Origin of the sequence: Ochrobactrum sp. XJ1 (assembly GCF_024701725.1) — a bacterium.
Classification (GTDB): domain Bacteria; phylum Pseudomonadota; class Alphaproteobacteria; order Rhizobiales; family Rhizobiaceae; genus Brucella; species Brucella anthropi.
Window position 1 is genome coordinate 57672 of sequence record NZ_VDGD01000007.1, and the last position, 57671, is coordinate 115342.

A 57671-nucleotide genomic window follows, 5' to 3' on the forward strand; every position below is an offset into this window, starting at 1 on the left:
TCCGGGCTCGTCGGCCATGGAGAGGTCCGTATCCGGTTTCAGGAACTTTCCATCTGCTCCGCGCTCGGCGCGGTGAACACGGATGGTCGAGGTCTTGGTATGGGCGTCCACATCATCGGATTTGGTCACGGCCTCGTTCATGACGATCGAGACGCAGCCGTTCGGCGAGATGACGTCCTTCACGAAGAAGGCCGTTTCCGACATCATCGGTCCCCAGCCCGCTTCATACCAGCCGACCGTGCCGTCATCGAACAACACTTGAAGATGGCCGTAATTATACATGTCCGGCTTGATCTCGTCGGAGAGGCGCAATCCCATGCCGCGCACTTCCACCGGCTTGGCGTCAGTGATCTGGCACATGACGTCCACATAATGCACCCCACAATCGACAATGGGCGACGTGGTGTTCATCAGGTTCTTGTGCGTCTCCCAGGTTGCGCCACTGGATTGCTGGTTGAGATTCATGCGGAAGACGTAAGGTCCACCGAGCTGGCGTGCCTCGGAAATAAGCCGCATCCACGACGGATGATGGCGCAGAATATAGCCGATGACGAGCTTGCGCCCGTTGGCGCGTGCGCAGTCGATTACCCGACGCGCATCCTCAACCGTCGTTGCCAGCGGCTTTTCCACGAACACATGCGCGCCCTGCTCCAGCGCCGCGACGGCATAATCCGCATGGCTTTCCGAATAAGTAGCGACGCAGGCGAGATCGGGCTTCAGTTCCTTCAGTGCTTCATGGAAGGAAGGATGAATTTCATAGCCTGCCAGTTCATCCGGAACGGCAACCTTGGTGCGATTGACGAGGCCGATGACCTCGAAGCCGGGATTGCGGTGATAGGCCAGTGCATGGCTGCGGCCCATATTGCCGAGACCGGCGGAAAGAACACGAACAGGATTTTGCATTGCAGAACTCATTTTACAGCCCCCGCGGTGATGCCGCGGATCAGCTGCCGCGAGAATATGACGTAAAGGACGAGGATCGGGAACATCGCCAGCGAAAGCGCTGACAGAACCGCATTCCAGTTGGTGACGAACTGACCGATGAACAGCTGCGAACCGAGCGTCACCGTCTTGGTGGCTTCACTTGGCGCAAGGATCAGCGGGAACCAGAGATCGTTCCAGATCGGGATCATGGTGAAAACGGCGACCGTGGCCATGGCAGGCCTGATCAGCGGCAGCACCAGCTTGAAGAAGATCGCATATTCCGACATGCCGTCTATTCGCCCGGCATTCTTCAAATCGTCGGATACTGTTCGCATGAATTCCGACAGGATGAAGATCGCAAGCGGCAGGCCCTGCGCGGTATAAACGAGGATCAGCGCCGTCAGCGTGTTGACCAGACCTGCGGCTACCATGCCTTGCAGCAGTGCAACCGTGCCGAGCCGGATCGGGATCATGATGCCGATGGCGAGATAAAGCCCCATCAGCGTGTTGCCCTTGAAGCGATATTCAGCGAGCGCAAAGGCTGCCATCGCACCGAACAGGATCACAAGGAAGATGCTCACCACCGTGACGATGGTGCTGTTCTGAAAGTAAGTCAGGAAGGAGCCCTGCTTCAGAACCGTTTCATAGCCGATGAGACTGAAACTTTCCGGTGTCGGAAACTGCAGTGGCGTGCGGAAAATCGCATTACGATCCTTGAACGAATTGATCAGCGTCAGCGCCACCGGGAACACGGCGATCAGCATGTAGAAGATCAGGGCCGCATGAACGAGAGTGGTGCGAATGGGCGATGTGCGTGCTTTCGACATGGTCTCGTCCTTCAGAACTGGTAGCGGCGCATGCGGCGCTGGATGCCGAACAGGTAGAGCGACACACCTGCCAGAATGATGAGGAACATCACGGCGGCGATGGTTGCGCCCATGGACGGGTTGCCAAGCTGCAGCTGGAAGCCGAAGAAAGTACGATAAAGGAACGTGCCCAGAATATCTGTCGACTTGTCCGGTCCGGCAAGCGCACCCTGCATCGAATAGACGAGGTCGAACGCGTTGAAGTTGGCAACGAAGGTCATCACCGAGATCAGGCCGATTGAAGGCAGGATCAGCGGCAGCTTGATCTTGAAGAACTGGCTCCAACCGGTGATGCCGTCACATTCGGCCGCTTCGATGATTTCATCGGGAATATTCAGAAGAGCTGCATAGATCAGCATCATCGGAATGCCGACGAACTGCCAGACCGAGACGAGCGACACGGTGACAAGCGCCGTATCCGCCTTGCCGAGCCACGGGCCAAACAGCCATTTGAGACCGACAAGGTCCATCATCCACGGTGCGACGCCCCAGATCGGCGACAGGATCAGCTTCCAGATAAAGCCCACGATCACGAAGGACAGCAGCGTTGGGAGAAAGATCGCCGTGCGGTAGAAGGCAGCAAAACGCAGCTTCGGCAGGGACAGCATGGCTGCCAGCAGAATGCCGATCGGGTTTTGAACAAGCATGTGAATACAAAAGAATATAACGTTGTTTTTCAACGCATTCCAGAAATCGCGTGACCAGTTCGGATCACCGAAAAGTGCCTGGAAATTGGCGAACCCCACAAAAGCGCGCTGTCCGTCGACGACATTGAAGAATGCCTGCCGAAGTGTCTCGATCAATGGCAGCACCATCACCGCCGTATAGATCAGGACGCAGGGCAGAAGAAATACAAGTATATGCCAACGCCTTGGGCGCTTGTGCACAATACCTGTCATGTCGGCAGATTGGCTCATATAGGCATTCGCTCTTCAAGAGCATTTCCAGCAAAGGTATGAACCATTTGCGTTCGGAAATGCATAAAACCGATGGTTAGCGTTCTCGTTCACGAGAATGCGTGCAAACCGGGAAACAATATTTCCCATCCCTGCCCGCTCGCGTCATTTTAAACTGACACGGAATGCACCGATTGCAAAACTGCATGTCGATGCGACAGACGAAAAGATATGGGCGGCGCGCCCCCGCGATCGCCGCCCATATTGTCCCGCGTTTTTACTTCGCAGGCTTGTACCAGCTGTCCAGACCTTCCTGCAGCTTCTTCGCGGCATCTTCCGGCGTCACAGTGCCGTTGATGACGTTGGCCGACTGAACCCAGGTTTCATTTTCTAGGTTCGGCGTGCCACGCGAGAGAATCTGGTAGGTCGAACGAATGGTTGGCTTGCACTTTTCGCGCCAGGAAACGAACTCCTGTGCCAGCGGATCGCTCATTTTCACTGCCGTCGAATTGAGGCTGAAGAAGCCCGGCAGCGCATTGGCGTAGATTTCAGCGAACTCAGGCGAAGATACCCAGTTCAGGAAAACCTTTGCCTGTTCTGCGTGCTTGCTCGAAGCGTTGAGGCCAAGGCCGATATCGTTGTGGTCGGAGATGTAGCAGGTATCGCCTGCATTCTTGACCGGTGGCGGGAAGGCACCCATCTTGAATTGCGCCTGCGTATTGAACAGGCCAATTTCCCACGAACCAGCCGGATAGATGGCGGCGCGGCCAAGCGTGAACAGGTTCTGGCTGTCCGGATAAGTCTGCGCTTCGAAACCGTCGCCCAGATAATCCTTCCACTTGGCAAGAACCTTGAACGGTTCGACCCACTGCGGATCGGTGAGCTTTTCTGTACCGGCGATCAGAGCCTTGCGGCCTTCCTCGCCTTTCCAGTAGGTTGGTCCGATATTCTGGTAGCCCATGGTTGCGGCTTCCCACATATCCTTCGTGCCCATGGCCATCGGGATGTAGGTGCCGTCTGCCTTGATCTTGTCGAGAGCTTCGAAGAATTCGGCTTCCGTGGTCGGAGCCTTGAGCCCCAGCTTGTCGAAGGCTTCCTGATTGTAGATGAAGCCGTGAATAACCGAAGCCATCGGCACGCAGAAGGTCTTTGAACCGTCGTCAGTGCTCCAAGCGGACTTGGCAACGTCGGAGAAGTTCTTCATGCCTTCGAGATCGGTCAGGTCGGAGAGCTTGCCCTTGTTGAAAAGCTCGAGCGACGTGTCGAACGGACGGCAGGAAATAAGGTCGCCGCCTGAACCGGCGTCGAGCTTGGCATTGAGGGCCGCGTTATACTCGGTTGGCGCACTCGGTGCGAAATTGATCTTGATGCCAGGATTCTTGGCTTCAAAAGCCGGAATGATCTTTTCCTGCCAGATCTGCAGATCGTCGTTACGCCAGCTTTCGACCGTCAGCGTGACGTCTTCGGCAAGCGCAGCCGATCCCGACGCCAAAAGCGTGGAACCCAGCAGCATGAGTTTCAACGTATTACGAACCATTTGACCTTCTCCCGTTTTTTAGCGCGGATGCGCAACAGAGGCGAAAGTACGCCAGACCGCTTCAGTACGATCGCTCCTCGCGTTATGGGAAAAGTACCGGCCCCCGCCGGTGATCTCCATCCCTATTCCGCGTGCTCCTCGCCCTCAGCGGCATTGCGCTCCCCTTCTGTTGAAATTAATGCCAAAAACGTACCAATTGTCCAGAGAAGTTTACAACTTTCGCGCATAAAAATTTAAAACAGTCGTTTTTCTCAAATTTTATCAACGAATTAATCAATTTTTTCACAAGCCGACAAATCTGCTTGGTTAATGGTATTTTTTTGGTATCTTCAAGCTGGAGGTATCTTCATGACTGAATTCTTCATTGGCGTCGATGGTGGCGGCACGGGATGTCGCGCCGTGGTGGCGGGTAGCGATGGTGCGATTCTGGGTTCGGGGCGCAGCGGCTCCGCCAATATCGTCACCGATCCGCGAACGGCGCTGATCAATGTGATTGCGGCGATCGATAACGCTTTTGATGATGCCGGGCTGGATAAGGCGCATTATGCGACCAGTCACGCGGTTCTCGGTCTGGCAGGCGGCAATGTCGTGGGTGCAGGCACCCCGATAGAACGCGGCCTGCCCTTCGCGCACTCCAATGTGGAGTTTGACGGCGTGATCGCCCTGCAGGGTGCGCTTGGCGATCAGGACGGCATCGTTGCCATTCTCGGCACGGGCACGGCCTACATCACACGCCGGAGCGGTCGAATTCATTCAGTCGGCGGATGGGGTTTTCCTTTGAGCGATCTCGGCAGCGGTGCGCGGCTCGGTCAAAGCTTGTTGCAGGAAAGCCTGCTCGTGCATGACGGCATTCATCCACGCACACGCCTGACGACCGACCTCCTCAACGAGTTCGACAACAATCCGGATAATCTGGTCGAATTTGCGTGGACGGCGAAGCCCGGTGACTTTGGCAAATATGCTCCACGTATTTTCCAGTATGCGAACGAGGGAGACGCGACAGCGCGGATGTTGCTGGAGCGTTCTGCTGGTTATGTAAGTGAAACGCTTGACGTACTGATCAAACAGGGCGCTGAACGCATCAGCCTGCTAGGCGGCATGGCACCGCTTTATGTGGAATGGCTGCCGCCACACCAGCAGAAGCTTCTGGTAAAGCCCGCGGCGGATGCTTTGACAGGCGCTCTGCAACTGGCCCTCAAGCGATATGGGTCGCAAAATGGAAAGGCGCGCGAATGAGCGGAAATTTCAGCGCTTTCCTGCCCAAGAACCTGCAGGGTTCTGCTCCCTCTTCTGGTGGCCCACTCTATATGCAGCTGCGTCAGTCACTGGAGACTGCGATCCGCGCCGGGCAGCTGGTTGATGGCGAAGCCCTGCCGCCGGAACGCGACATTGCTGAATATGCCAATATCAGCCGTGTGACGGTGCGCAAGGCGGTGGATGATCTCGTCAAGGCCGGGCTTCTCGTGCGCCGTCATGGTTCGGGAACGTTCGTCGTACGCCCGAGCGAGCGCGTGCAGCAGTCGCTCTCGATGCTGACTTCATTTACCGAAGACATGGCGCGTCGCGGCATCACCACGCAATCCCGATGGCTGGAGCGCGGCCTTTACTACCCTTCGCCTGAAGAGATGATGAAGCTGGGCGTTTCCTCGGAAACCCGCGTTGCCCGCCTCGGTCGCCTGCGCATTGCGAGTGACATGCCGCTGGCCATCGAGCGCGCAAGTCTTTCAAGCGAAATCCTGCCCGACCCGGATGCGGTGAAGGGCTCGCTCTATGCCGAGCTGAGCCGCACCGGGTTTCGCCCTGTGCGTGCGGTCCAGCGCATAGCAGCCTGCAACATCAAAGACCCCGACGCACGCATTCTGGGCGTCAAGGAAGGCGATGCGGGTCTGTCCATCGAACGGATTTCGTATCTGCCGTCCGGTCGGGTGGTGGAGTTTACAAAATCACTCTATCGCGGCGATGCCTATGATTTCGTAGCCGAGCTGACAATACCCCAACCTTGAGCGACTTCCATCAAAGAAAACGGCCCGTTTCCGGGCTGTTTTTATTTCATGTCAAAGCACAATCCGACCGGAGTGAAACGAGGATCGATAAGATTATGCTTGAAATAGAGGACGTTAGAGCGCCGATCTGATGTAATCAGATCGAAACGCGCTCTAATGGTGTTTCTTGCCTTCACGAGCCAGATCCGCTGTTGGATCGGCCGCGAGACGCTTGCGCGCCCGGTCATCCATCAGCTCATACCACATGGCGTTGAGCACGGCGAAAGCCGCAGCGAGCGGAAGCCCCAACAACCAGGAAAAATACCACATATCGCTTTCCTTTCTCGGTTGTTCCAAGCGCATCCTGAAAAGTGTGAAACGGTTTTCAGGATGCGCGTTGAAACGAAACTTATAGAGCGCCGATCTGATGCAATCAGATCGAAATGCACTCTAGTAAGCGTGATTGCTGTCGTCTTCGATCATGTCCTTATCGACCTTGCCCCACAGGACCTTGTAAACCCAGGACGTGTAGACAACGATCAACGGCAGGAAGATGAGCGTCACAACCAGCATGATGAACAGTGTCATATGGCTGGAAGACGAATCCCATACCGTCAGGCTTGAGCGCGGATCGAGCGACGATGGCAGAATGAACGGGAACATCGACACGCCGACCGACGAAATAATGCCGAAGATCGACAGCTTTCCGAACAGCAGCGGGGCTAATTCACGACGGCTACGCAATGCGATGAAGACCGCCAGTGCCCCCAAAATGCCGAGCGCCGGAGCGATCAGCAGGACAGGATAGTTCACATAGTTGGTGAACCATGCACCGTGATCCAGTTCCACAGTCTTGCGCAGCGGATTGGATGGCCCGTCGGTGACGATGGCGCTCGTGATCCGGTAACCCGAAACCCAGAACCAGCTGACAACCCCAGCCAGCACATAGAGCACGACAGTCAGAAGAGCTGCGATGCTGCCGTAGGACCGGGCACGCGCCTGAATATCCCCGGTCGTCTTCAGCATCAGCCAAGAGGCGCCATGCATGCAGAGCATTGTCACCGAAAGCACGCCGCAAAGCAGTGCAAACGGATTCAGCAGACCGAAGAACGAGCCTTCATAGAATATCTGAAAGTCGTCGGCGATACGGAATGGAACGCCCTGTAGGACATTGCCGACGGCAACGCCGAAGATAAGAGCAGGAACGAAACCGCCGATGAAAAGCGCCCAGTCCCAGCCTCTCCTCCAGGCCTCACTCTCGCGCTTGGAACGATATTTGAACCCGACCGGACGCAGGATGAGTGCGAACAGGATGACAAACATCGCCAGATAGAATCCGGAGAAAGACACCGCATAGAGCTGTGGCCAGGCGGCGAAAATAGCACCGCCCCCGAGGATCAACCAGACCTGATTGCCTTCCCAGACGGGGCCGATCGTGTTGATGATGATGCGTCGCTCGACATCGGTTTTGCCGACGACGGGCATGAGTATGTCGACACCAAGGTCGAACCCGTCCATCGCGGCAAAAGCGATCAGCAATACGCCGAGCAGCACCCACCAGATGAGACGCAGGGTTTCATAGTCCAACAAATCGCTGAGTATCATGATCCTTACTCCGCAGGTGCGATGCTGGCCGGGGCGAGCATTGCTTCCGGCTTGCTGTCGGGTTCAGGTCCAGCCTTGATAGCACGGATCATCAGGCCCATCTCGATGATGAAGAGAACCGTATAGATCGCCACGAAACCAAGTATGGTCAGCAGCACTGTGGATGCTCCGAGATTGGAAACCCCAACTGCCGTCGGCAATATGCCTTCGATAACCCATGGCTGGCGGCCAAACTCCGCGACGATCCAGCCCATTTCGGCTGCGATCCACGGTAGCGGTATCGCAAACACGGCAATCCGCAACAGGAACGGATAACGGTCGAGTTTACGACGCGCAGACAGCACGAAGAATGTGCCCGTCAGCAGGATCAGGAAGAAGCCGATGCCGACCATGATGCGGAAGGCCCAGAACAGGGGCAGGACACCGGGAACGGTATCGTTTGCGGCCTGTGTGATCTGTGCGTCGGTTGCCTGACGCGGATCGTCGACATAGCGCTTCAGCAGAAGCGCATAGCCCATCCACTGACTGTTATCGGCAAAGACGTCCTTCACTTCCTGCGGAACGGCATTCGTGTCGCCAGCCGCACGGATTTTCTGCAAGGCGTCATAGGCGACGATGCCATTGCGGATATGGTTCTCCGCACTTTCAACAAGATCGTTGATGCCCTGAATTGGGGTGGTGAGAGAACGCGTACCGATCAGGCCCATGACCCATGGAATATGCACCGCGAAGTGAGTTTCGCGTGCTGCCTGATCCGGGAAACCGAATACGGTGAACGAAGCCGGAGCCGGTTCTGTTTCCCACATGGCTTCAATCGCCGCGATCTTCATCTTCTGATGTTCGTTGGCCAGATAGCCGCTTTCGTCACCAAGGACGACGACGGAAAGAGTTGCGGCAAGACCGAACGATGCTGCAATGGTCATCGAGCGCTTGGCGAGTTCTACCGAGCGTCCCTTGAGCAGATACCAGGCCGAAACACCGAGGACGAAAACAGACGCGGTGACATAACCGGCAGAAACCGTATGCACGAACTTGGCCTGCGCGACCGGGTTCATCAGCACTGCGAAGAAATCGGTGATTTCCATACGCATGGTTTCGGGATTGAATGCCGACCCGACCGGATTCTGCATCCAGCCATTGGCGATCAGAATCCACAGTGCCGAGAAGTTGGAACCTGCCGCGACCGCATAAGTCGCCATGAGGTGCCCGACTTTCGACAGGCGATCCCAGCCGAAGAAGAACAGACCTACGAAGGTTGCTTCAAGGAAGAAAGCCATAAGGCCTTCGATAGCGAGCGGTGCGCCGAAGATGTCGCCGACATAGTGGCTGTAATAACTCCAGTTCATGCCGAACTGGAATTCCATCACGACGCCCGTCGCGACGCCCATGACAAAGTTGATGCCAAACAGCGTACCCCAAAATTTCGTCATCTGCCGCCAGATGAGTCGCCCCGTCATCACGTAAACGGTTTCCATGATGGCAAGCAGCACGGAAAGACCCAAGGTCAGAGGTACGAAGAGGAAGTGATAAAGTGCCGTGATTGCAAACTGCAATCGCGACAGGGAGACAATATCGAGTTCCATCTCTTTAAGCCGGTAACCCGGCCCTCCTGGTGTTATGAGCGGCGCTTCAGCGCGGCCCCCTTTTGAAAACGGCGGCTTCCTGGAAACCGTACTCCGCTTCAATTTCAAATATCGGTCCAGATATGGACACGGACTTCAAATCATTTCCATGTCCGCGCAGCTCACCTCATGGTTTCGAGGATTTCGCCGAAGCGCGGCGAACTCTTACTTACAGACTCAACTAGAGCGCCTTGATTTAAAACAATGATCCGTTCGCAAATTCGCGCTTCGCGACTAATATGCGTTGCGATCAGCAATGCGCGCGAACCTGCTCTCGCCTTGAGGCGATCGAGAACATCCTGTGCGGTTGCGTTATCGAGACCTTCGGTCGGTTCATCCAGTAGCCAGAGCGGCGCATCGGTCAGGAAAAGCCGCGCCAGGACCAGACGACGTGCTTGCCCGCCCGAAAGCCCCAACCCGCCCTCACCCAGCATTGCGTCCAGTCCGGCAGGCAATTCATCGATAAACGCGCCAAGGCCCGCAGCCCGCAAAGCGTCAATCAGTTCCTCATCGCTCGTATCGGCACGCGCCAGCCGGAGATTGTCGCGAAGACTATCCTGAAATAGCTCTGTCCGTTGCGTGAGAAGGCGCGCGGGCAAAACCGAAACGCTGCCCTGATCAGCCGGAATTTCTCCGGCAAGGAGATTGAGCAAGGTCGATTTGCCTGCGCCGCTTGTGCCGACGATGGCAATACGCTCGCCCGCTGCAATATCGAGATTGAGGTTTTTGAGGGCATCGTGATCAGCGCCCTCGTGACGAACCGACACGTTTTTCAGATGAACCGCTGCGCCATTCTCAGGTTTTTTGGGTGCAGCCAGTTCAGCGTCATCGTTCAGTTGAGGTGCAACTCGCCTGGCAGCAAGTATCGTGCGCCCAAGTTCCATCGCGCCGCGCCGCAATGCTGAAAACGGCTCCATCGCACCAAGAATGATAAGCATTCCGAGCGCTGCGACGGGCGCACCGATCATTCCTGACTGCATCAGCAAACCAACGGCAACAAGGCCGCCAGCAAGCAATGCGGCATGAACGATCCCGAAACCAGCCCCGGTAGTGATCTCTATGCGATTAAGCTTGCGATCCGAAGCGGCGACATAGCCGTCTGCACGGACCAAAGCCAGCTTCTGATCTTCGAGGCGCCCAGCCATAAGAAGTTCAGTCTGCCCCGCAACGAGATCGACAGTGCGGGCGCGCAGTGCTTCCGTACCTTTTGCACGTTGTCGCATGGATTTTTCGGAACGACGAGCCGCAGCAAGCGGAAGGCCCAAACCGGCAACAAGCAGGACAAGAGCAACCAGCAACCCGAAAAGGGGGCTCATCAGGCCGAGAGCGATGCCAGCCACAAGCGCGGTAGCGAGTGCAGCACCGACAGGCACCACCACGCGCAGATAAAGCGAGTCGAGTGCATCAATGTCTGCCGTCAGGCGGAACAGAAGACGCGCAGGGCGCTTCAATAGCGCGTTTGCAGCGGTCGGGCGCGCCCAGCTACGGAACAGCTTTTCGCGCAGTGCGGCAAGGATCGCAAGCGTTGCATCATGGGTGACGAGCCGCTCCAGATAACGCGAACCGGTACGCAGGATCGCCAGCAGACGAATACCGGCTGCAGGAGCGAACACATCGAACACAACCGCCGTCGCCATGCTCAAGCCCGCAATCGCCGTTGCCGTTATGAACCAGCCTGACAGGCCGAGAAGAGCGATACCGGCAAGGACCGTTACAGTAGCCGTCGCTATACCCGCAAGAAGTGCTGTCCCCTTGGTGCGGAAAAAGAGGCGCAGGATCGGTTGCAACGATTGAAAACCGTTCATTCTGCCGCCCTCCTCTGCCAGACAGGATCGTTATCCACGCTGCCGTCCAGACGGACGATACGGTCCATCCTGCGGGCAAGGGTTTCGTCATGGGTAGCGACGATGAGCGTCTTGCCTTTGGCTAGCCTGAGAAGGCTGTCGGCAATGACCTTCGCGGTTTCCTGGTCAAGATGGGCTGTAGGTTCATCGGCCAGGATAATATCGGCATTGAGATCAACTGCCGCTCGAGACAGCGCCAGCCGCAGGGCTTCGCCGCCGGATATTCCCGCACCGTTCTCGCCGATGAGACTGTTGCCGGTGACACCCAGAACATGACCGAGCGCCATGTCATCAATGATGGCTTTGGTGGTTTCCACATCGGCTTGCCGACCGAGCGTGATGTTCTGACGAGCAGAACCGGCAAAGATATGTGGCTTCTGTCCGATCCAGCTCATCCTTGAGCGAAGCGCCTCTGCCGTATCGTCGGCCAACCCGATTCCACCGATTTCGATTTGGCCAGTTTGAGGAGCCGTCAGCCCGGCAACAAGAGCCAGAACAGTCGATTTCCCATAGCCGCTCGGCGCCAGCAGAGCCACGTGTTCGCCTGCCGCAATATCGAGATTGAATGCCGTGAGAACCTTGCCCCCAGTCCCATAACCAAAGTCGATATTGTGTAGAGTTACGGTAGGAGCATCACCAGTTGCTGCGTGGCTTCCAACCTTGCCGACAATTGGCATCGGATGTTCAGCCAGCTTTTCCAGTGCATCAATTGAAGCTTCGCCCGATGCACGGTCGTGCCAGACCGCTGAAAGATCGCGTAATGGTTCGAAGAATGCAGGCGATAGAAGCAGGACGAAGAGACCCTCGGCCAAAGTCAGCTTATGGCCCCACGCTCCGAAGTTGAGCTGGCCCAGCAGATGGAAGCCGATATAAACCGCGACCATGGCAACGCCGATAGCAGCGAAGAGTTCAAGCACAGCCGAAGACAGAAATGCGATGCGCAGGACAGACATCGTCTTGGAACGCAAGGTTTCGGCGTTCTGGCGCAGCCGGCTCGCCGTCGCGTCCACGGCATGGAATGTGCGAATGGTTGCAAGGCCGCGCAGGCGATCAAGCAGAAAGCCGTTCATTCCGCCAAGGGCAACGAGTTGCTTTTCGCTGGCGGCCTTTGCGCGCCAGCCGATCAATGCCATAAAGATCGGTATCAACGGTGCGGCCACCATCAGGACAAGTGCTGCAGCCCAGGAATACCAGAGTACGACGGCAAGTATTGCGAATGGGGTCAGCATCACGCGGATGCGGACCGGCACGAAGCGCGAAAGATAAGGAACGACCATTTCCGCCTGTTCGGCAAGAATACTTGCCGCCTCACCGGATGACAGGCGCGTCACATCAAGCGGTGAACGTTGCGCAAGCGCTGAAACAGCATTGGTTCGAAGTCGGGAAAGTTCCAGTCGGGCGGCGTCGAAAGCTTTGGTAGCACCTGCACTATCAAGAAGGCTGCGCAGACAGCCGAGAACGAATATGCCCGCCGCGCTGTAATAGATGGAATTATCGAAGCCGGTGTCGGCCAGTCGTCCGATTGCGTATGCGAGAATGCCCGCTTGCGGCAGCCACAAAAGTGCGGCTAACGCCTGAAGATATGCCCCCCGCTTCAGCAAAGACGGAACAGGACGACGCTGCGAGCGGCGCGAACGTTGTTGGTCGCTTGCCGCTTCGCCGTCTTCTGCCGTCAAAGTTTCCGTTCGGGGGACAACGGACGTCACTCTCTCTTAGGCTCCTTTTTGGCCGATGTTCGCCCGCGTCCGAGCGCCACGATCCTGTCCGTGGTTTCAAGGAAGCGGGTCACCTTGGCGCCAAGCGCCAGAAGACTTGTCAAACGGTCGGTATCGAGTCGCTTGACGTCGTCGTACCAGTTGGTCAGCCTTTCGATCAGGCCGTACATGTCCTTCATGCGATCCTGCGCATAAAGATCGCTGTCGCCTTTCGGCTGCTCCATCAGGATTTCACGCAGAACCGAGAGCGTGGGATCGATCTCGCGCTTCTTGCGCTCTTCAGCGAGCGTGCGCAGAATCTGCCACACATCGTCGGGCGTCGTGAAGAAATCGCGGCGATCACCGGGAATGTGCTTCAGCAGCACCAGATTCCAGCCCTGCAATTCACGAATACCCATGGACACATTCGAACGTGACACACCGAGAGCATCGACGATCTGGTCAGCGCAAAGAGGCTCAGGCGACACGTAAAGCAGTGCATAGATCTGCCCCACGGTGCGGTTGATGCCCCAACGGCTGCCCATTTCTCCGAAGTGGAGCACGAACGACTGAACGATTGGCGACAATTCCAAAATTCTCTCTCCCGTAAATTCTGAACTTTCAGAAATTACTGAAATTCAGATAATTCAAATGGCTTGAACCTTCAATCCGTTTGTCCCGGGCGAAAGCCCGAATGGACAATTGGCCGCAGCCCCGGACACTCCTCCAAATGCCCGAAAACACGATAGGCCACCGCTTCCGCTCCGCAGTCGGTGGGCAGTCAAGCCAGAGATTCGGCAAATGGCAGATAATGTTTCCGATCGGCAGGATAGCCGGTCTTGAAGCGAACTCCAAAACAGGTCTCCGGTCAGCCCGGAAGCAACAGCCGCTGCTTCCATGACGGAGCAGCGAATTTCCCCATTTGGTGCGACGGAAAACGCAAGCTTTCCGCCCTCTCCGCACCCTCAAGCATGATACCTACAGACCTATAGCGGGTCGGAAGATGAAGGCAGCTCCTTGCTGTCCTGCGTTCTGTCGCGATGGATCACGGCGCGGCTGAGCAGCATGAGCGTTACCGGCGTTGTGACGACCACAAAGACGGTAATCAGCACTTCATGCAGAATCGGCTTCGATTGCAAGATGGAGAAAAATATGATCGACGCGATCAAGATTCCGCCAGCACCAAACGACGAGCCAAGCGTGGGGGCGTGAACACGCTCGTAAAAGCTTTTGAAGCGGACGAGTCCGATGCATCCGACGAGTGTCAGGAAGGCGCCGGAGACTAGAAAAAACGCAATGATCACAGCGGCCCATACGGGAAGTTCACCTGCATTGATCACTCGATCACCTCCCCGCGCATGAGGAATTTTGAAAGCGCCACGGTGGCAACGAAACCCAGAAGAGCGATAATCAGCGCCGTCTCGAAATAAATGATGCTGCCCGTGCGTATGCCGAACGTAATCAGGAGAAGCAGCGCGTTGAGGTAGAGCGCATCGGCCGCAAGAATGCGATCCTGCGCACGCGGGCCTACAAGCAGCCGATAAACCACACAAGCCAGAGCGCCAAGAAGCATCAGCTGAGCAGCAAGCAGGGACCAGAAAATGATGACTGCACTCATGCGGATTTCTCCTCTTCCATGACGTCCGCCGCTCCGAATATCTTGATGAGCGGCTGCTCATATCTTCCCTTGATCGTGTCCCGCCACGCCTGCGCATCATCCAGATCGAGTACGTGGATGGTCAGTTCGTGCCTTGCAGCATTGTAATCCACCCAGGCCGTGCCCGGCGTCGCTGTGATTATGCAGGCGAGAACGGCAAGAGCGGTCCGGTTTTCCAGATCGAGCTGGATAACGACAAAGCCGGGACGCCGCTTGCGCTTGCGCGACAGAATGATACCTGCCACCGCGATATTGGATTGCAGGATGTCGTAGCTCATGGTGCCGAACAGCAAGAGCATCGTCGGGATCGAACGAATATGGTTCTTCTGCGGTTGCAGGGCCGTCATGATGAGACACGCCACGAGCGCGATGATCGCGCCAAGCAGGAGCTGTGCCCGTGTGAAGCCGTTCAAAAGCAGCCAGAACAGGAGCAACGAGGCGAACAGAAGCGGGTAAGGCAGGATTTTTTTCATTGAGCCCCCTCCGTTTCGGTGCCTGCACGGGGCGCATTGAGGACACTGCTGATATAAGATGCGGGATTGTGCAGCGAACGCGCCGTTTCATCCATATAACGCATCGCCGGGCCGGCAGCGATTGTCAGCGCCAGACAGATTGCCAGAAGCCCCGCAATCGGCACGACTTCCCGGACCAGAACGCGTGGCACGTTGCCTTCGAGCGATGCCCAAAACGTGCGAATGCCGGTACGTGTCATCGCGATCAGCGCTGAAAGACCAGACAGCAGAAGGAGCGCGACCAAAGCCCAGCTTGCCGGACTGACTGGCATTGCGAGCTGCGGTGTCGGACTGTCGCCGTTGAAAACCGCTGCCAGGATCAGGAATTTGGCAATGAATCCAGAGAATGGCGGCAAGCCGATCAGCAATATCGCACAAATGCCGAAAAACGTTCCCAGGACGGCAAGGGTTGCGGGCAGTACTGCGCCGACTTCGTCTTCGTCTTCTTCCTCCTCATCGTCACCATAGGCTTCCATGGTAACGGCGAGAACGTTTGCAGCCGCATCCTGACCGCGTTCGATCAGTTCGATCAGCAGGAAAAAAGCCGCGATGGTAAGCGTGGAACTCACCATATAGAACAGCGCGGCGCCGGTCATGGCGGTGTTACCGCTGCCAATGGCAGCCAGCAACGTGCCGGAAGACACGAGGATACTATAGCTGGCAAGACGTCCCATTGCTTGCGATGCGACCACCCCGATCAGGCCGAAGGCAAGCGTGACCATTCCACCGAAATAGAGCCAGTCATTGCCGAAACCATAGGAAGAACCGGCACCGATGCCGAACATCAGCGGCGACAGGCGCAGAAGGACGTAAATGCCGACCTTGCTCATGATGGCGAAGACCGCCGCCACCGGTGCTGCTGCTGCCGTATATGTTGGCGCAAGCCAGAAATTGAGGGGCCACATGCCTGCCTTGACGAGGAATGCAACGCCCAGAACCGCAGCACCTGCTTCAAGCAGCATACGATCTTCAGATGCGACCTGCGGAATTCTCTGTGCGAGATCAGCCATATTCAATGTGCCGGTCACGCCATAGATCAGGCTGACGCCGATCAAAAACAGAGACGATGCGACGAGATTGACGGCAATATAATGCATGCCGGCCTTTACGCGCGCCGGACCTGACCCATGCAACGCCAGGCCGTAGGATGCCGCCAGCATCACTTCGAAGAACACGAAGAGGTTGAACAGATCACCAGTCAGAAATGCGCCGTTCAGCCCCATCAGCAAAAGCTGGAAGATTGTATGGAAATGCGGGCTGGCCTTGTGCCAGTGCGCGAGTGCGAAGCTGAGTGAAGCCATGCCAAGCAGGCTGGTCAGCACAAGCATAAGGGCCGCGAGACGATCCAGAACCAGCACGATGCCGAACGGTGCAGGCCAGTTGCCAATCAGGTAAACCAGAGCGTCAGGCGCCTTGTCGCTCGCCATGCCAGCAAGCGTGATGGCAATCGCAATCAAACCCAATGTCGAGATGGAGTTGATGGCCATCTTGAGCTTGCGCTTGCGCTCATCGAACAGCAGCAGGATTGCTGCCGTGACGAGCGGCAGAATGATTGGAGCAACGATGAGGTGCGTTTTCCAGTCCAACATCAGTTCTCCTTGCCGTCCACGTGGTCCGTACGCGTCAACCCGCGCGAAGCGAGCAGCACGACAAGGAAAAGTGCGGTCATTGCGAAACCGATGACGATGGCGGTCAGTACAAGCGCCTGTGGCACCGGATCGGTATATTGTGCGGCCTGAACGTCAACACCGCTATCGAGCACCGGGGCAGCATTCGTGCGCAAGCGTCCCATCGAAAAAATGAAGAGATTGACCGCGTAGGAAATCAGCGACAGGCCGATTGCCACCTGGAAGGTACGCGGGCGAAGAATGAGCCAAACGCCGGATGCCATCAACACGCCGATCGCCAGAGCAAGAACGAGTTCCATCAGTTCTCCTCCTTCGTTGCGGCAAGCTTCTCGACACGGTGTTTACGGAGTGATTGGTGTGCGAGTGCAATCAAAACCAGCACGGTAGCGCCAACCACGAGGGTGAAGACGCCAAGATCGAACAGCAGTGCGCTGGCTGTCGGCATTTTTCCGATATGCGGTATTTCCGTATATTGGAAGAATGTGGTGAGGAACGGATAGCCGAAGAACCACGACCCCGCGCCTGTTGCCGCTGCAAACAGCAAACCCAACCCGATCCAGCGCAAGGGCAGAATGCGCAAGCGATCTTCCACCACACGCGCGCCTGACGCCAGATATTGCAGCAAAAATGCAATTGCGAGCGTAATACCGGCCGCAAATCCGCCGCCTGGCAGATCATGACCGCGCAGGAACAGATGCACTGCCAGCACAATGATGACCGGGAACAGCCATTGCATGATGACGGACGGCACGGCCAGATAATCGGCCAGTGTTTCACCTGCCTTGCGGTCAGGCGCTGCCTCGTCATAGGCGTCCTGGATTTTCTGCTGGGCTGTCGATCCGGTTGTGTCAGGGGCAGGACGGAAACGACGCAGGAGCGCAAAAACCGTGAGGCCCACAATACCGAGGACGGCAATTTCGCCAAACGTATCGAAAGCACGGAAGTCGACCAGAATGACGTTCACGACATTCTTGCCACCGCCGCCTGAATAGGCGTTTTCGAGGAAATAATCGCCAATGCTGCTGGGCGAAATACGCGTCATAACAGCATAGGCGATGACAGCGACCCCTGCCCCGCTGCCGATTGCAAGCAGCAAGTCGCGATAACGGCGGATGCGCGGGCCTATCTGTACCGGAAGCGGATCAGGATCCTCCCAACGCTTCGGCAGCCAGCGAAGCCCGAGCAGCAGCAGAACAGTGGTGACAATCTCGACCAGCAACTGGGTCACAGCAAGATCGGGCGCAGACAGCCAGACGAAGGTGATGCAGGTAACGAGCCCCGCCCCTCCGAGGAGGATCAACGCCGCAAGTCTGTGGTACTTGGCCTGATAGGCCGCGCCGATAGCACAGGCACCACCAAGTATCCAAAGTCCGGCAAAAATCGGGTCCACGGGCTGGGCGCCAAGCGAACCTGACTGCAAGCCGGAAACAAAAATCGGCCAGGCAGCTGCAAGGACGGCCACCGCAACCACGATACGGAGCTGCGGCTGCAGACGACGCGTGCTGAGGAAGGATTCTGCCTTACGTGCCCAGTTCCATGACAAGGTCACGAGAACACGTTCGAAAATGCGCTGCCCTTGCAAATGTCGGAATAAGGGGGGGCCGTCTTCACTGGTGGCAAGATAGTTTTTCAGCATCCAGTGCAGAAGAATACCGCCGATCATGGCGACGATACTCATCATCAGCGGCAGGTTGAATCCGTGCCAGACCGAGAGACTATATTCAGGCGTCGCCTTGCCCAGCACCGACAGAACTGCCGAATGCAGGAACGGTCCGATGGAAAGGCCCGGAATGATGCCGATCAACAGGCAAAGCAGCACCAGAAGTTCAATGGGACGACGCATCCAGTGCGGCGGTTCGTGCGGCTCATGCGGCAGGTCATGCGGTGGTGGCCCGAAGAACGTCGAATAAATAAAGCGCACCGAATAGGCGACCGTAAAGATACCGGCAATCGTGGCGACATAGGGCGTGATCGTATCAAGCCACGACGCCATGTGCGTTTCCACCGCCTCAGCGAAGAACATTTCCTTGGAAATAAAGCCGTTGAGCAACGGTACGCCTGCCATTGCCGCACTCGCGACCATGGCAAGCGTTGCTGTATAGGGCATGGGACGCAACAGCCCGCTCAGCTTTCGCATGTCGCGCGTGCCGGTCTCATGATCGATGATGCCCGCAGCCATGAACAGCGATGCCTTGAAAATCGCATGGTTGACCATGTGAAAGATCGCGGCAACCGCAGCAAGTGGGCTGCCAAGAGAAAGCAGAACGGTAATCAGACCAAGGTTACTGATGGTCGAATAGGCAAGCAGCCCTTTGAGGTCCTGCTGGAAAACTGCGAAGAAGCTGGCAATCAGAAGCGTGATCAGCCCTGCCGAACCGACGATCCAGAACCACTCTTCCGTTCCGCTGAGAACCGGCCACAGGCGCGCCAGCAGGAAGACGCCAGCCTTCACCATGGTGGCCGAATGCAGATAGGCCGAAACGGGCGTCGGCGCTGCCATCGCATTGGGAAGCCAGAAGTGGAACGGAAACTGCGCGCTTTTCGTAAAGGCACCGAGCAGGATCAGAATGAGCGCCACGCTATAAAGCGGATGTGTCCGAACGATGTTCCCCGCTGCCAGAACTGTGTCGAGATCGTAGCTTCCGACAATATGGCCGAGGATCAGAACGCCTGCCAGCAGACAGAAACCACCGATACCCGTCACGGTCAGCGCCATGCGCGCGCCGTCGCGGGCACTGGCATTGTGATACCAATAGCCGATCAGCAGGAACGAGAAGATGCTGGTCAGCTCCCAGAACACGGCGAGCAATATCAGATTGCCGGATAGAACTACGCCGAGCATCGATCCCATAAAGGACAGCAGGAACGAGAAGAACCTCGGCACCGGATCTTCGGGCGACATGTAATAACGCGCATAAATGACGACCAGCAGGCCGATACCCGTGATGAGCATCGCGAAAAGCCAGGCGAAGCCATCCATTCGGAAGGTGACATTGAGGCCATAGGCCGGAAGCCATTCCACAGTGCCATGAAGCACCTTGCCATCCGACACGATGGGATAAAGGCTGGCGGTGACAATAAAGGCAACAAGCGCAATCGCTGCCGTAAACCAGGCCGAACCGCTACGATCCGCCCCCCTGAATAAGCCGGTTATGGCGCTGCCAAGAAATGGTAGAAGGACAAGCAGGAAAAGCATTCTGCCGTCCATCGTCATGCGCCACAGGCCTCCTAGCCGAAATCAAGGTTGATCCGAAGCAGGCACCGCTCAAGAAAACAGCAACAGAATCGCTCCGGCAAGTTATAGTGAGGAATCATATATTCCGATGGCCTTATTATGACCGGCCACGGAACATTATGGCAATAGCTTTCAATGGCTTATCGCATAGATTTGAATCATTTTATTGTTCCCTGCGCCGAAAAATCTATAATTTATCAACCGCTGCGAACCGCGACGCCTGACTGTCGGCCATACTGACCTGAAAATCTTTCAGCCGGATGACACAAAACTTGTCATGAATTTTACCGCAGATGCGGCTTCATCCTTCAAGCAAAATCGCCGATAGCCGTTCGGCCTGAACACGAATGTCCGGTACGGCAGTAACCTCCCAGAACGCGCCTTTCGTAACAGGTCCGATACCGAAAAACGGACCGGATGGCTCTCCTCGCTTATTGAGAATCTGCTGATCCCGTGTGACGTCAAAACCGAGATCGAGTGGATCCGGTCGGGCCAAGCCATGTTCCATGAGACCGATCAGTGCCGCATTGCGGGTTGTCGAAAAACGTGGATTGCCGCCACGACAATCAATAACCGTCGATACCTGCAGTTCTTCGACATGCTCACTACGCCGTGGGCGATAACGGACTTCAATCTCCTCGCCTTGGTCGCGCACCGAAACCAGATGGCCTGCCGCGACTTTAAGCTGGCCGCTGTTCACGGCAGCTTCGATACGCTCTGCGACAGCCGGTGCCATGCGATGCCGGTGCACATCCCACCAAGGACGCAGATGACGGAGGAAGCTGCGGCGTTGCGACGTCGGCAGGATCGCCCAGATGTGTTGTGTATGCGGACGCAGACCATCCATCACGCCACGCCAGCCAGAACCGGTTTTTTCCGCTTCCGCCATCATGACACGCACGCGCTGCATAAGCTTGGAAAGGCCTAGCGATACCGGGAGGTCGTCTACCTCGACCGGGAAAGCTTGCGCAGGGGCATGAACCGCAGGAAGAAGCCCACGGCGCGAGATCGCATAGATTTCCGCACGATGCCCGTTGTCGAGTAGCGACAGGACGCTATCGATCATCGACAGACCTGTGCCGAATATCGCCACCGGCGCATCTGTTGGCACATCGAAATAGCCATTGCTCGACCAGTATTCCGTAACGTGATTGCCGGATTTCGCGATGGCAGCTTCGTTGCCCGTGCTCACAATCACCGCATCGGCAGTGAACGTGTCTCCTGTCTCAGTGGTAACGGCTGGTCTGCCGTCCTTCAGCGCGACATCGACGACGCCGGTCTTTTCAACCTTCAAACGTGTATCATCGTCAGAAAGATAAGGTGCCATAAGATGCTTCAGATAGGAGCGGTAGAGTTTGCGTGGTGCAAAACTGTGCGGCTCCCACAAATGGCCGGGAGCGGCAATGTCGCTCAACTGCAACCAGTTCAGGAAATGATTCGGCTGATCGGGATATGCGCTCATATTGCTGGCGCGGACATTGAGAAGATGGCTCGGGTTCTCCGTCGCGTATGCGATGCCTGCCCCTAATTGACCTGAACGCTCGAAAATCCGCACAGTCGAATCTGGTGAGCGCCGAAGCAATTGTGCAGCCAGGATGATGCCGCTTGCGCCCGCTCCGATGATAATGAATGACTTCAAACTATCGTGACCTCGTCCCTTTTCACGACAACGACAAGAAAAGCGCGTCGTCAAACTATCGTTTTTAAATCCCACTGTTTTAGTTAGATTCCAATAAACAATCGCCCTTGTAAACCCCATAAAGCTGGGAAGGCTGCCCTGTTCAGGCGTCTGCAGGCGCGGACAGCGCATGGACGCAACGATCAAAACGTAAACAGTAAGACCCGGCTAACAACGGATCGTTGACAGTGTGTTTCAGAAACACGGGCTGGCTTCGACAGCCAAAATAACAATATTTCCCTCAACATCATTCATGAGGTTGTCTTGAAAATCCCAAGCCAGACAGCCTGTTGGACCGCTGAAACACAGGACAGAATAATGAACAATTCCCTGCTGAATTCCATCAAGAAGCGCCGCACACAGTACGCTCTGGGCAAGTCCCTTCCGCTGTCGAATGAAGACACCGCTGAGCTGATCCGTGAAGCGGTCAAGCACACGCCGTCTTCGTTTAATTCGCAAAGCTCGCGCGCTGTGATCCTGTTTGACGCCGAGAGCGACAGGCTGTGGAACATCGTGAAGGAAACACTTCGCCAGATCGTCCCTGCCGACGCTTTCGCCCAGACCGAAGCCAAAATCGACAGCTTCTCCGCCGGTGCAGGCACGGTTCTGTTCTATGAAGACCAGAACGTCGTTAAGGGTCTTCAGGAAAACTTCCCGCTTTACGCTGACAACTTCCCGGTCTGGTCGGAACAGTCGGGCGGTATGGCGCAACATTCGGTCTGGACCGCGCTCGCCAACGCCGGCATTGGTGCCAGCCTTCAGCACTACAACCCGCTGATCGACCACGAAGTCGCCAAGGCTTGGGACGTTCCGGCTTCGTGGAAGCTCCGCGCACAGATGCCGTTCGGCTCGAACGAACAGCCTTTTGCTGAAAAGGCCTTCATGGACGATGGCGACCGCTTCAAAGTGTTCTTCTAATCGCCTGATTGTACTGTATGAATTGAGCCGGGGGAATTTTCCTCCGGCTTTTGCATTTCCGCGGAAAAATATTTCATCAGACCGTTGTCCCCTCCCCAAAAGCTGGCTGTAATGGAGAAGCTTTGAAGAGAGTCGCGAACAAAGCGACAGGCTCTTGAGGCTTCATCAATGCAGGGCTGCAATTGCGCAACATATGCGGATTGCACAGCCCGGAGGGGAAGTTGCATGACGACCGTAATACTGTCACTCATTCAGAATAACTCGAAGGCAGACCATACAAGACATGGCCTTGCACGAAAGCTGCTGCGCGCATCGATTCCAGCCGCACTGGCATTCACGCTCTTTCTGTCGGCATCACCCAAGGCAGTGGAAGCAGCTACACCGACTGACACGCTCGTCATTGCCATGAGCATAGATGACGTCATTTCGCTCGACCCGGCGGAAATCTTCGAGATCACGACGTCTGAAGTGCTCACCAGCACCTATGAACGCCTCGTCACGACTGACACCAAGGACCCCACGAAGATCATCCCCCAGATTGCTGAAAGCTGGGCCTTTTCCGATGACGGTAAGTCGATCACGTTCAAAATCCGCAAGGGCCTAAAATTCGCCTCCGGCAACCCGCTGACGGCACACGACGCCGCTTATTCGCTGCAGCGCGCGATCAAGCTCGACAAAAGCCCGGCCTTCATTCTCAGCCAGTTCGGTCTCACTCGCGATAATGCCGATCAGAATATTGTTGCCACCGACGACGAAACGCTTGTGTTCACGACCGGCAAGGCGTTTGCGCCAAGCTTTGTCCTGAACTGTCTGACATCCAGCGTTGCGTCGATTGTCGACAGCAAGTTGGTCAAGGAACATGAGCAGAAGGCAGAGAAGACAAAGGATTTTCCTTACGAAACCGATTTCGGTTATGAATGGCTGAAGACCAATTACGCCGGTTCCGGTCCTTTCGCATTGAAGCAATGGCGCGCAAATGAAGTCCTGCTTCTGGAGCGCAACGAAAATTATAGCGATGCAAAACCGGCAATGAAGCGCGTTATCTATCGCCACGTGAAAGAAGGCGTTTCGCAGCGTCTGCTCTTGCAGGCGGGCGACATCGACATTGCACGCAATCTGGAACCTAGCGATATCGAAGAATTGAGCAAGGATCAGAAGTACCATGTCATCAACGCACCGAAGGGGCGCGTCTATTATCTGGTCGCCAACCAGAATGTACCTGAACTCGCAAAGCCCGAAGTTCGGCAGGCACTGAAATACCTGGTCGATTACGATACGATAGAAGCGAAGCTCATCAAGGGTATCGGTCGCACGCACCAGTCCTTCCTGCCACTCGGCATGTTCGGTGCTGTCGGCGACAAGCCATTCACCTACGACGTCGATAAAGCCAAGGAACTTCTCGCCAAAGCTGGCCTCAAGGACGGTTTCAAGGTGACGCTCGATGTACGTAACAGCCAGCCATTCGTCGGCATAGCGGAAAGCATTCAGCAGACGATGGGTAAGGCAGGCGTTCAGGTGGAAATCCTGCAGGGTGACGGCAAGCTGACCACCACCAAGGTTCGCGCACGCAAGCACCAGTTGGCACTGGGTATATGGGGACCGGATTATTGGGATCCGCATACCAATGCGGTGACGTTCACCAATAATCCAAACAATGGCGAAGATGTCTCGATGCGCACCAACGCCTGGCAGGCGCATTGGGAAATTCCGGAACTGACGGCGGAAACAATGGCTGCTGTTGAAGAGCGCGATACAGCCAAACGTGAGACGATGTATCATGATCTTCAAAAGAAGTTTCAGGAAACAAGCCCGTTCGCAATCATCTATCAGCAGATTGAAACGGCTGTGACGGGTCCGAATGTGCACGATTTCAACACGGTGGCCGATGCCAACTATGTTCAGACCGTAACGAAGGACTGATGCGATACGAAAAGGCCGGGCAAAGTGCCCGGCCTTTTTACTCGTCGAAACTGAACGGCGGCAATTTTTCCAACGCGGATTTTAGCGCTTCCGACCAGCTTTCCGATACAGTCTGATAATAAGGATCGGTGACCTCGAACCGTCTGCGAGCGCCAGTTTCAAAACTGTCCGCTTCATAAATCTGCATGTCGAGCGGAAGCCCAACTGAAAGGTTGGCTTTCAGTGTGGAATCGAACGAAACCAGCAGTAGCTTCACCGCTTCCTCGAAACTCATCTGCTCCTGATAAGCGCGCACGAGGATCGGTTTTCCATATTTGTTCTCGCCAATCTGGAAAAAAGGCGTATCGGCCGAGCTCTCGATAAAATTGCCTTCGGGATAGATATAGAAAAGGCGCGATTGCCCGCCCTTGATCTGTCCGCCGAGAATGAACGATGCGCCGAAAGCATCGGCATTCTGTCCACCGGTAGCGGAGTTCTGGATCACTTCCTTGACGGTGTCACCGACAAGACGCGCAACCTGAAACATGGAAGGCGCGTCGAAAACCGAGGGGTGCCTGTCTGCCGGAGCTTTCATCCGTTCTTCCAGAAGACTTGCAACGGCTTGCGTTGTCGCGAGGTTTCCCGCCGAAAGCAGAACAATCACGCGCTCGCCGGGCTCTGACCAGCTTCGCATTTTTGAGAAGACAGAAATATTGTCGAGCCCGGCATTCGTCCGTGTATCGGACATGAACACAAGGCCACGATCGATTTTCATTCCAACACAATAGGTCATAAGCAATATCCGGCAGGCAACTCGCTATCCAGAAAGATCACTGCCCTACATTGATGTGAACCGCAAGGCTTTCCACCGTGCCGCCTAAACGAACGCCGGAAATCGGGGCCGCATCACGATAGTCGAGGCCGGTTGCAATCCGCACGTAACGGTCATTCGGGCAAATATTGTTGGCGGCATCGAACCCCACCCATCCCAGACCATCAATATGGGCTTCAGCCCATGCGTGACTTGCGGTTTGTTCCTCGACACCTTCCATCATCAGATATCCCGATACGTATCGTGCCGGAATGCCGATCAGTCGGGCTGCGGAAAGGAAAACATGCGTGTGATCCTGGCAAACGCCCTTCCCACTTTCCAGAGCGCTTTCAGCATCCGTTGAAACGCTCGTCGTCCCCGGCATATAGGCGACCGCCTTGTGGATGATGTTCATCAGATCGTGCATCAGGGCAAGCCGTTCCTGCCCGGTCGTGAGATCATCTGCCAGCGCCTTGATGCGTTCGCCCGGCGCAGTCAGCGGCGTCTCGCGCTCGAAGAGCCAGAGCGGCGCATAACCATAGACCGGTCCAAGCACTCCGGCCCGGTCTTCCATCTCGACGCTGCCGCTGGCGGTTATGACAATTTCATTGATATTGCGAGAATGCTGGACCAGATCGGTCTTGTTGCCGAAGCCGTCGACATAGGAAACCTCCGGTTCACCGCCTTCGATTTTTAACTCCCAGTGCTTGACCATCTGGCCCGGCACTGTTGGCGGACGCAACCGCAACCTTTGCACCGCATAAGGAACCGGATGCTCATAGCGATAATGCGAAACGTGCCGGATGTTGAGCAGCAAGCGAAGACCTCAATAGAAATTATAGGTTTCAGCAATCTCGTTGCCGAGCCGGTTGTTGCGAGTGATGAATTCGGTCAGAAACTCATGTAAGCCCACATCGAAGATCGCGGATATGTCCTGGTTTTGCAGGCTTGCATAGATTTTGTCCGCTGTCGCGTGGCAGGCAGCACGATTGCCATAATCTTTCGACAGATAATCCAGATGTTCAGCGATACTGCGATAGCAATAATGGAGTGAGCGCGGCATGCGGCCATTCAGGATCAGGTAATCCGCAACCTGCGCCGGACGGTAATCACCATCATAGACCCAGCGATAGGAACGATGCGCAGATACCGATCGCAGGATCGATTCCCATTGATAATTGTCCAGCGTCGTGCCGACATAGGATATCGCAGGCAGCAGGACATAATATTTCACATCGAGAATACGAGCCGTATTATCAGCGCGTTCGATGAAAGTACCAAGGCTTGCAAAGTCGAAGATTTCGTTGCGCAGCATCGTGCCATGGAAAGAGCCACGAATGAGCGCCGTCTCGCGCTTGATCTGGTCGAGAAGCTGCGGAAGGTCACTTTCCTTCAACGGCTTACACAGCGACTTTTTCAGTGACATCCATGCTTCGTTTACGCTTTCCCACGCCTCGCGCGTCAGCGCCGTGCGCACCATGCGGGCATTGGAACGCGCGGTTTCAATGCAGGTCATCACGCTTGATGGATTGTCTGCATCGCGCAGCAGGAAGTCCGCAACATTGGCGGCGTTATAGACGTCGTATTTTGCAGAGAAGCCCTGACTTGCACCCGCTGAAACCGCGACCGAAGACCACTCCTCCGGTGCGTCAGACGTTTTCGTCAGCGCCATGCGAAGCCCCGCATCGACGAGACGTGCCATGTTTTCGGCACGCTCTATGTAGCGGAACATCCAGTAAAGTCCGTTTGCCGTACGGCCAAGAAGCATAAATCATTCCCCTTTTCGCGCCCTGATCTTGTCGTCAGTTGCAGCACGTTAATGCAGTTTCAGTCGTCGAGTACCCACGTATCCTTGGTTCCGCCGCCCTGGCTGGAATTCACGACAAGCGATCCCTCCTTCAAAGCCACGCGGGTGAGCCCGCCGGGTGTGATGCGGATGCGATCCGAAACCAGAACAAATGGGCGCAGATCGACATGGCGTGGCGCCAGCCCGCTCTCGGTAAAGATGGGCGTCGTTGAGAGCGCAAGCGTGGGCTGCGCGATATAGTTGCGCGGCCTTGCCTTCAGTTTCTCTGAAAAAGCATCGCGTTCGGCCTTTGTCGACGCGGGGCCTACCAGCATTCCATAACCACCGGAGCCGTGCACTTCCTTGACGACAAGCTCGGCAAGATTGTCGAGCACATAAGCAAGGCTATCTGGTTCGGAACAACGCCAGGTCGGAACATTTTCGAGAATGGCCTTGCGACCCGTATAGAACTCCACGATCTCCGGCATGTAGGAATAGATCGCCTTGTCGTCGGCGATGCCGGTTCCGGGCGCATTGGCAATCGTGATATTCCCTGCCCGGTAAACATCCATTATGCCTGCAACGCCGAGCGTCGAATCCGGCCTGAATGTCAGCGGGTCGAGAAACGCATCGTCCACACGCCGATAGAGCACGTCGATAGCGCGATAACCTTGTGTGGTACGCATCGCGACACGTCCGTCAACGACGCGCAGATCGCTTCCCTCGACCAGTTCGACGCCCATCTGGTCGGCAAGGAATGCGTGTTCAAAATAGGCTGAATTATAAATGCCGGGCGTCAGCACCGCGACGGTCGGCACATCCTGCGTGCCGGGAGGTGCAACGCTTGCCAGCGACTGGCGCAACAATTGCGGATAATTCTCAACCGGGCGAACCTTGACGTTCTGAAACAGCTCGGGAAAGAGCTGCATCATCGTCTCGCGGTTTTCCAGCATATAGGAAACGCCGGATGGCGTGCGGGCATTGTCCTCCAGCACATAGAACTGGTTCTCGGCGGTGCGCACGATATCCACGCCGATAATATGGGTGTAGACATTGCCCGGAGGACGGAAACCGATCATCTCGGGCAAGAAGGCTTCATTCTTGGAAATCAGGTCTTTCGGAATGCGCCCTGCCCGAACAATCTCCTGACGGTGATAAATGTCATCGAGGAAGGCGTTAAGCGCCATCACACGCTGTTCGATGCCCTGCGACAGACGCCGCCATTCCTGACCTGAAATGATACGCGGGATGATATCAAAGGGAATGAGGCGCTCACCCGCTTCCTGATCGCCGTAGACAGCAAAGGTGATGCCCGTCTTGCGGAAAACGCTTTCGGCGTCATCGCTTTTCTGCAGAAGTTTGTGCGGGTCCTGCTGGTCGAGCCACTGCTTGAGAAATTCATATGGTTGGCGGACATTCCCGCCATGGTTGAGCATCTCGTCAAATGGCTTCACTTAATTCCCCTTCTTTTTCCCTATTATTCAGTCCTGACTCAGGGAAAAGCAAGCATGGAAATTATGCAAAAGCGCAAAGCTGGGTTGCGCAATTTCGTCACGACATGAGCCCCGAGGTGCGATCTACTACGCCCGCAAACATAGCTCTGGCGAAAACTCAGCCCGGTCGATGGGCTTTCACGACTGCCGGATCGGTGTCGATACGCCCAGCTTCGATGAGGTCGAGACAATAAGGCACTGCCGGAAAAATCGCCTGCAAGGTCATGGCAATTGAAGCTGGTTTACCGGGAAGATTGAGGATGAAGCTCTTGCCGCGACTGCCTGCCGTTTGGCGGGATAGAATGGCGGTCGGGGTTTGTTCCAGGCTGACGCGGCGCATCAGCTCGCCGAAACCGGGCAGCTCCTTATGCAGAACGGCCTGCATGGCTTCCGGTGTTTCATCGCGCGGGCTTGGTCCCGTGCCACCCGTGGTCAGGATAAGATCGCAGGCCTCGTTGTCACAAAGATCGATAAGCGTGTCGCGTACCGATTCCATGCCATCGGGAATGACACGGCGGATTGTTTCATAAGGCGTGACGACAGCGCTTTTCAGCCATGCTTCCATGGCAGGGCCACTCAGGTCTTCGTACTCCCCGCGACTTGCGCGGTCGGAAACAGTCACGAAACCGATCTTTACCATCACACCCTCACAGTAAGTTTTTGGCTCTCAGCAGACTTCTGGCGATCTTATAGGCGCTCGCCGGTTTGATGTGAAGGTTTGCATACTCCCAAATGAAAACGCCGCCCAAAGGCGGCGCTTTGCTTATGATGTCACTTGAAAATTACGGCGTAACGTCGAAGCCGAACCACTTTTCCGACAGACGCTTGATCGTGCCGTCAGCCTTTGCTGCTTCAATGGCAACGTCGAACATCTTCTTCAGTTCGGTATCGTCCTTGCGCAGACCGACAGCAACGCCACGGCCCAGAATGCCGCCCTTGAAGAACGGACCGGTCATGACGATGTCTTCGTTGCCCGGCTTCTTGGCAGCGTCCGTGAGGTAAGCAAGCGAAGCTACGATCAGGTCTACACGGCCAGACTTCAGGTCGAGGTCGTGCTGTTCCGTCGTCTTGTATTCACGGATGTCGATGCCATCCTTGAAATACTTGTCGAGCAGCGACAGGCCGAGCGAAGCGGTCTGGACGCCGACGGTGCGGCCCTTGATTTCAGCCGATACTTCGTCGATTGCCTTCTGGGCAGCCGCTTCATCCTTGGCGAGATAAAGGGTTTCGCCGGTATGCGGCAGCTTGGCGTAAGGGCTGTCCTTCAGCGTCGCAAAGGTCTGCGGCGTCAGGCCATAGGAAATCGAGAAGCTGATGGTTTCCTCGCGCTTCGGCGTAGCAGTAAGGCCAGCCATGATCGCATCAAACTTGCCGGCATTGAGCGCCGGAATGATGCTGTCGAAAGGCTGCGCAACCATCGTGCACTCAACCTTCATGCGGGCGCAGAGGTCCTTGTAGAGATCGACTTCATAGCCATCCAGCGAGCCATCGGGCTTGGTGAAGTTGTAAGGACGGAAAGCACCTTCCGTGGCGATGGTGATCTTTGTCCACTTCTTTTCCTCGGCATGGGCCGAGACGCTCGTCAGAGCGAGAGCGGAAATGAACACGGCTTTGAAAAGTCCGGTGGTCTTCATTGCAGATATCCTGTTGCGGTTATTTCTGTCCGGCTTACGCCGGAACACAGAATTTCGGTAATTAGGCAGCGTTTTCGTGGCTGATAAACTTGCGGAAACGTTCCGACTTCGAGTTGCCGAACACGTCTTCCGGCGCACCGTCTTCTTCCACCAGACCCTGATGGAAAAATACGACGCGGTTGGAGACGTCGCGCGCGAAGCCCATTTCGTGGGTCACGACCAGCATGGTGCGGCCTTCTTCGGCAAGGCCGCGCATGACGCGCAACACTTCACCGACCAGTTCCGGATCGAGTGCTGAAGTCGGCTCGTCAAAGAGCATGACCTTCGGCTTCATCGCCAGTCCGCGGGCGATTGCGGCGCGCTGCTGCTGTCCGCCCGAAAGATGGGCCGGGTAGAAATCGCGCTTGTCAGCAATGCCGACCTTTGCCAGCAAAGCTTCTGCTTCCGCCACGCATTCCGCGCGCGGGCGTCCCTGCACATAGATCGGCGCTTCGATGATGTTTTCCAGAATGGTCTTGTGCGACCACAGATTGAAGCTCTGGAACACCATGCCCAGTTCCGAACGAATGCGCGAAACCTGTTTCTTGTCGGTCGGGTAGGCTTCACCCTTCGAATTCTTCGCCATACGGATGGTTTCGCCCGAAACCGTCACAGTGCCCGACGTCGGTGTTTCCAGAAGATTGATGCAGCGCAGGAAAGTCGACTTGCCGGAACCCGACGAACCGAGGATCGAAATGACCTCGCCTTCACGTGCTTCAAGCGAAATGCCTTTCAGCACTTCATTCGTACCGAAGCTCTTGCGCAGGTTTTCGACTTTCAGCGCCACCGGTGCATTGGGGGAAACGATTTTGCTCACGATGTTTGTCCTTCGGAGGAAAGCTTGACGACCGGCTGGCGCAGATAAGGGGTCAGCTTATATTCTGCGAACATCAGCGCACGTGTCAGAACGAAGTTGATGGCAAGGTAGATCGCACCGGCGATCACGAAGATTTCTATGGCTCGATAGCTCTCGGCGATCAGCTTTGCTGCGATACCAGTCACTTCCATGAGTGTGATGATCGACGCAAGCGAGGTTGCCTTGATCATCGATATCATCTCGTTGCCGTAACCCGGCAATGCCTGACGGATCGCAAGTGGCATGACGATGCGACGGAAGCAGGTGAAGGACGACATGCCACAGGCTTTTGCAGCTTCGATCTGGCCATGCGGCACCGACAGCAGGCCACCACGGATGATTTCGCTCGCATAGGCGGCGTTGTTCAAAGTCAGCGCAATGATCGCACACCAGTAAGGCTCGCGCAAAACCGGCCACAGGAACGAGTAACGGATGGCCGGAAACTGGCTGAGACCGTAATAGATGATGAATATCTGCACCAGAAGCGGTGTTCCGCGGAACACGAACACATAAAGGCGGGCAATCCAGTCCAGCACCTTGATGCCCGACAGGCGCATCAAGGCGAAAAGCAAGGCAAGTATGGCGCCAAACACGATGGAAGTTGCCGCAAGCTTCAGGGTCAGCGGCACGCCGCCCAGCATCTGGAAGAATGCGTCGGAATAAAATTCAAGGTTCATTTTGCCCTCCGGACGCCACGCGAGAAGTGACGCTCGGCAAACTGCAGAAGCCCGCCGGAAACAGACGAAATCAGCAGGTAGAGCGCACCGGCAATGAGGAAGAAGTTGAAGGGTAGTCCGGTCGAGCCAGCGCCGATCTGTGCCTGACGCAGAAGCTCAACCACACCCGCAACGGACACCAGAGCGGATTCCTTGAGTGAAACCTGCCAGACATTGCCAAGACCCGGCAATGCATGTCGCAGCGCGAGCGGCGCGATGATACGGCGGAATTTCAGCATCTGGCCCATGCCGCAAGCAGTAGCGGCTTCTAGTTCACCTTTGGAAACGGCCCGGAATGCACCACGGAACACTTCGGTGTGGTGCGCGCCACAGGAAATGGCAATTGCCAGCACACCCGCAAGAAAGCCCGGAAAGCCAATGAAGCCTTCCGCACCGAAATATTTGCCAAGTGCGGTGACTGCCGCACTGCCACCAAAGTAAAACAGATAGATGACGAGGAGATCCGGAATACCGCGAATGATCGTGGTGTAGCCATCGGCGACAGCGCGAAGCGTGCGCCCGCCGGAAATCTTCGCCCAGGCAGCAAAAACGCCGATGGCAGCGCCAAGAAGGAAGCCCAGGACGGCGAGCGCCACGCTCACCAGTGCACCCATCATCAGCACGTAGCCCCAGCCGTCGGGCCCGAAGCTCAAAATATCGAGAAAGCCCATCTGCTTCATGATGCGTCAGGCCCTGTTGGAATTGGGGGATTGAATGTCATTTCTATTTTCAGATTCTGTCTGCCCGCCCGCGTCATTTCGCGGTTTCGGGCAGAGCGGGTTGAACGCTATCTGGAATCGGATTGACGAATACGGTTCCGTCGAGCCGTTTTTCGTGATCCTGCTTTGCTTTCTTGATCTGCTCCGGATTACGGAACAATTCGATGGCCGTGCTGCCCATGATCTTTGCAGCATGGGCCATGCCTTTATGCGCCGCGGGCAGCTTGCCCTGCGCCACCATTTGCCACGAATGAAGCGGCGTGCCGATAGCACAGGTCGCACCACGCATCTGCACGGTGGGCACGACCCAGCTCACGCTGCCGACATCGGTAGAGCCGACGAGAGTGTTGTCGCCCTTATAGGGCGTATAGATATCTTCACAAAGCGCGAGGCCATCCTTGGGCTCCACGCCGAAGCGGCGGAAAGCATCTGAAATGTCTTCCCTGGACAGTGTCTTCTGGAAACGGCTTGCGGTTTCGCGGTCCTGCTCATCGAAGTCCGGAGGTCCGAGCCGCTCAAGCTGAAGCTGCATCATCTGTTCCAGCGGCGTGTTGCCGATCAGATCGGCATCGCCGCTGACGATTTCACTGCGGACCGTCGTTTCGGTCATCAGCGCCGCGCCGTCGGCAATCTTCTTGACGCGTTCCAGAAGGGTCTGCATTTCCGGCAGGCTGCGGGCGCGAACGAGATAACGCACCGTTGCCTTGGCCTGCACGACATTCGGCGCAAAACCACCCGTATCGGTCACAGCGTAATGAATGCGCGCCGTAGACGGCATATGCTCACGCATATAGTTCACGCCCACATTCATCAATTCAACTGCGTCCAGCGCACTGCGCCCCAGATGCGGGGCTGACGAAGCATGGGCTGCGCGACCGCTGAAGTGAAAATTGATTTCGTTACAGGCAAGCGAAACCGGATCGTTTACACCAGCAAAAGGCGCCGGGTGCCAGCAAAACGCGATATCCACATCGTCAAAAAGCCCTTCGCGGACCATGAACCCCTTGGCCGAACCGCCCTCTTCCGCCGGGCAACCGTAATAGCGCACGCGGCCCTTGATGCCCTGTGCGGCAAGATAATCCTTCACTGCCGCAGCAGCGAGCAACGACCCTGAGCCCAACAGGTTATGACCGCAGCCATGTCCATGGCCGCCGGCCTCGACTGGCCGCTCTTCAACCAGTCCAGATATCTGGCTGAGGCCCGGTAATGCATCAAACTCACCAAGGATGGCGATGACCGGTCCTTCGTCGCCAGCTTCGCCCATCACCGCAGTCGGCAGGCCCGCAATACCACGCTCGACGCGAAACCCTTCGGCTTCCAGCATCGCCGCATGGGCATCGCTCGATTTGTACTCTTCGTAGTTTGTTTCAGGATTATCCCAAACCGTATCGCTCAGTTCGAAATATGCGGCGCTCTTGGCGTCGACGATATCCCAGATATCGTGATGGTTTTTCAACTCGGCTCCATCGATCATTTCACCGACGCCATACAAGATGGCGGCGGGCATCAGGACGTTCCGGCAATGCAATTGCCGAACCTTCCTCAGACTGCAATTTTTGATGATGCTGATAGAACTCAGGCCCCGCTCTCGCAAGGGCAGATCGGAGAGTTGATGCGAAATTGCTCATTTTCAGGCAGTTTTCTGCCCTCAACAAGCTGTTTCGGTTCAATTCGTCCGATTGAAGTTAGCTGTTAGCCTCCCACACGCCTCAATATTCCTCGCACCTGTACTCAGCAGTACCCGAGACAAATGGCGGGGAGTAGCCATGATATTGGTCAAAATTATTGTAAGTTTTTGCAATATGAGAGGTTCCTCCTGACAAATTGCCAACAAGTTCGTTGAAGCACTGCGATCGCCACTTCTGCTCCCCCTTGAGTGCCTATCGATGAAACGATAGTTCATCGTACAAATGAAATTTCGAAGGCGGCGGTCATGGTACACGAAAAGAAGCATGCGGATTTCATCATACGTCCACTGCAGCGCAGCGAAGTGACTGACATCTGGCAAATCGATCGCAGCGAGATCATCGAGGAAATGTATCGCCTCGAAGGAGAGCAACTCCTGCTGGAGCCGCAATTCTACGATGTGCAGGGCTGGCCGGAGGGCGAAGCGGAAATCTACACACATATCCTGCTCGACTGTCACGACCATGGCGGCGTATTTCTTGGCGCCTATCTCGATGGCACCCTGGTGGCCGTCGCAGTTACGGATGTACGCCCTGTCGGCGCCTATCCCGAATTGTACCAGCTCGGCTTCATGCATGTGGGGAAGACAGTCCGGGGATTGGGACTTGCTGGTGAACTTTATCGTCGCAGCGTGGCCATTGCGAAGGAGGCCGGAGCAGAAGGTTTCTATATTTCTGCGACACCCACACGGCGGACCATCGATTTTTATGTGAAGCAAGGTGCAAAAGTCACCACGACGCCTGATCCATTGCTCTTCAAGCGCGAGCCGGAAGATATTCATCTCATCCATCGTTTCAACGCCCAAGCTTCTTGACGCGGAACAGAAACCACTATCATCGTCACTCATGCGAATTCTGCTCGTCGAAGACAATCTCACCCTCGCAAACTGGCTGGCAAAAAGCCTGCAGCAGTCGAACTACAGCGTCGACACTGTGCACGACGCGGCGGATGCGGAACAGGCGCTCGCCTTCACGGAGTATGATCTCGTGGTTCTCGACCTCGGATTGCCGGACAAAACCGGGCTCGACGTGCTGGAGCACATCCGCGGCAGAGGCAATGAGGTGCCCGTCATCATCCTGACGGCCAATGCAAGTCTTGACGGACGTATCCGCGGATTGGATGCCGGTGCTGACGATTATCTGGCAAAGCCGTTCGAACTCAGCGAACTTGAAGCGCGCATCCGTGCGCATCTTCGCCGGTCCAGTCAGCGGACAGCGCCTGTTGTGACCTGCGGCCTTTTGCGTTTCGACACCAACACCCGGCTGTTTTCACTCGGAGACGATCCACTGTCACTTGCACCCAAAGAACATGCAGTTCTGGAACAGCTTCTGCGGCGCATCGGAACCACCGTCAGCAAGACAACACTTGTTCAAGGTATTTACGATTTCGACAGCGAGACTGATGAGAACGCCATCGAGATTTACATTCATCGTCTGCGCAAGAAGCTGGAGGGCAGCAAAGCCGAGATCGTAACCTTGCGCGGCCTGGGCTATCTGCTGCGTGAGGCGAGTTGAGATGAAACGGCTGTTCACTCGCCTCTCCCAAAGCCTGCGTGCACAGCTCGTTTCCTGGATCGTGATTCCGCTGATTGTCGTGGCCGGGATCAACCTTTGGACCGCATGGCGTGCGTCGGAAAATATGGCCGGGATCGTGTCAGACAGAATGCTGACAGCGTCAGCACGCGCCATTGGCGAAGCGACTGCTGCCTCGCATAATGCCATCGATGCTGTCATTCCGCCGGTAGCGCTGGAGATGTTTTCGACGGGAAATGGCGACCGGGTCTATTATCGGGTTGAAACTTCTGACGGACGCCTGCTTGCAGGGTTTCCCGACTTGCCGAAACCGGCTGAAATCGCGAATTACGACCCACTCCATTATGAGGGCAGCTATCGCGACCATCCCTTGCGTCTGGTTGTCTTGCGTCATCCCGTTGCAGCACCGTCCAACCTGCCACAAGCTGTCGACGTGGTCGTGGGTGTCACCCTCGCAGGATACACCGCCATGCAGCAGGAGCTATGGCTGAACTCTGTGCTGGAACAATCGCTGCTTATCATTGTTGCCGGTGCCCTTTCGTTAATGGGCTTGCGCTTTGTATTACGCCCGTTGATCCGGCTCCGCAACGAAGTTCGCAATCGCACATCCGAGCTGGAACCATTCGATCCACAGACAGTTCAGACCGAACTTCGACCGCTCGTCACAGCGCTGAATCAGTATATGGAACGCGTGCGCAAGCAGATGTCGGCGCAGCACCGTTTCATCCAGAATGCAGCACATCAGTTGCGCACGCCACTTGCTACACTATCAACGCAGGCCAGTTTCGCAGAACGGACAACCTGCGAAAGTGACCGCAAAGACGTTCTGGCAGGTATCAAGAATACCACCATGCAGCTGTCGCGGCTTGCTGGACAATTGCTGACGCTTTCGCGTGCCGAACCAGGCAGCAGGCGTCCTCGCGCCGATCGGGTTGATCTGGCGGAAGCGGGACAACAAATTCTGGAAAGCCTCTCGGGCAAGGCGTTCGACCGCAAGATCGATCTCGGGTTCGAGCTCAAAGCAACCAAAGCCATCATTTCTGGCGACGGCACCATGCTGCGAGAAATGATCGTCAATCTGGTGGACAACGCCCTTACCTATACGCCCGAAGGCGGCACAGTAACGCTTGTGATTGATCAGGATGGGCCCAAAATCGACATACGGGTCGAGGACAACGGACCCGGCATCCCCGCAAATGAATATGAACACGTTTTCGAGCGTTTCTATCGTGTTCCAGGCACTGTCGCAGATGGAAGCGGATTGGGCCTTGCCATCGTGCGCGAAGTTGCCGACACGGCGGGCGGCCATGTCGAGCTTTCCCAAACGAAAGGCGGCGGGCTTACGGTGACTGTCACCTTGCCCGCCGCCTGACTCGTTTGCATCTATCCGACTATCAGCTTCCCTGTTCGGAAAGCGCCTGTGGACGCCATTTCACCAGATGGTTTTCGACCAGTGTGATGATGTATTCCACGACGAGCGCCAGTACCGCCAGAATGACCATGGCCGCAAAGACGCCGTTGGCATTGAATGTGCCCTGCGCCGTGGAAATCATCAGGCCAACGCCTTTCTTGGCGCCGAGGAATTCACCGACGACCGCGCCGACGAGCGCGAAACCGAAACTGACGTGAAGGCTTGCCAGAATCCAGCTCATGGCCGACGGCACGATGACGGTGCGCGTGATCTGCGAACGGGATGCACCCAATATCTGCGCATTGGCGATCAGCGCGCGGTCGGCTTCGCGCACGCCCTGAAACGCATTGGCGAACACGACGAAGAAAACCATGACGACGGCCAGCGCCACCTTGGATGCCATGCCGAGGCCAAGCGCGATGATGAAGATCGAGCCCAGCACGACACGCGGGATGGAATTGGCGATCTTGATGTAAATCGAGAACACATCGGCGAGGAACTTGTTGCGACCCAGCAGGATGCCGCAAATGACGCCGCCGACCGCACCGATAAGGAAACCAAGCGCGGTTTCCTCAAGCGTTACGATGATCTGTTCCGAAAGCGGTCCCTGTGACGTGCCTTCCGTGACCCAGATCCATATCTGGTCGGCAATGCCGGAGGGGCTCGCAAAGAAGAATGGATCGATCAGGCCGGTCCGTGCGCCGAGTTCCCAACCGCCCAGAACGGCGACCAGAATGGCGAGGCGTACAAGAATAACGACCGCTCGGCGGCGGCGCATATCGGCACGAAATTTCGCTTCGGTGCGGGCAAGTTCGTCGGCACTTGCATTGACCTGCAAGCTTGGTGACGCGGAGAGAGCTTGTGTTGTCATATCATTTTCTCCGATTAGTTTCCGTTTGCCAGCGCGCGCTTCTGGCCGATCTGCACTTCCTCGCGCAAATCGTCCCAGATGACCTTGGCGATATCCACAAACTGGCTGTCGTAGCGGATGTCTTCCATGACGCGCGGGCGCGGGATGTCGATATCGTAGACACTCTTGACCGTGGCTGGACCGGCGGTCAGCACATAGACTTTATCGGCCAGCGCAATCGCTTCTTCGAGATCGTGCGTGACGAAGATGACGGACGCGCCAGATTGTTGCCAGAGATCGAGCAATTCACCCTGCATCAGCGTGCGCGTCTGTACGTCAAGCGCACTGAACGGTTCGTCCATGAGCAGGATTTTCGGTTCGTTGATGAAGGTCTGTGCCAGCGCCACGCGCTTGCGCATGCCGCCAGACAATTGGTGCGGATAGTGCTTTTCAAAACGGGCCAGACCAACACGGGCGATCCAGCTACGCGCTTTCTCATAGGCTTCTTCCTTGCCCATACCGCGATAACGCGGACCGGCACTCACATTGTCGATGACATTAAGCCACGGAAAAAGCGCATCGGCCTGAAACACGAAGCCGATATCAGGGCTGATACCTTCGATAGGCTTGCCCATCAGGCGGACTTCGCCGGCACTTGGCTTGGCGAGACCGGTTACGAGATTAAGCGTCGTTGACTTGCCGCAGCCGGTCGGACCGACAACACAGGCAAACTCGCCCTGTGCAACATTCATGGTGAAGTCGCGCAATGCGGTCATCATCTTGCCGTCGGGGGTGACGAAACGGCGAGTTACATTGTTGAGCGCGATTGCAGTAGCTTTCTCACGCGCAATGGTTCTGGGGGCTTCCATCAGCATGGGTTCCTCGCGGGTATGCGGCACCGCTCGCGCGCGATAGTTTCGTTATCAAAGATCTCCGAGCGCAAAACCGTCTTACACGTTTGCTGGAAATGCTCTGTCGCGCGCCTGCAATGCGGTTGAATCTTTGGAGGACAGCGGGACTGACGTTCATGTTTGAACGCCAGTCGAAGGCTGTTTACTTTGCAGCGTCAAGCGTTGCGTTGGCCTTGTCCACGAATTCGGTCGTGAAGGTCTTCGAAAGATCGACCTGCTTCTCCTGAAGCGGCTTCTTGAAGGTTGCGAGAACCTTGAGAACGGTTTCAGGTCCATCCTTCGGCATCCGGCCGTCCGGCGTGTACTGTGCCTTGCCCTCGGCAAGTCCCTTTACGTAAAGGTCCTTGTCACCGACGTAATAATCCTTGGGCATCTGGTCGGCGATTTCTTCAGCGCTGTGCGAAGCGATGTAACGCATGGTCTTGACCAGAGCGTTGGCAAGCTTCTGCGCGTCTTCCTTGTGCGTCTCGAGCCATGCGCTTTGCACATAGAACGACGCAGCCGGGTAAGGTCCACCAAGCGCTTCGATGGTTTTGTCGGGCGTGCGCATATCGACCAGCACCTTGGCATCGCCGCTCTTCAGCATATTGGCGACGGTCGGTTCCGTGGTCATGCCTGCCTGAACGGCATCCTGCTTGAAGGCGGCAATGAAAGTATTGCCCGCTCCGACAGGAAGCAGCGTGTAGTCGCCCTGCTTGAGGCCATTGCGCATGGCAAGGTATTGAGTCAGGAAGTCCGTCGAGGAGCCGAGCCCGGTGACGCCAAGCGTATGCCCCTTGAAATCGCCCGGCGACTTGATCTGGTCGGCATATTTGCTGGAAACGAGTTCCACTTCACCCGGCGCCTGACTGAACTGGACGATGGACTGAATAAATTTGCCCTTCGACTGCAGGTCGATCGTGTGATCGTAAAAGCCGACCACAGCCTGAGCTGCACCGGCCAAAAGTTCGTTTTCAGCATCCACGCCAGCGCGGCTGTTGATCAGCTCGACATCAAGGCCTTCATCCTTGAAGTAACCCAGCTTTTCCGTCAGCACTGCCGGAAGGTAAATCTGCTTTTCCATACCGCCGACAATCACTGTCAGCTTTTCGGCATGGGCAGCACCTGCTCCAAGTACCATTGCGCCGCCGATGAAGGCCGCGCCAAATAGATGGCGGCATGAATCGATAGAGATTTTCATCTACGCTCCTCCGAGAGCTCCTGTTGGCCCGGCAATGCCAGACCCCTCCTGATATGCAGCCGATTCCTCAATCGGTTTTGAATGGTTAGCGCAGGCAAGCTTTCAACCAGCTTTCAACAAACTCGCGGCGAGATTTCGAACCCCGTAAACCGGTAGCCAGAGATTATCGCTATTTATATCCGGAAGAACCGGATCACCAAGAACACTATCGTGATGCGCCTGATATCGCTGTCATAAAACGATCTGTTGCTTTCCCTCTGAATTAGAGGTTCAATCAATCAAACGGGGAGGCGTCCATGCCATTTCGCGGCAACAAATATCAGGGAACATATGCGCCAAACGATCTCCAAGTGCTGCAGATTGCCTATAATCGCTGCTGCGCACTGCTTGATCGATGTTCAACGACGCACGAAAGCAAAGAAGCGCTTGCACGCGCAATTATAAGAACATTTGAATCCGGTGAACAAAATCCGGACAAGATCGCTGAAATAGTAGCCAAACTGGAACTTGATCGCGTTTAACGGCATTGGTTGGAAAAGAGTCTGCTTACGATCCCTCAGCAAATTTTAGCTCTCTAATGCTTTCGGTTTCGCAACTGACTGAATATTTTACATAAACTAAATAATTCTCGATTATAATGCTTTGCAATCAGCTATGTTTTAGTATAGCGGGTCGCAAGAATTTTCAGGCTTTCAGATCGGATTATCTGTCTGTCGCCATCTGCGGAATGCATAAAATGCCATTTTCGAGAGATTACTACTTCGGGCGTTTCAAGCCCATCGAGTTGGAGGAGCTGCAAGCGGCTTATGTCAAGTCGTGTGAAGCGATGGCTCGTTGTCCGATCACTTCTCCCCAAAAAGACGAAATGGCGCGCGAAATCATCCAGATTTATGAATGCGGCGTCATGGATGCCGAGAAGATCGCCGAACTCATGGTGCAGATCGAAGCGGTCAAACCACGTCCGTTGAGCGAACAGATGCTCGACCGTGTGACGACGATCCAGCCCAAGATTGCCTGAGCAAAATTACTTCATGAAAAACACCCGGATGCAAAATCGCATCCGGGTGTTTGTTTGTTCAGCGCTGAGCCACCGGGCGGACAAGCGGAGTCACGCGGCGGATCGTGACACGACGATTTTCCTGTTCGGCTGCCTGCGTGCGAATTTTCAGGAAGCGTTCGCCATAGCCTTGCGTGACAAGGTTTTCTGGTGGAATTTCATAGACTTCCGTCAAAAGGCTTGCAACTGATTCAGCACGTTTATCGGACAGGACGAGATTTGAACGGTCCGATCCAACCGCATCCGTATGCCCTTCAATGAAGAAGGTTTCGCCCGGATCCTTTGCCAGTACCTTCTGCATGGCGGTTGCAACCTTGCGTAGCGTCTTCGCCTGCGAAAGCGAAACCTCGGCGCTGCCCGTCGCGAAGTGGATTGTATCCAGATCGATACGACGCACCTTGTCGCGCAGGCGGGCTGAATGACGAACCTCGTCGATCGTATAGACACGCTCCACACGTTCTACCGGAGGCATGGCAAGGAAGTCATAGAAATCGCGATCCGGATCGTCTGCGACGTCGATGATGTAATCTCTTACCGGAATGGTCAGACGCATCGGCGGCAGTTCGTAACCAACATCGATAATCGAAGCGCGCGGATTGTCGTCATATTCCGGCGCATAGATCATCAGATATTCATTGCCGTCCCGGTCGATACGGGAACGCTGAAGAATATCGCCGTAGCGATCATAAACCGTAACGATCTGGTTGCCACCCGGGCGGACAATGGTTTCACGGGTGCGCCCGCGCGGCAGTTCATCGTAATAGGTTTCCTCGGCATCACGGCGCAACCTTGGGCGATCATCGCCGCGAACGAAGATACGGTCGCCCACGTCCAGAATGACACGATTATCCACCTCCTCGATCACTTTGACGTTGGTGACATTGTTGGTCACGTTATTGACCGTCGTATTATTGATGACCGTATTGTTCACCACCGTGTTGTTGATGATATTGGTGGTTTCCGGCACGGCAAAAACCGGCGCTTCCTTGATACGGGTGCCCTCTTCCTTGAGATTGGCTTCGATCTTCTGCGGCAGCGCTGCCTTCACTTCCTCTGGAATCGCAACCTGTGCCGCCGCATCATTTGCGGGCGGTGGTGCACTTTCCTCAGCGGAACGTTGCTGTTCGCGCTGCTTGCGACGCTCTTCACGCGACTGGCTTCCGCCGGAATTGTCGGCGTCCTTGTCGCTGTCGAGAATGGCAGCGCCATTTTCGACTGGCAAGACAACCGTATCGTCCGTCTTCGCAGGGTCTTTCGCAATCTCCTGCTTTTCCTCGGTCGAACGCTGATCGACTATCTCTGGCGCTGGCTCCGAAGACGGTTTTTGCTGGTCTTCGGTTGATTGGGGCTGTTCGACCGGCTGTGCAGGCTGAGCCTCATTCTGTGGCTCTTCCTTTGCTTTCGGTTCTTGCGGTTGAGCTTCTTCGGGATGCTCAACAGCGGATTCTTCCGCTGGTTCTTTCTGCGGAGGCGAGACCGGAGATGCGTCTGCCGGTTGTTCGGCTGGCTTTTCCGGTTCCTGCGCCGGAGCTTCCTTGGCAGGTTGCTCGGCCTGCTTGGCCGGTTCTTTCGCCGCCGGCTGCTCAGGTTTCGCTTCCGGTTCCTGTGCGGGTTCTTCCTTCACCGGCTTTTCAGCGGGAGCGGTCTGTTCCTGCGTCTCATTGGCCTTGCGAGCAGCCTCTTCATCAGCCTTCTTCTGTTCTTCAGCGCGACGCTGAGCTTCCTCTTCAGCGGCCTTCTGCTGCTGTTCGCTCTGACGCTGTGCCTCTTCGTCAGCCTTTTTCTGTTCGGCAGCCTGCCTGGCCTGCTCTTCGGCCTGTTTCTGCGCTTCGCGCTCGGCTGCCTTCTGTTGTTCCTCGGCTTGCTTCTGTGCTTCGCGCTCGGCGGCTTTTTGCTGCTCTTCAGCCTGGCGTTGCGCCTCTGCCTCCGCAGCGCGCTTCTGTTCTTCCGCTTGACGCTGGGCTTCCTCTTGAGCAGCCTTCTGCTGCTCTTCGGCCTGACGACGATTTTCTTCCTCGGCAGCGCGCTGTTGTTCCTCAGCCCGACGGGCTTCTTCTTCCGCTGCCTTTTGCTGTTCTTCAGCCTCGCGCTGTTGCTGCTGCAACTGCTCGTCGGATGGCTGGTCTCCGTTCTCCTGTGCCAGCAGGATTGGAGCCATCAATGAATCCGCCAGTACGGGTTGCGCTAGAATAGAGGCCGACAGAACCGGCACGGCAACAGTGGCAAGAAGCTTCGAACGAATAGACATAAATCCTTCTCCTTCTGGAAGGCAGAATTGATATGCGTCTCATCCACAGAATCGCGGGCAAAGACGCCGTAGAACCGCCAGCGATATCCATCGAATTGGGACAAATTCCGGCAACTTCACAAATCCGTTATCGTAATCCACATGAACGCAGCCTGAACCCAAGCGTTCCAAAACTACGAGATTTGCCGCATTCTTTTGGCCAGAAGCTCGATGCCTTCCGCAATCCGATTAATCGGAATGGAAGAATAAGCGATGCGAAAATAGCGGCATGGCCTGTCATCGCTCCAGAAGAAAGGGGACCCCGACTCGATCAGCACGCCGTCCTCGCGCAGATCACGTGCGAGTTTGTCGGCATCCATGCCCTCCGGTCCTTCGATCCAGAATGCCGTACCGCCAAAGGCCGATTTACCAGCGATTTTCAATCCTTCGCGATTAAGGGCCTCGATCATGACAATATGGCGCTTGTGATATTCAATCCGCATACGATGAATAACCGCATCGTAGTGACCAAGAGCCAGAAAATAGGCGGCTGTTCGCTGCAAATGTCCGGGCGGATGACGAAGCATGAGCGCGCGTAGCGCCCTCGCCTCACGGATGACAGGTGCCGGAGCAACCAAGTAGCCAAGCCGAAGCCCCGGAAACAGCGACTTTGAAAAACTGCCCACATAGAGAACGCGGCCATACTGGTCGAGCGATTTTAGCGCCGGCGTCGGCGGCTGCAAAAAGCTCATCTCGAATTCGTAATCATCTTCGACAATGACGAAATCGCGCTCGGCTGCAGCCTCCAGAAGTGCGATACGCCGCGCACGTGGCATAGTGGCGGCCGTGGGTGACTGGTGGCTCGGCGTGACGAAGACCGCGTCGATCTCATCTGGCAGCAACTCGGGTGGCAAGCCGCCTTCATCAACGTCAAGCGCCGTTACATTGGCCCCTGTCAGATGGAGCGTAGCGCTGATATCGGGATGTCCGGGATTTTCGCACACGACATGCGAGCGCCGTGTCAAAAGCAGATGACTGATGATCCAAAGCGCGTTCTGCGCGCCAACGGTAACAAGTATCTCGTCTGGCTCCGCGTGTATTCCGCGGCTAGGCAGCGTGCGCGAACGGATATAATTGACAAGTTCCACATCATCGGCAGCGGCAAAATCACCCGCCATAAGGATAAAGTCTTCTCTGGCCAGCGCGCGCCGTGCGCAATCGCGCCATGCGGCGAGATCAAACAAGGTCTGATCCATCTGGCCATAGAGAAAGGGGTAGCGATACTTCCGCCAATCCAGAGGCTTGCGAATGGTCTTGGCAATGTTGAAGCCGAGACGCAACTTGGATGACCAATCGACGGCGGTGTCAGGCGTTTGCAAAAAATCCTTGTCTGGACGGCTGATGGGTGGCGCTGCAGCCACGTGATAGGCACTGCGGGAATGCACTTCCAGATAACCTTGGGACACAAGCTCCTGATAGGCCAGCGTTACCGTGAGGCGCGAGACTTTCAGATAATCCGCCAATCGCCGCGTGGAGGGCATGCGGGCACCGGGCAAAACCGCGCCTGAAAGAATGGCTGATACCGTTGTTTCCCGGATTTGGGACTGCAATCCGGTATTTCTGCCGCCATCTATGAAGAAGATCGTCGGTGAGACGGCATCCAAAACCCTACTCCATTAGTGAATCTGCGATTACACCCAAGTTCGCGTCAGTTTTTCCGCTTCGTGCTCTACTTAGCAATAGCGTTTCTTCTTTCTGTTTCTCCTCGTGGAATAATTTCGACGGTAAAGTGAGCACGAACCCCAATTCCCGGGTAGCGCCATCTTTAATGCCAAACTGGACTTATTGACTATTCCAACTGGATATAAGGCAAATTTCATGAGATGGCTATCGTTTGTAACTGGAACTGCAGATTGGCGAAAAACGTCAACAGTCGTGACCAAGTCAGGCATGGTTCTTAAATGGAAGGGGAACTCCATGAACTATTTCAAAAGCATAAAACGGGTGGTGTTATTTTCGGCCGTAGCAGCGCTTTCCACGTCTGCGGCCTATGCCGAAACCACGGTCGTGGTCGGTTATCAGCAGATCGTCGGGCCGTTTCTGACCGCGATCGCTAACGGAAAATTCGACGCGGCAGCCAAGGAAGCCGGATATAAGATCGATTGGCGCCAGTTCGCATCGGGTGGCGATATTTCGACGGCACTTGCTTCCGGCAACGTGCCGATAGGCGTTATCGGTTCAACGGGCATCGCAGCAGCCGCCACACGCGGTGTTGACCTTCAACTCTTCTGGATTCTCGATAATATCGGCAAATCGGAAGCACTGGTAGCGCGCGAAGGCTCCGGCATAGAGAAGCCGGAAGACCTCAAGGGCAAGAAGGTCGGCGTGCCTTTCGTCTCGACCTCGCATTTCCATCTCCTTGTCGGCATGAGCGACATCTGGAAGATCAATCCGCGCGACGCGGAAATACTCAACATGACACCGCCGCAGATCGTTGCCGCTTGGCAGCGCGGCGATATCGACGCGGCCTATGTCTGGCCTCCTGCTCTTTCCGAAATCCTCAAGACCGGCAGGGAAATTGCCAATTCCGAAGAAATCGGCGCGAAAAGCGTCCCGACTTTCGACGGCCTTGTGGTGGATAAGAGCTTCGCCAGCGAAAACCCCAAATTCATGACCGCCTTCACCACGGTGCTGAAGGATGCCTATGCCGACTACAAGGCCAATGGCGGCCAGTGGACGGCAGACTCCGAACAGGTCAAAGGTATGGTCAAGCTGATCGGTGGCAATGCCGCTGACATACCGGGCGCACTCGCGCTGTTGTCCTTCCCCACCGTGGAAGAACAAGCCTCCCCGACATGGCTCGGCGGTGGCAAGGACAGCGGAGCGCTCAAATCCGTCACCCAGAGTGCAAAATTTCTCGTCGACCAAAAACAGCTCGACCAAGCTCTGGATGACTATAGCGGCAACGTAAATGGCAGTTTTGCCGAAGCCGCAGCGAAGTAATTACGTAAAGTAATGCAAGCACCTCCGCCAGCGGCATGCCTTCGGGCAAGCCGCTGAACCGAGACGGTTCCTGCAATGTTGTGTGTGCCTTCTGGCTTTTGCCGGAACCGCTTCTTCGTTCCCGAAAGGTGACGTAATGGAAACCTTGAACGTATCGAATGTCAGTCTGACCTATCCCGGTCTTTATGTGGAAGAAGCCGTGATTGCGCTGAAGGGCGTTAATCTGCGGATCGACAGCGGGGATTTCGTGGTGGCGCTTGGTGCGTCCGGCTGCGGCAAGACCACGCTTCTCAATCTGATGGCAGGGTTCATGATCCCGTCATCCGGCGAAATCACGTTGGGCGGAAGGCAAGTGCGTGGTCCCGGCGCCGACCGGGGCGTCGTGTTCCAGAAACATGCTCTGCTTCCCTGGCTCAATGTCGTTGACAACACCGAGTTTGGCCTGAAGCTTCAAGGTGTACCGAAGGCAGAACGCCGGGCGCGTGCCACGAAAAATCTGGCTCTGGTCGGCCTGCAGGATTTCCACAATCACAAGATTTACCAGCTTTCCGGCGGTATGCAGCAGCGTGTCGGCATTGCCCGCGCACTGACCTGCGACCCGGCGATGCTGCTTATGGACGAGCCCATGGCAGCGCTTGATGCCCTCACCCGCGAAACGATCCAGGAATTGCTTTTGCGGGTATGGCAAGTGACCAACAAAATGTTCTTCTTCATCACTCACAGCGTCGAAGAGGCCTTGTTCCTCGGTTCGCGGCTGATCGTCATGTCGCCGCGCCCCGGACGGATCACCCATACCTATGATCTGGATTTCAACCGACGCTTTCTGGAATGCGGTGATGCGCGCGCCGTCAAGTCCAGTCCCGACTTCATCAAGATGCGTGAGACAATTCTGGGGATTATCTATGGCGATGAACGTGCATCAGGAAACCCGGAACTGGTCCATGCTTGAGTTCGTAACTCGGGCAAGACCAGTCAAACCCGGTAAAATCTATGGCGCCCCCGGCGACGGCAATAGCGGTTTCATCAGCCTTGTAACCGCACTGATTTTGCTGGGGCTCTGGTTTCTCGTAACAGGAATGGGCTGGGTCAAACCGCTGTTTCTCCCCTCGCCGTTCGCTGTCTATGGCAAGTTCATGGTTGCCATGACAGACGGCGTGGCAAACTCCACTCTGGCCGAACATACGCTCGCCAGCCTTGGACGTGTATTGGGTGCCTTCGCGATTGCCTGCATCACGGCAATTCCCATCGGCATCATGATGGGTATGAGCAGCTTTGTTCGTGGCGTGCTGGACCCGATTATCGAGTTTTACCGACCACTGCCGCCGCTTGCCTACCTGCCGCTGATCATCATCTGGCTTGGTATTGGCGAGTTCCCGAAGGTGTTCCTCATCTTTCTCGCGATCTTTGCGCCAATGGCGATCGCAGCGAGAGCTGGCGTGCGCTCGGTCTCAACCGAACAGATCCATGCCGCCTATGCGATGGGCGCATCCCGGACGCAGGTAATAACGCAGGTCATCATGAAAGCGGCCATGCCGGAAATCTTCACCGGCATGCGCATCGGGATCGGTGTGGGCTGGACGACGCTGGTAGCGGCGGAAATGGTGGCGGCGCATCGCGGTCTTGGCTTCATGGTACTCAATGCAGCGCAGTTTTTGGCCAGCGACACCGTCATCATGGGCATCATCGTCATCGGTGTATTCGCTTTCGCCTTCGACCTTTTGATCCGTTACATGGAAAAGGTCCTCATCCCGTGGAAGGGTAAAGTCTGATGGCGCTACAACCGCTTTAGTCAGCCCGACCGAAATCCAATTCGCAATATCAATCGCGCGGCAACTCTGCCGCGCCACAGGGAAGCTTTACCCGAAATCAGGGCAGATTTCAGACGTATCAAGGAGCATTCGAATGTCCGCCGGACAACTCACAGAGAAGCATTTTTCCGACCTCTTCGACGCCTTCAACCGGCACGACATCGACGCGATCATGGCCTTCTTTGCCGACGATTGCGTGTTTTACACCATCGGCGGTGAGGAAGTTTACGGCACCCGTCTCGAAGGCAAGGATGCGATTGCCAAGGCTTTTTCCGGCGTCTGGGCCGTGATGCCCGACGTGAAATGGGACGGACACAGGCATTTCGTGAGCGGCGACCGTGCGGTGTCCGAATGGACCTTTCGCGGAACGGATGCCAACGGCGCACGCGTCGAGGCAGAAGGCTGCGATCTCTTCACACAGCGCGACGGCAAGATCGTCCGCAAACAGGCATTCCGCAAGAACCGGCCTTTGCTGAAGGCGTAAGCCCCAACATCGCCAGTCGGTGTTTTGGAGGACCGACATATGGATACCCACACTCTCAACAGTTTCTCGGCCACCCAGCCATTCGACCCCGCTTATGATCCGGTGGTTTCGAAGACGCCAGGACAAGGCCGCGACTATGCCCCGACTTACTGGATAGGCACTGCCGGACCGGCGCCGGAAGACGATGGCCCTATTCGCGGAGAAGTCGATGCCGATGTCGTTATCGTCGGCTCAGGCTATACCGGTCTTTCGGCGGCAATCCATCTCGCTCGGGATCATGGCGTCAAGGCCGTGGTGCTGGAAGCAAATGGCGTCGCCTGGGGCTGCAGCACCCGCAATGGCGGTCAGGCGCAGATTTCAGCCGGCCGGCTCAAGCGTTCACAATGGATCGAGCGCTGGGGTGTGGACGTCGCCCGGAAATTGCATAACGAAATTGCCGAGGGTTTTGATCTCTTTCGTTCACTCATTGCCGAACCGGAAATTGATTGTGATCCGCAGGATGGCGGTCATCTCTACATCGCCCATCGCGACAAGGTCATTCCTTCGCTGGAGAAAGAATCCCGCCTGCTGAACGACGTATTCGGCTATCGGACGCGCATGGTCGGTCGCGACGAGATTCACCGCGATTTCATCCGGGATCAAGAAGCTCGCGGAGCTATGTATGAGCCAGACGGCATTGGCATTCACGCCGCGAAACTTGCCTTCGGCTATCTCCGGCTTGCACGCAAGCTGGGCGCAAAGGTGCACACCGCAAGCCCGGTTCTCAGCTGCCGCAAGAACGGCAATGTATTCCATCTCAACACGCCGAACGGTACAGTCACGGCGCGACAGGTTTGCTTCGCGACAGCGGGATACACCTCGCCCGGCCTCCATCCTCTCACCCGTTACCGGCTGATGCCGGTGCTGTCGAACTCTGTCGTGACACGACCGCTGACACCCGATGAAATTGAAGCATGCGGCCCCAAGACCGGTATTCCGCTAACCGACACGCGCACGCTTCGTCACTATTATCGTTTTCTGCCTGACGGGCGGATGCAGATCGGTAGCCGCAGCGCCATTACCGGGGCTGATGCACCGAACCCTAAACATTACGATCTGCTGCTTTCGGGCCTTTACCGGAAGTTCCCGGCTCTGAAAGGCATCAAGATCGATTATTCCTGGTGGGGGTGGGTCGATGTCAGTCATGACATGATGCCCCGCATCTATCGTCCTGATCCGACGCAGGAAATCTACTATGCCATGGGCTACGGCGGCAACGGCGTGATGTATTCAGCGCAGGCCGGACGCCGGGTTGCCCAACTGATGACGGGTCGGGGACAGGAACTCGACCTGCCGATCTTCACCTCCGAATTACCGAGTTACGGCATGCTGACGCCATTCAGGCGCATAGGCCAGCGCGCAATGTATCACTGGTATGCGCTGAAAGACGAAGTTCTCTGAATTCCAAGGAAAGGTACGCGCCATGAAAATGACGACGGAAGAAGCATTTGTTAAGGTTTTGCAGATGCATGGGATAGAACATGCATTCGGGATCATCGGCTCCGCGATGATGCCGGTATCGGATTTGTTTCCGAAGGCGGGCATTACCTTCTGGGATTGCGCCCATGAGACGAATGCGGCGCTGATCTGCGACGGTTATACCCGCGTGACAGGCAAGATGGGTATGGCGATTGCCCAGAACGGGCCCGGCGTAACCGGCTTCGTGACTGCCATCAAGACTGCTTACTGGAACCACACGCCGATGCTGCTTGTCTCTCCACAGGCTGCCAACAAGACCATCGGTCAGGGCGGTTTTCAGGAAGTTGACCAAATGGCCCTGTTCGAAGAGATGGTCTGCTATCAGGAAGAAGTGCGCGATGCGACCCGCATTCCCGAAGTGCTGAACCGCGTGATCGAGAAGGCATGGCGCGGCTGTGCACCGGCACAGATCAACGTTCCCCGTGATTTCTGGACTCAGGTCATCGACGTCGACCTGCCACAGATCGTCCGGCTGGAACGCCCGAGCGGCGGACGCGATGCCATTGCCGAGGCTGCAAAACTACTGACCAATGCGAAATTCCCGGTCATCCTTAACGGGGCCGGTGTCGTTATCGGCGGTGCGATCCCCGAATCCATCGCGCTTGCCGAAAGGCTCGATGCGCCGGTCTGCTGCGGCTACCAGCATAACGACGCGTTCCCCGGCACCCATCCGCTGTCCGCAGGACCGCTCGGCTATAACGGCTCCAAGGCCGCGATGGAGCTGATCTCCAAGGCCGATGTGGTTCTGGCGCTCGGCACCCGCCTCAATCCGTTCTCGACGCTGCCAGGCTACGGCATCGATTACTGGCCGAAGGACGCCAAGATCATCCAGGTCGATATCAATCCTGATCGCATCGGCCTCACCAAGAAGATCTCGGTCGGCATTTGCGGTGACGCCAGGCAGGTTGCGCAGCAGATTCTCGACCAGATGGGAGCCAATGCGGGCAATGCAGGTCGCGACGAGCGCAAGCAGCTCATCCATCAGCGTAAATCCGCCTGGTTGCAGCAACTTTCCTCGATGGATCATGAGGATGACGATCCGGGCACGCATTGGAATGCCGGTGCGCGCGAGCGCGAGAAGGACCGCATGTCGCCGCGGCAGGCATGGCGTGCCATTCAGGCTGGAATGCCGAAGAACGCCATCATGTCCACCGACATCGGCAATAACTGCGCCATCGGGAACGCCTATCCAAGCTTCGAACACGGACGCAAATATCTGGCGCCGGGCATGTTCGGCCCCTGCGGTTATGGCTTCCCATCCATCGTCGGCGCCAAGATCGGCCAGCCTGACACGCCAGTGGTCGGCTTTGCAGGCGACGGTGCGTTCGGCATATCCATGAACGAGATGACCTCCATCGGTCGGAAGGGCTGGCCTGCGATCACCATGGTCATCTTCCGCAACTATCAGTGGGGTGCTGAAAAGCGCAATACGACGCTGTGGTACGACAACAACTTCGTCGGCACCGAACTCAATCCGAACCTGAGCTACGCCAAGGTGGCGGATGGCTGCGGTCTGAAAGGCGTGACCGTCGATAGCCAGCAGGCGCTGACCGAAGCCTTGCAGACGGCAATCAACGAGCAGGCCAAGGGGGTGACTACCTTCATCGAAGTCGTGCTCAATCAGGAACTGGGCGAACCATTCCGCCGCGATGCGATGAAGAAACCCGTTGTCGTGGCCGGCATCGACAAGGCCGACATGCGCCAGCAAATGCCCGTCTGAACCAGTCCGTCAGTGATCAGGCCGGGAGCGCAACTCCCGGCCTTTTGAAGAGATTGCGCCATGCTGCCGTTGGAAAAGATTTTTGAGAAAGCTCGTTCGAGGCCACGTCACATCGTTCTGGCCGAGGGCGAAGATCCGCGTATCATCGATGCGGCGCTCCGTGCCGAACGCGAAGCCATTGCCCGCATCACGCTTCTGGGCTCCGAAAGCGTCATCAGCAGGCAGATTGACGGCTCAAAGATCGCGATCATCAACCCAGAGACATCGGACAAAAGCGCGGATTATGCGCAAAAACTCTATCGGCTACGTCAGGCCAAAGGCATGACGGAAGAACAGGCTGAGGCGATGGCGAAGACGCCACTCGGTTTCGCCGCAATGATGGTACGCGAAGGCGATGCGGATGGGACGGTGGCTGGCGCAGTCGCAACGACAGCCGATGTGGTGCGCCATGCCCTGCAGATCATTGGTAAGGCCGACGGCGCATCGCTCGTCTCAAGCTTCTTCCTGATGCTGCTGTGCCAGTCTCATCATCAGAAGAAAGGCGCTTTCGTCTTTGCCGATTGCGGCCTCATGGTGGAACCGGATTCCGCACAACTTGCCGACATCGCCATACAGTCGGCAGATTCATACCGCCAGCTCACGGAAAAAGATGCGGCCGTTGCCATGTTGTCCTTCTCCACCGGCGGCAGCGCTGCGCATGAGCGTGTGTCAAAGGTCGTTCAGGCAACCCGGACGGTGCGGGAGCGTAAGCCTGATCTGTGCATCGATGGAGAATTACAGTTCGACACGGCATTCGTCGAGGCAATCAGCCATGCCAAATCGCCGGATTCACCGCTCAAGGGCAATGCCAACGTCTTTGTGTTCCCCAATCTCGAAGCCGCCAATATCGGCTACAAGATTGCCCAACGTATTGGTGGGGCGCAGGCCATAGGCCCCGTGCTTCAGGGCCTCGCCAAACCCGCTAATGACCTCTCACGCGGGTGCAGCGCTGACGATGTCCTCCACATGATCGCTATAACCGTCAATCAGGCAAAGTGAAGGACATCGCGCCGCTATTCGCGAACCGCTAAGACTTCAGGAAGCGCGTAGCGATGCCGTTGAGAAACTGTGGCAGTACCGTAAAGGCATAGGGTGCATAGACCCGCTCCAGCCGCTGATGATACTCGCGGCCCCACGGGCCGATATTCACCACCGGATAGGAAAGCGCTTTCGGATTGGCGCGGTCGATAAATTGAGCCGCTGGTGTGTTGGCCGCGATGACTTCACTATCCGTCGCGTCAGGGATATGACCGAAGAAGCTCATATCTGAAATGCCGGCGAAGATTTCCCTGTATCGGATCGTCGTTTCGAACTGGCGTTCCGCATCCAGGCGTGCGGTTTCCAGAGCTTCTGCGAAACGCTGTTCTTCGGCCGTTTCGACACCCATGCGAACGTGAGGATAGACGAGACTTCCGAAGCCGACAATGACCGTTGGGCCTGTAATGCGTGCCTCGGCAACCATGGCGTTGACGAGTTCCCGCGTGATAAGAAGCGGGTTATCGCTGCTTGAAAGTTCAGCTTCCAGTGCCGCTATCCGTTCCAGTGCCGCATCACCACCAATACGCCGGACTTCGTCGCGCAACTCGGCCGTGGTCAGAATTCTGCCCTTGTGATTGGCATCTGCATCGCTGCCAACCAGCTTTGCAAAGCGCTCCGCCTCCACATTGAAGTGCGTGATCGCCCGATCCAGCGCCTCATCGACAATTGCCTTGAACCGCTGGAACAAAGCATCAGGCGAGACGGAATGGGTCAGCCAGTTGAAAGCAATCCACGTCCGTTCCGGTGTGGTCACTTCATAACCACCGCGAAAATCCCGCGCTTCAAGGCAGATTGGAGGTGGCGAAACTTCGCCATCCGCCGTGTCGCAAAGGGCTGCATTGGCTTCCACCGCCCGCATGATTTCCGATGCAATGAGGTGCGCGCTGACACCTTCGAACGGATAGCTCGCATGAGAAGGCTGTCCGACCACAAAAGCAAAGGGAAGCTGCTTGCCGATTGTGCCCCGATAGATGGCTCGGCCTTCCGCACCGTCACCTTGATCGCTCGTTGCGTCAAGATTGATACCGGCGACGATATCGAGGCCCCAGCGTTCGGCAAGTTCCGGCAAAGCATCTCGCAGGCTGCGCATTCCCCGCGAACCACGCTCTTCGTCAGGTGTCGCAAACAAAATCAGATTGCCTTCGCGATCTACCCGCTGCGAGAAATGTTCCAACGTTGCGATACCGGCTGCAACACCGCTTTTCATGTCGAGCATGCCCCGACCGGGAATGTAATTTCCGCTCTGGAAGTCGGCGAGTGCCTTTTCCTCGTTCGGTGCAAGCGGACGGCTGGTAAGATCGGCCAGAAGAGCTTCCAGCAAAGCATCCGGCTCGAAAGCAAGATGTTTCAAATCGCGATAATTTGCAGTTTCCACCACATCGAAGTGCCCCGCCAGAGCCAGGGTTCGTCGCCCGGCGCCGCGCACGACGGCGATAACATTCTTGGTCATCGGCGAGCCGTGACTGTCGATGACGGCAATATCGTCAGGGTTCTTTTGGAAATAGGGGATCTCGCGTAAAAGCTCGGCCAGCTTCGGCCCGAACGATGCCTCGTCAGGTGTTCCCGTTTCGCTCGGCCATCTCACCATGCGATAGGAGAGTTCTCGCACCCGTTCTGTCGGGTTCCATTCATTTGGGGATGCCACGGTCTTTCCTCGCTCAATAGTTCCCCGTCTCCGTGCCTTGGGGAAGGCACAGGCGGGTTTTCAAATCTGGTTTAAACGTCGACTTACTGGTTGAGATGCTTTCGCAGGAACGCTCTCGTTCTTTCATTTTCCGGATTGGTGAAGATCACGTCCGGCTTGCCTTCTTCGACCACGACGCCCTTGTCCATGAACAGAACCTTGTCTGAAACTTCGGCGGCAAAACGCATTTCGTGGGTCACGATCAGCATGGTCATGTGTTCCTGCGCGAGCTGTTTCATGACCTGATTGACTTCCTCGACCAGTTCCGGATCGAGCGCAGAAGTCGCCTCGTCGAACAGCATGACTTTCGGCTGCATCGCCAGTGCACGGGCAATAGCCACGCGCTGTTTCTGCCCGCCCGACAGACGCGACGGATACATTGACGCCTTATCGGCAAGACCGACCTTCTTCAAAAGAGAAACGGCCAGCTCCTGCGCTTCCTGCTTGCTCTTGCCCTTCAACTTGATGGGTCCGAGTGTGATGTTTTCCATGACATTGAGATGCGGAAACAGATTGAAGTGCTGGAAAACCATGCCCATCTGCTGGCGCACGGCATTGATATGCCGCTCGAAGGAGCGTCCGCTCAACGACTGGTTTACCTGCACGCCGTCCAGTAGTATCTGGCCTGAGTCGACCGTTTCCAGATGGTTGATGGAGCGCAGCAAAGTACTTTTGCCGGAACCGGACGGCCCGATAATGGCGATAATCTGGCCGCGTTCAACAGACAGGTTGATGCCCTTGAGAACTTCGAGCGCGCCATAAGACTTGTGGACGTCGCGCACTTCCACCATGGGTTTGCTGTTGCTCATCGGTAAGCCTCGACTTTCTTTTCCATCCAGTGCAATCCGGCTTCCAGGATGAGATTGAGTACGTAGAAGATCACTGCGGCAGTGATGTAGAATTCAAACGGGCTGTAGGTTTCGCTGATCGCCTGCTGCGAAGCGTGAACCAGCTCGGTAATACCGATTACCGACACGAGCGCCGTGTCCTTCAAAAGCGCAATCAGATTGTTGCCCACCTGTGGCAACGCATTGCGGACGGCCTGCGGCACGATGATGTAGCGCAGCGTCTGACCGCTGCCGAAACCCAGCGAACGGGCACCTTCATTCTGCCCCGGATCGACAGTCAGGATCGCGGTGCGGAAGATATCCGAATTATAGACCGCAAAATGCAGGCCAAGGCCGATGATGCCAGTCCATACGGCTGGAATGTTGATGCCGATCTGCGACAGGCCGTAATAGAGCAGGAACAGCTGCAGAAGCAGCGGCGTGCCCATGAACAGCCAGATGAAGAAACGGACAGGGTAACGCACCAGCCAGTTGCCATAGAGAACGAGCAAGGCAAAAGCGATACCGCCGAAGAAGCTGACGATGGATGAGGACACGGCGATGATGAGCGTCCACCAGATGCCGGTCATCAGAAGTTCAGTATAGGGCGGGACGATAGAGAAATCGAGTTGCATGGGATCACCGCCTATTTGAGTGCATAGCGGGCTTCGAGGAAATCGACGAAGCGTGCAACGATATAAATGAGGACCATGTAGATGGCCGCGGCGATGCCGAAGATTTCAAACGGACGATAGGTCGAGCCGATGAAACGTTGAGCCGTGTAAGTCAGTTCGACCACGGAAATCGCGGAAACGAGAGCAGACCCCTTGATCAGCATGACTGTATTGACACCGAGCGAACGGATCATGAGCCGCGCTGCCTGCGGCAACACCACAAAGCGCATCGACTGTCCGTTGCTGAAGCCAATGGAACGGGCGGCTTCGTTCTGCCCGGTATCGACCGTCAGAATGGCGCCTCGCATGGCTTCGGCGTAATAAGCGCCGATATTAAGGCCAAGACCAATGGCACCGGCTGCGAATGGTTCGAGATTGATGCCGATCTGCGGGCCGCCGAAATAGAGAACGAAAAGTTGCAGAAGGCACGGCGTGCCGCGAAAAACGCTGACATAGGCTGTACCGATAAAACGCAGCGGCCAGAAACGCGATAATTTTGCAGATGTGGCAAGCGCACCGACGCTCAACCCGATCAGAATGGCAAGCGCCGATATTTCGACGGTAACCAGGGCGGCCTCCAAAAAATATGGAAACACGTCCACCATCAAAGAGAAGTTCATTATCTCCCCTTTCCTGTCTGGAAAACCAAGCCGGAAAGAAATGTTGCCGGGACAATTGCGTTAATAGCTGTCCCGGCTCGGGGTTTCATGCGGTTAGCGGATGTCGCGACCGATCCACTTGGTCGAGATTTTCTCGTAGGTACCGTCCGCTTTCATGTCGTCGAGAGCCTTGTTGATCGCATCCTTAAGCTCAGGGTTACCCTTGCGCAGAGCGATGCCGACATTGTCGGTGCCCTGAAGTTCAGGCGTATCGAGCTGACGAACCTTTTCGCCGCTTTCCTTGATGGCGATCAGGATCGGAATGTCATCCGATGCAATGGCGTCCACGCGGCCTGAACGAAGCTCAAGCAGTAGTTCCGGGATGCCCTTATAGGTACGGACGGTCCAGCCACCCTGCTCGCGCGCCCACTTGTCGCTGGTTTCACCAAGCGTCACGGCAATGGTCTTGCCCTGTTTCAGTTCGTCCATGGACTTCACCGGCGAGGCTTCCGTCACGAAAATTCCACGGCCACCGCGATAGTAAGGGCCTGCGAAATCGACAGCCTTTTCGCGTTCCGGCGTGATGCTCATGCTGCCGACGACCACATCGAACTTGCTCGCACGCAGGCCTGCAATGATGCCGTCGAAAGCGGTGGTCACGACAACCGGCTTTACATCAAGGCGCTTGGCAATTTCGGTGCCGATATCGACGTCGAAACCGACCACCTGGTTCTGACCATCAACAAAACTGAATGGCGGGAAAACACCGCTCATGCCGATGCGCAATTCGCCACTTTGCTTGACCTTTTCGAGGTCGTCCGCATGAGCGGGAGCGAGCATCATCAGCGCACCGACGCCAGCGGCAATGAGCG

The 57671-nt window shown here is 56.2% G+C and carries 53 protein-coding genes (2 of these 53 cut by a window edge); 16 read left to right on the plus strand and 37 right to left on the minus strand.

Features of this window, described 5'->3' with window-relative positions; all coding sequences use genetic code 11:
• The 4 genes from FG152_RS13865 to FG152_RS13880 all read right to left on the minus strand — a co-directional run.
• A protein-coding gene (locus FG152_RS13865; RefSeq protein ID WP_012092947.1) for a Gfo/Idh/MocA family protein crosses the window boundary here: on the minus strand, positions 1-915 show its 5' portion. 156 nt of this gene lie to the left of the window's left edge; the window shows 915 of its 1071 coding nt (coding positions 1-915); it begins with the start codon at positions 913-915; the stop codon falls past the left edge of the window.
• Positions 912-1751 (minus strand): carbohydrate ABC transporter permease, encoded by an 840-nt coding sequence (locus FG152_RS13870; protein ID WP_010658746.1) that lies wholly within the window; start codon positions 1749-1751, stop codon positions 912-914. The genes FG152_RS13865 and FG152_RS13870 overlap by 4 nt, the downstream gene beginning before the upstream one ends.
• Positions 1752-1762: 11 nt before the next feature.
• Positions 1763-2707 carry a carbohydrate ABC transporter permease gene (locus tag FG152_RS13875; protein ID WP_010658745.1) on the minus strand — a complete coding sequence of 315 codons (945 nt, stop codon included), beginning with the start codon at positions 2705-2707 and terminating at the stop codon, positions 1763-1765.
• Between the two features lie 256 nt (positions 2708-2963).
• Positions 2964-4223, minus strand: a complete 1260-nt coding sequence (locus FG152_RS13880) for an ABC transporter substrate-binding protein (RefSeq protein ID WP_010658744.1) — start codon at positions 4221-4223, stop codon at positions 2964-2966.
• Positions 4224-4571: 348 nt separating this feature from the next.
• On the opposite strand from FG152_RS13880, the gene FG152_RS13885 reads away from it, so the two are divergent.
• Together FG152_RS13885 and FG152_RS13890 are read left to right on the plus strand one after the other, a co-directional pair.
• Positions 4572-5459, plus strand: a complete 888-nt coding sequence (locus FG152_RS13885; RefSeq protein ID WP_010658743.1) for a glucosamine kinase nucleotide-binding domain-containing protein — start codon at positions 4572-4574, stop codon at positions 5457-5459.
• On the plus strand, positions 5456-6226 hold the full coding sequence (locus tag FG152_RS13890; RefSeq protein WP_010658742.1) for a GntR family transcriptional regulator: 771 nt from the start codon (positions 5456-5458) through the stop codon (positions 6224-6226). Before FG152_RS13885 ends, FG152_RS13890 begins: the two co-directional genes overlap by 4 nt.
• Before the next feature lie 153 nt (positions 6227-6379).
• Here the strand turns inward: FG152_RS13890 and cydX are convergent, their stop codons facing one another.
• From cydX to FG152_RS13955, 13 genes are all read right to left on the minus strand, one after another.
• On the minus strand, positions 6380-6535 hold the full coding sequence (gene cydX / locus FG152_RS13895) for a cytochrome bd-I oxidase subunit CydX (RefSeq protein WP_029375948.1): 156 nt from the start codon (positions 6533-6535) through the stop codon (positions 6380-6382).
• Between the two features lie 120 nt (positions 6536-6655).
• A complete protein-coding gene (cydB, locus tag FG152_RS13900) occupies positions 6656-7810 on the minus strand; it encodes a cytochrome d ubiquinol oxidase subunit II (protein ID WP_010658740.1) in 1155 nt (384 codons plus the stop codon).
• Positions 7811-7815: 5 nt separating this feature from the next.
• On the minus strand, positions 7816-9393 hold the full coding sequence (locus FG152_RS13905; RefSeq protein WP_010658739.1) for a cytochrome ubiquinol oxidase subunit I: 1578 nt from the start codon (positions 9391-9393) through the stop codon (positions 7816-7818).
• 161 nt (positions 9394-9554) lie between these two features.
• Entirely contained in the window at positions 9555-11237 is a 1683-nt protein-coding gene (cydC, locus tag FG152_RS13910) for a thiol reductant ABC exporter subunit CydC (RefSeq protein WP_151576593.1), read from the minus strand.
• Entirely contained in the window at positions 11234-12982 is a 1749-nt protein-coding gene (gene cydD, locus FG152_RS13915; protein WP_029375947.1) for a thiol reductant ABC exporter subunit CydD, read from the minus strand. Before cydD ends, cydC begins: the two co-directional genes overlap by 4 nt.
• Positions 12979-13563 carry a GbsR/MarR family transcriptional regulator gene (locus tag FG152_RS13920; protein ID WP_012092941.1) on the minus strand — a complete coding sequence of 195 codons (585 nt, stop codon included), beginning with the start codon at positions 13561-13563 and terminating at the stop codon, positions 12979-12981. Before FG152_RS13920 ends, cydD begins: the two co-directional genes overlap by 4 nt.
• Positions 13564-13956: 393 nt before the next feature.
• Entirely contained in the window at positions 13957-14310 is a 354-nt protein-coding gene (gene mnhG / locus FG152_RS13925; RefSeq protein WP_010658734.1) for a monovalent cation/H(+) antiporter subunit G, read from the minus strand.
• Complete coding sequence (locus FG152_RS13930; protein WP_010658733.1) at positions 14307-14588, minus strand: K+/H+ antiporter subunit F; 282 nt, start codon at positions 14586-14588, stop codon at positions 14307-14309. The genes mnhG and FG152_RS13930 overlap by 4 nt, the downstream gene beginning before the upstream one ends.
• Complete coding sequence (locus FG152_RS13935; protein ID WP_010658732.1) at positions 14585-15100, minus strand: Na+/H+ antiporter subunit E; 516 nt, start codon at positions 15098-15100, stop codon at positions 14585-14587. The genes FG152_RS13930 and FG152_RS13935 overlap by 4 nt, the downstream gene beginning before the upstream one ends.
• A complete protein-coding gene (locus FG152_RS13940; protein WP_010658731.1) occupies positions 15097-16725 on the minus strand; it encodes a monovalent cation/H+ antiporter subunit D in 1629 nt (542 codons plus the stop codon). Before FG152_RS13940 ends, FG152_RS13935 begins: the two co-directional genes overlap by 4 nt.
• Before the next feature lie 2 nt (positions 16726-16727).
• A complete protein-coding gene (locus FG152_RS13945; RefSeq protein WP_010658730.1) occupies positions 16728-17066 on the minus strand; it encodes a Na+/H+ antiporter subunit C in 339 nt (112 codons plus the stop codon).
• Positions 17066-19981 carry a monovalent cation/H+ antiporter subunit A gene (locus FG152_RS13950; RefSeq protein WP_010658729.1) on the minus strand — a complete coding sequence of 972 codons (2916 nt, stop codon included), beginning with the start codon at positions 19979-19981 and terminating at the stop codon, positions 17066-17068. The genes FG152_RS13945 and FG152_RS13950 overlap by 1 nt, the downstream gene beginning before the upstream one ends.
• A 322-nt stretch (positions 19982-20303) precedes the next feature.
• Positions 20304-21641 carry an FAD/NAD(P)-binding protein gene (locus tag FG152_RS13955; protein WP_010658728.1) on the minus strand — a complete coding sequence of 446 codons (1338 nt, stop codon included), beginning with the start codon at positions 21639-21641 and terminating at the stop codon, positions 20304-20306.
• 357 nt (positions 21642-21998) lie between these two features.
• On the opposite strand from FG152_RS13955, the gene FG152_RS13960 reads away from it, so the two are divergent.
• Both FG152_RS13960 and FG152_RS13965 read left to right on the plus strand, forming a co-directional pair.
• Entirely contained in the window at positions 21999-22598 is a 600-nt protein-coding gene (locus FG152_RS13960) for a nitroreductase family protein (protein WP_010658727.1), read from the plus strand.
• Between the two features lie 225 nt (positions 22599-22823).
• The gene (locus FG152_RS13965; protein ID WP_010658726.1) at positions 22824-24518 is read left to right on the plus strand and encodes an ABC transporter substrate-binding protein; all 1695 of its coding nucleotides are present in this window, start codon (positions 22824-22826) and stop codon (positions 24516-24518) included.
• 37 nt (positions 24519-24555) lie between these two features.
• Here the strand turns inward: FG152_RS13965 and FG152_RS13970 are convergent, their stop codons facing one another.
• From FG152_RS13970 to FG152_RS14015, 10 genes are all read right to left on the minus strand, one after another.
• Positions 24556-25290 carry a proteasome-type protease gene (locus tag FG152_RS13970; protein WP_010658725.1) on the minus strand — a complete coding sequence of 245 codons (735 nt, stop codon included), beginning with the start codon at positions 25288-25290 and terminating at the stop codon, positions 24556-24558.
• Positions 25291-25327: 37 nt separating this feature from the next.
• On the minus strand, positions 25328-26125 hold the full coding sequence (locus FG152_RS13975) for a transglutaminase family protein (protein ID WP_010658724.1): 798 nt from the start codon (positions 26123-26125) through the stop codon (positions 25328-25330).
• 9 nt (positions 26126-26134) lie between these two features.
• On the minus strand, positions 26135-27076 hold the full coding sequence (locus FG152_RS13980) for an alpha-E domain-containing protein (RefSeq protein WP_010658723.1): 942 nt from the start codon (positions 27074-27076) through the stop codon (positions 26135-26137).
• Between the two features lie 59 nt (positions 27077-27135).
• Positions 27136-28548, minus strand: a complete 1413-nt coding sequence (locus FG152_RS13985; protein WP_010658722.1) for a circularly permuted type 2 ATP-grasp protein — start codon at positions 28546-28548, stop codon at positions 27136-27138.
• Positions 28549-28705: 157 nt separating this feature from the next.
• Positions 28706-29227 carry a molybdopterin adenylyltransferase gene (mog, locus tag FG152_RS13990; protein ID WP_010658721.1) on the minus strand — a complete coding sequence of 174 codons (522 nt, stop codon included), beginning with the start codon at positions 29225-29227 and terminating at the stop codon, positions 28706-28708.
• A 142-nt stretch (positions 29228-29369) separates the two neighbouring features.
• Entirely contained in the window at positions 29370-30221 is an 852-nt protein-coding gene (locus FG152_RS13995) for a transporter substrate-binding domain-containing protein (RefSeq protein WP_010658720.1), read from the minus strand.
• A 61-nt stretch (positions 30222-30282) separates the two neighbouring features.
• Entirely contained in the window at positions 30283-31077 is a 795-nt protein-coding gene (locus FG152_RS14000) for an ABC transporter ATP-binding protein (RefSeq protein WP_010658719.1), read from the minus strand.
• The gene (locus tag FG152_RS14005; RefSeq protein ID WP_010658718.1) at positions 31074-31793 is read right to left on the minus strand and encodes an ABC transporter permease; all 720 of its coding nucleotides are present in this window, start codon (positions 31791-31793) and stop codon (positions 31074-31076) included. Before FG152_RS14005 ends, FG152_RS14000 begins: the two co-directional genes overlap by 4 nt.
• On the minus strand, positions 31790-32512 hold the full coding sequence (locus FG152_RS14010; RefSeq protein ID WP_010658717.1) for an ABC transporter permease: 723 nt from the start codon (positions 32510-32512) through the stop codon (positions 31790-31792). The genes FG152_RS14005 and FG152_RS14010 overlap by 4 nt, the downstream gene beginning before the upstream one ends.
• Before the next feature lie 73 nt (positions 32513-32585).
• Positions 32586-34058: a M20 family metallopeptidase gene (locus FG152_RS14015; protein WP_010658716.1), complete on the minus strand. Its 1473-nt coding sequence runs from the start codon at positions 34056-34058 to the stop codon at positions 32586-32588.
• Positions 34059-34484: 426 nt separating this feature from the next.
• On the opposite strand from FG152_RS14015, the gene FG152_RS14020 reads away from it, so the two are divergent.
• From FG152_RS14020 to FG152_RS14030, 3 genes are read left to right on the plus strand one after another with little or no spacing between them, the layout of a single operon-like run.
• The gene (locus tag FG152_RS14020; RefSeq protein WP_010658715.1) at positions 34485-35051 is read left to right on the plus strand and encodes a GNAT family N-acetyltransferase; all 567 of its coding nucleotides are present in this window, start codon (positions 34485-34487) and stop codon (positions 35049-35051) included.
• A 31-nt stretch (positions 35052-35082) separates the two neighbouring features.
• Positions 35083-35751 (plus strand): response regulator, encoded by a 669-nt coding sequence (locus FG152_RS14025; protein ID WP_010658714.1) that lies wholly within the window; start codon positions 35083-35085, stop codon positions 35749-35751.
• Between the two features lies 1 nt (position 35752).
• Complete coding sequence (locus tag FG152_RS14030) at positions 35753-37141, plus strand: sensor histidine kinase (RefSeq protein ID WP_010658713.1); 1389 nt, start codon at positions 35753-35755, stop codon at positions 37139-37141.
• A 22-nt stretch (positions 37142-37163) separates the two neighbouring features.
• Here the strand turns inward: FG152_RS14030 and FG152_RS14035 are convergent, their stop codons facing one another.
• From FG152_RS14035 to FG152_RS14045, 3 genes are all read right to left on the minus strand, one after another.
• On the minus strand, positions 37164-38051 hold the full coding sequence (locus tag FG152_RS14035; protein WP_010658712.1) for an ABC transporter permease: 888 nt from the start codon (positions 38049-38051) through the stop codon (positions 37164-37166).
• 14 nt (positions 38052-38065) lie between these two features.
• Positions 38066-38905, minus strand: coding sequence for an ABC transporter ATP-binding protein (locus tag FG152_RS14040; RefSeq protein ID WP_010658711.1), 840 nt, complete (start codon positions 38903-38905; stop codon positions 38066-38068).
• Positions 38906-39083: 178 nt separating this feature from the next.
• A complete protein-coding gene (locus FG152_RS14045) occupies positions 39084-40121 on the minus strand; it encodes an ABC transporter substrate-binding protein (RefSeq protein ID WP_010658710.1) in 1038 nt (345 codons plus the stop codon).
• A 296-nt stretch (positions 40122-40417) separates the two neighbouring features.
• On the opposite strand from FG152_RS14045, the gene FG152_RS14050 reads away from it, so the two are divergent.
• Positions 40418-40642, plus strand: a complete 225-nt coding sequence (locus FG152_RS14050) for a hypothetical protein (protein ID WP_010658709.1) — start codon at positions 40418-40420, stop codon at positions 40640-40642.
• Between the two features lie 215 nt (positions 40643-40857).
• Positions 40858-41139 (plus strand): hypothetical protein, encoded by a 282-nt coding sequence (locus tag FG152_RS14055; RefSeq protein ID WP_010658708.1) that lies wholly within the window; start codon positions 40858-40860, stop codon positions 41137-41139.
• Between the two features lie 58 nt (positions 41140-41197).
• On the opposite strand, the gene FG152_RS14060 is transcribed toward FG152_RS14055, so the two are convergent.
• Together FG152_RS14060 and pdxR are read right to left on the minus strand one after the other, a co-directional pair.
• A complete protein-coding gene (locus FG152_RS14060; protein ID WP_036580246.1) occupies positions 41198-43426 on the minus strand; it encodes an OmpA family protein in 2229 nt (742 codons plus the stop codon).
• 173 nt (positions 43427-43599) lie between these two features.
• Positions 43600-45069, minus strand: a complete 1470-nt coding sequence (pdxR, locus tag FG152_RS14065) for a MocR-like pyridoxine biosynthesis transcription factor PdxR (protein ID WP_010658706.1) — start codon at positions 45067-45069, stop codon at positions 43600-43602.
• Positions 45070-45382: 313 nt separating this feature from the next.
• Between pdxR and tauA the strand changes: the two genes are divergently transcribed.
• The 7 genes from tauA (at position 45383) to pta (ending at position 52976) form a co-directional block, all read left to right on the plus strand.
• Positions 45383-46408 carry a taurine ABC transporter substrate-binding protein gene (tauA, locus tag FG152_RS14070; RefSeq protein WP_036580237.1) on the plus strand — a complete coding sequence of 342 codons (1026 nt, stop codon included), beginning with the start codon at positions 45383-45385 and terminating at the stop codon, positions 46406-46408.
• A 136-nt stretch (positions 46409-46544) separates the two neighbouring features.
• On the plus strand, positions 46545-47357 hold the full coding sequence (locus FG152_RS14075) for a taurine ABC transporter ATP-binding protein (RefSeq protein WP_010658704.1): 813 nt from the start codon (positions 46545-46547) through the stop codon (positions 47355-47357).
• Complete coding sequence (locus FG152_RS14080; protein WP_010658703.1) at positions 47350-48177, plus strand: ABC transporter permease subunit; 828 nt, start codon at positions 47350-47352, stop codon at positions 48175-48177. The genes FG152_RS14075 and FG152_RS14080 overlap by 8 nt, the downstream gene beginning before the upstream one ends.
• A 133-nt stretch (positions 48178-48310) precedes the next feature.
• Positions 48311-48700, plus strand: coding sequence for a nuclear transport factor 2 family protein (locus tag FG152_RS14085; RefSeq protein ID WP_010658702.1), 390 nt, complete (start codon positions 48311-48313; stop codon positions 48698-48700).
• A gap of 39 nt (positions 48701-48739) precedes the next feature.
• On the plus strand, positions 48740-50140 hold the full coding sequence (locus FG152_RS14090; RefSeq protein ID WP_010658701.1) for an NAD(P)/FAD-dependent oxidoreductase: 1401 nt from the start codon (positions 48740-48742) through the stop codon (positions 50138-50140).
• A 22-nt stretch (positions 50141-50162) separates the two neighbouring features.
• Positions 50163-51938 carry a sulfoacetaldehyde acetyltransferase gene (gene xsc, locus FG152_RS14095; protein WP_278375992.1) on the plus strand — a complete coding sequence of 592 codons (1776 nt, stop codon included), beginning with the start codon at positions 50163-50165 and terminating at the stop codon, positions 51936-51938.
• A gap of 60 nt (positions 51939-51998) precedes the next feature.
• Positions 51999-52976 (plus strand): phosphate acetyltransferase, encoded by a 978-nt coding sequence (pta, locus tag FG152_RS14100; RefSeq protein ID WP_498986920.1) that lies wholly within the window; start codon positions 51999-52001, stop codon positions 52974-52976.
• Positions 52977-53004: 28 nt separating this feature from the next.
• On the opposite strand, the gene FG152_RS14105 is transcribed toward pta, so the two are convergent.
• The 5 genes from FG152_RS14105 to FG152_RS14125 all read right to left on the minus strand — a co-directional run.
• Complete coding sequence (locus tag FG152_RS14105) at positions 53005-54603, minus strand: M20/M25/M40 family metallo-hydrolase (protein WP_010658698.1); 1599 nt, start codon at positions 54601-54603, stop codon at positions 53005-53007.
• Positions 54604-54743: 140 nt separating this feature from the next.
• The gene (locus FG152_RS14110; RefSeq protein ID WP_029375942.1) at positions 54744-55508 is read right to left on the minus strand and encodes an amino acid ABC transporter ATP-binding protein; all 765 of its coding nucleotides are present in this window, start codon (positions 55506-55508) and stop codon (positions 54744-54746) included.
• Positions 55505-56161 (minus strand): amino acid ABC transporter permease, encoded by a 657-nt coding sequence (locus FG152_RS14115; RefSeq protein ID WP_010658696.1) that lies wholly within the window; start codon positions 56159-56161, stop codon positions 55505-55507. The genes FG152_RS14110 and FG152_RS14115 overlap by 4 nt, the downstream gene beginning before the upstream one ends.
• Positions 56162-56172: 11 nt before the next feature.
• Complete coding sequence (locus tag FG152_RS14120; RefSeq protein ID WP_010658695.1) at positions 56173-56820, minus strand: amino acid ABC transporter permease; 648 nt, start codon at positions 56818-56820, stop codon at positions 56173-56175.
• A 93-nt stretch (positions 56821-56913) separates the two neighbouring features.
• A protein-coding gene (locus FG152_RS14125) for a transporter substrate-binding domain-containing protein (RefSeq protein WP_010658694.1) crosses the window boundary here: on the minus strand, positions 56914-57671 show its 3' portion. The gene runs 19 nt beyond the window's last position; 758 of the gene's 777 nt are visible here — the last part of the coding sequence; its start codon lies off the right edge, out of view; it ends in the stop codon at positions 56914-56916.

Coding starts and splice junctions, on each gene's coding strand:
- FG152_RS14040 (WP_010658711.1), bottom strand. CDS start 38,905: ATGCTGATGGAAGCCCCCAGAACCATTGCGCGTGAGAAAGCTACTGCA.
- FG152_RS14105 (WP_010658698.1), bottom strand. CDS start 54,603: ATGGTGAGATGGCCGAGCGAAACGGGAACACCTGACGAGGCATCGTTC.
- FG152_RS13890 (WP_010658742.1), top strand. CDS start 5,456: ATGAGCGGAAATTTCAGCGCTTTCCTGCCCAAGAACCTGCAGGGTTCT.
- FG152_RS14055 (WP_010658708.1), top strand. CDS start 40,858: ATGCCATTTTCGAGAGATTACTACTTCGGGCGTTTCAAGCCCATCGAG.
- FG152_RS14090 (WP_010658701.1), top strand. CDS start 48,740: ATGGATACCCACACTCTCAACAGTTTCTCGGCCACCCAGCCATTCGAC.
- FG152_RS14050 (WP_010658709.1), top strand. CDS start 40,418: ATGCCATTTCGCGGCAACAAATATCAGGGAACATATGCGCCAAACGAT.
- FG152_RS14020 (WP_010658715.1), top strand. CDS start 34,485: ATGGTACACGAAAAGAAGCATGCGGATTTCATCATACGTCCACTGCAG.
- FG152_RS13945 (WP_010658730.1), bottom strand. CDS start 17,066: ATGGAACTCGTTCTTGCTCTGGCGATCGGCGTGTTGATGGCATCCGGC.
- mog (WP_010658721.1), bottom strand. CDS start 29,227: ATGGTAAAGATCGGTTTCGTGACTGTTTCCGACCGCGCAAGTCGCGGG.
- FG152_RS13950 (WP_010658729.1), bottom strand. CDS start 19,981: ATGACGATGGACGGCAGAATGCTTTTCCTGCTTGTCCTTCTACCATTT.
- FG152_RS14015 (WP_010658716.1), bottom strand. CDS start 34,058: ATGCCCGCCGCCATCTTGTATGGCGTCGGTGAAATGATCGATGGAGCC.
- FG152_RS14060 (WP_036580246.1), bottom strand. CDS start 43,426: ATGTCTATTCGTTCGAAGCTTCTTGCCACTGTTGCCGTGCCGGTTCTG.
- FG152_RS14115 (WP_010658696.1), bottom strand. CDS start 56,161: ATGCAACTCGATTTCTCTATCGTCCCGCCCTATACTGAACTTCTGATG.
- FG152_RS13905 (WP_010658739.1), bottom strand. CDS start 9,393: ATGGAACTCGATATTGTCTCCCTGTCGCGATTGCAGTTTGCAATCACG.
- FG152_RS14045 (WP_010658710.1), bottom strand. CDS start 40,121: ATGAAAATCTCTATCGATTCATGCCGCCATCTATTTGGCGCGGCCTTC.
- FG152_RS14075 (WP_010658704.1), top strand. CDS start 46,545: ATGGAAACCTTGAACGTATCGAATGTCAGTCTGACCTATCCCGGTCTT.
- xsc (WP_278375992.1), top strand. CDS start 50,163: ATGAAAATGACGACGGAAGAAGCATTTGTTAAGGTTTTGCAGATGCAT.
- FG152_RS14005 (WP_010658718.1), bottom strand. CDS start 31,793: ATGAACCTTGAATTTTATTCCGACGCATTCTTCCAGATGCTGGGCGGC.
- cydC (WP_151576593.1), bottom strand. CDS start 11,237: ATGAACGGTTTTCAATCGTTGCAACCGATCCTGCGCCTCTTTTTCCGC.
- FG152_RS13995 (WP_010658720.1), bottom strand. CDS start 30,221: ATGAAGACCACCGGACTTTTCAAAGCCGTGTTCATTTCCGCTCTCGCT.
- FG152_RS13930 (WP_010658733.1), bottom strand. CDS start 14,588: ATGAGTGCAGTCATCATTTTCTGGTCCCTGCTTGCTGCTCAGCTGATG.
- FG152_RS13970 (WP_010658725.1), bottom strand. CDS start 25,290: ATGACCTATTGTGTTGGAATGAAAATCGATCGTGGCCTTGTGTTCATG.
- FG152_RS14120 (WP_010658695.1), bottom strand. CDS start 56,820: ATGAACTTCTCTTTGATGGTGGACGTGTTTCCATATTTTTTGGAGGCC.
- FG152_RS14030 (WP_010658713.1), top strand. CDS start 35,753: ATGAAACGGCTGTTCACTCGCCTCTCCCAAAGCCTGCGTGCACAGCTC.
- FG152_RS13960 (WP_010658727.1), top strand. CDS start 21,999: ATGAACAATTCCCTGCTGAATTCCATCAAGAAGCGCCGCACACAGTAC.
- cydX (WP_029375948.1), bottom strand. CDS start 6,535: ATGTGGTATTTTTCCTGGTTGTTGGGGCTTCCGCTCGCTGCGGCTTTC.
- FG152_RS14110 (WP_029375942.1), bottom strand. CDS start 55,508: ATGAGCAACAGCAAACCCATGGTGGAAGTGCGCGACGTCCACAAGTCT.
- FG152_RS13870 (WP_010658746.1), bottom strand. CDS start 1,751: ATGTCGAAAGCACGCACATCGCCCATTCGCACCACTCTCGTTCATGCG.
- FG152_RS13965 (WP_010658726.1), top strand. CDS start 22,824: ATGACGACCGTAATACTGTCACTCATTCAGAATAACTCGAAGGCAGAC.
- pta (WP_498986920.1), top strand. CDS start 51,999: ATGCTGCCGTTGGAAAAGATTTTTGAGAAAGCTCGTTCGAGGCCACGT.
- FG152_RS14035 (WP_010658712.1), bottom strand. CDS start 38,051: ATGACAACACAAGCTCTCTCCGCGTCACCAAGCTTGCAGGTCAATGCA.
- FG152_RS13875 (WP_010658745.1), bottom strand. CDS start 2,707: ATGAGCCAATCTGCCGACATGACAGGTATTGTGCACAAGCGCCCAAGG.
- tauA (WP_036580237.1), top strand. CDS start 45,383: ATGAACTATTTCAAAAGCATAAAACGGGTGGTGTTATTTTCGGCCGTA.
- FG152_RS13935 (WP_010658732.1), bottom strand. CDS start 15,100: ATGAAAAAAATCCTGCCTTACCCGCTTCTGTTCGCCTCGTTGCTCCTG.
- FG152_RS14085 (WP_010658702.1), top strand. CDS start 48,311: ATGTCCGCCGGACAACTCACAGAGAAGCATTTTTCCGACCTCTTCGAC.
- FG152_RS14080 (WP_010658703.1), top strand. CDS start 47,350: ATGCTTGAGTTCGTAACTCGGGCAAGACCAGTCAAACCCGGTAAAATC.
- FG152_RS13980 (WP_010658723.1), bottom strand. CDS start 27,076: ATGCTTCTTGGCCGTACGGCAAACGGACTTTACTGGATGTTCCGCTAC.
- cydB (WP_010658740.1), bottom strand. CDS start 7,810: ATGATACTCAGCGATTTGTTGGACTATGAAACCCTGCGTCTCATCTGG.
- FG152_RS14010 (WP_010658717.1), bottom strand. CDS start 32,512: ATGAAGCAGATGGGCTTTCTCGATATTTTGAGCTTCGGGCCCGACGGC.
- FG152_RS13885 (WP_010658743.1), top strand. CDS start 4,572: ATGACTGAATTCTTCATTGGCGTCGATGGTGGCGGCACGGGATGTCGC.
- FG152_RS14025 (WP_010658714.1), top strand. CDS start 35,083: ATGCGAATTCTGCTCGTCGAAGACAATCTCACCCTCGCAAACTGGCTG.
- FG152_RS13880 (WP_010658744.1), bottom strand. CDS start 4,223: ATGGTTCGTAATACGTTGAAACTCATGCTGCTGGGTTCCACGCTTTTG.